Source organism: Bradyrhizobium sp. CSA207 (genome assembly GCF_029051685.1).
GTDB lineage: Bacteria > Pseudomonadota > Alphaproteobacteria > Rhizobiales > Xanthobacteraceae > Bradyrhizobium.
Window position 1 is genome coordinate 1 of the sequence record NZ_JAACFT010000052.1, and the last position, 43505, is coordinate 43505.

Consider the following 43505-nt stretch of genomic DNA (forward strand, 5'->3'; position numbering starts at 1 on the left):
ATCAGCTGGATGATGTTATCGTTGGACACGGCATATCGCTCCTTCGGTGGAGAAGTGGAGGCGTCAAGCACCCCCACGATATGCCGCCTTTCCGATTCCCTCCGTCACCAACTTTCGGCGATAGCTCCGATGCCTGCGTGTGCCCATGCTGCGGCGAGAGCCGTTCGCGCAAGATCGGCGAGGACGTGACCGAGTCTCGAAGTCGTTCTGCGGCAGAGGAAAGTGATCAGTAGGTTTGCGAGAAGCTCGTTTGCGGGGCCAACAAAGCGATCACCTACGAGCCCGTCCAGATAGCTCGTTGTGGCGGCAATAGTTGCAGGGTAGCCGGCTCAGGCGGCCTTTGCGAGGGAGAACAGCTTCAGGAGGTTGTGGGTGGTGCAGATCATGGCCCATTCGGCGCGCACTTTCTCGACGCCCCGCAACAGGAACTGGCGGAAGCCGCGTGCCTGTTTGATCTGTCCGAACACCGGTTCCACCACTTGCTTTCTCAATCGGTAGGGCGTTTCGAAGCCGGCATCGTCGATCTTCTTTCGCATCCGTTGGGTCAGCGGTCCGCCGATTTTTCCGTTCGCGGCTGTCGGGTGCTTGGCGCGTCCGGGCGCGACGTAGCCGTCGATACCATGTGCTTCGAGCGCTTCCAGATTGGCTTCGCTGCAGTAGCCGGAGTCAGCGGAGGCCTGCTCCGGTTTGCGGCCGAGATTGTTCTCGGTGGCCTCGATCAGGGGCACCAGCTGGCCCTGATCGTTGCCACACTGGGTCAGTTCGTACGCGACAATGACCTGGGCGCCTGCGTCAACGGCGGCCTGTGCGTTATAGGCCTGAACGAAGCCATCCTTCGACTTCATGATGCGACTTTCCGGATCGGTGAAGTTGCGTTGCGACTTGGGATCAGGTTTGTCCGACGGCGGCGCCGCCGGTTTGCCCGGCTTCTTGCGGCCTTCGGCTTGGCGCTGCTTTTCTTTTTCGGCCTCGAGACGACACTCTTCCTCCGCTGCCAGCCTGGCCTCGGCCTCCAGCGCCGCCATCGCCTGCTGGATCTTCGCCAGCCGTTTCTGCTTGTCGCCGGCCCAATCCGGCATCTCGTCGCCGCGCTTGTCTTTGCCGAAAGTCTCGTCCTCCTCGGCATCCGCCGCCTCAGCGGCCACCAGCATGCGAGCGACCTCGGCTTGCAATTCCGCCTCGCGTTTCTTCATGCGCTCATAACCCATCGCTTTATGTTTCGACGCGTTCGCTTTGATCTTGGTGCCATCAAGCGCGACATGGCCGAGTTTGACCAGCCCTGCCGTCTCGCACAGCTTCAGAACCTGCAGGAACAGCGCGCCGAGCGCTTTCAAATGCCGCTTGCGGAAGTCGCTGATGGTGCGAAAATCCGGCGGATCGAGCGCCACAATCATCACAAAATCGTTCCGCTCGCGGCAGGCCCGGCCAATGCGCCGCGACGAATACAGTCCACTCGCATAGCTGTGCAGCAGAAGCGCCACCATCATCCGCGGATCAAACGGCGGCTGCCCGAGCCCGCTCACATAGCTGCCCGTGATCTCCTTGAGATCGAGGCTCTCCCGCACAAGCTCAACGATAAACCGCGAGACATGGCCTTTCGGCACGAAGTCCTGCACATTCGGCGGCAGAAGCAGCGTCTGATCGATATTCCAGGGACGAAAATACTTGCTCATAGCCAAAGCTTGAATCAGACTCGCGCAGAATTGAACAGTGACTATTCGGACAGGCTCCTAGCCGCCTGTCGCTCGCACCCCACTGCGCGGACATGCAGGGCCACGCTGCTGCCCCAGTCGTGTTCGTCAGGTACGGCCTGCTGCCAACGCGCCGAGGGCGCCGGGATGACATCGAGATTGATGCCTTTGAGCTTTGAGCTGCTAGATGTCACTCTGAGATTGAGTGGCAGGTGCAGCACCCGAAGGCATCGACGTCGTGCTCACCCTGGCCAAGGGAAAGATGCGAACTGCCGGCTCCGGAACATGGCGCGCGACGTCCGCCGGTTTGCCAAGCTAGATCAGCTCGCGGTCATTCCGAGATCGCCGAGCTCCGCGCTTCTCGAGACCCGCATTGGTAACGTCGAGGCCAATCACCCTTGTCTTCGCCACTCAGAGCCAAATGGCGATGCCGGCTTTCGCTACGGGCGCTCAAAATGTGCGAGAGAAGCGCATTTCACGCATATTTTCGCTATCGTGAGCCAAGACTAGCTCGGAAAAGATCTGGCAAATCTGCGAAGGTCAGACAAGCTGTCGGCTTGATCTGGCTATCAGTCCTGCCGCAACAAATGGAGAGCGTCGTGGACGACACCCTGTATGGCACGCGTGACAAATCGGGACACTGGAAGCCGAACAGGTGGATCAAGCGCGCTCCGGTCTTCGTCTGGCCGATCCAGCCGAAGCCTTTCCTGCGCTGGCTGTTCAGCTATCTATGGCCTTATAACGCCCTCTACTTCGCGATCGCGCTCCTTGTGTGGTTCTATCTGACGCCTCCACTGGAAACGATGCAGGAGTTCGGCTTCGGCTGGATCTTACTAATCCTGCTGCGCAATACCGCGTTGGTACTCCTTGTTTATGGAGGCAGCCATGCGGTCTTTTATATCCAGCGGCGTCAGCGCACTGATTTTAAGTACAACGCTAAGTGGCCCGACACAGACAATTCGATGTTCTTGTTCGGAAGCCAGACCGCCGAAAATATATTCTGGGCGATGTGTAGCGGTGTGCCGGTGTTCACGGCGTATGAAGTGCTCACTTGGTGGATGTTCGCCAATGCCTATATCCCCCATTTTGATTTTATGGACCGACCGGTCTTCTTCGTTACGGTATTGTTGCTAGTGCCACTGTGGCGTGAGTTGCACTTTTACTTGATTCATCGTCTAATCCATCTGGGCCCGCTTTACGAGATCGTTCACAAAGTTCATCATAATAACGTCAATCCGGGACCTTGGTCCGGCCTATCGATGCACACGCTCGAGCACATCGTCTTCTTTTCTGCTGTGCTGATCTTTTACGTGGTACCCTCGCAGCCTCTGCTCATAATGTTTGTGCTAATTCACTTGATAGTGGGTCCGGCGAGAGGACATCTCGGCTTCGATGCCATCGCGGTGAGCGACGACAAGATCCTCGTCAATGACAACTATTATCACTACTTGCACCACAAGTACTTTGAGGTGAACTATGGTGAGCGGTTGATCCCGTTTGACGAGTGGCTCGGTACGGCACATGATGGCTCGCCGGAAGCCGACGAGGCGATGTTCAGGCGCCTGAAAGCTAAGAAGAACTTTGTACGGGGGGTATCGCATTGATGGTTGTCGCAGCTAAGGCGATAGATGCGATCCCGTGTTCTTCACATGCCGACAACTTGTCTGCAACCGCTGTCTGCCGGTGGACGGCGCCAGGATGGGTCGCAAATCGTTTTTTCACGGTTCATCCGACCGCTATCGATCAGAAATCAAGGAAACTACATTGACTATTCTGGGACAATGGGTGGCGGCCTGCGCGAGCGACGCCTTGGAGCAGGAAGAGGCGTTTCGCTTTGACCACGAAGGCCGCACATTTGTGATTGTTCGCTCACCGGAAGGTGAGTACTTCGCAATCGACGGCCATTGTTCCCACGAGAAGGTTCATCTCGCAGGTGGCATTGTCGATGGTCACATCATCGAATGCCCTAAACACTTCGGAGCGTTCGATTATCGATCGGGTGAGGCACGCAGGCTACCAGCATGCATCGACCTGCGCAGCTATGACGTCAAGGTCGAGAGCGGCATGGTCTTCATCAGGCTCTGAGAGCGAAGAAGCGGCACTCGGTCTCACCGATCAGAAACCCGAAGATCCGGATACTGCCTGTCGCTTGGATCTTGGGAGTCACGCACAAGTTTTGGTTCGACCAATCCGTGGCTCTAATGCTGCGGAAAACGAGTAGTTGTGGATGCGTTTATCTCGATCCAATGCGAACGCAATTGGCAGCCCTATGCACTTGCCGATAGCGAGAGCAACGATACCACGGTCGGCTAGCAGGAAGATTTCTTGATGAAGTCTCTTGTGCGCGATATGATCCAGCCTACTCGGTTGGATGTGCAAACATCTCTTCAATCTGCTTCCGTCGCGTGAGCAAAGGTCCCGCAATCGTAATAGTCGGGGCCGGCCAGGCTGGCACCGCGGCGGCAATCGCCCTGCGCGAAGCGGGCTGGCAAGGCTTGATCGCGCTAATTGGTAACGAAGCTCTGGGACCATACGAACGGCCGCCGCTATCAAAGGCGACACTACTTGAGGAGACGGATCTCGGACCCAAGCTGCTTGTCACGCCCGAGCGCCTGGCAGAGTTGTCAATCAGCCATTTTCAAGGGCGCAACGTGGTTTCGATCGATCGCGCAGCACATACTGTCACTCTGTCGGACGGGACGCAGTTGGCTTACGAGCGACTGCTGTTGACCACCGGGGCGCGCCCCCGAAGGTTGAGTATCCCTACCGCCGAAGGAAGCAGAGTGGCGGTACTCCGTACATATGCTGATGCTTTGGTTCTCAGGCGGTTCATCAGCCCACGGCGTAAAGTGGTCGTCATCGGCGGTGGCTTCATTGGCCTTGAGGTTGCCGCGAGTGCGGTGGCGAGAGGCGCTTCAGTAACCGTGATCGAATCTGGCCCGCGATTACTGATGCGGGCAGTCCCGTCGTCGATGGCCGAGCTAATCAAAGCCAAGCACGAGCGTTCTGGCGTGCGCGTTGAAACCGGTGCGACCGTCGAGCGTGTCGGCGCAGTTGAAGGACGCTCCAAGGTCATATTGGCGGAAGGCCGCACACATCTCGCCGATCTGGTTGTCGTTGGGATCGGTGCCGCGCCGAACATCGAACTCGCGCACGCCGCAGGATTGGCCGTCAACAACGGCATCGCCCTGAACGAGATGCTGGCGACCTCTGATCCAGATATCTTCGCTGCGGGCGACTGCTGTTCGTTTCCGCATCGCCTCTACGGTGAGAGGATCAGGCTGGAGGCATGGCGAAACGCGCAGCGCCAGGGTGCGGTGGCGGCAGCCAACATACTAGGCGCGAATCGGCCCTACGACGACGTGCCGTGGTTCTGGTCGGATCAATACGACGAGACGCTCCAAATTGCTGGACTCTATCGTGAAGAACACTTCCCCGTATCCAGGAACCTCGGCGCGAACGGACGGGTAGTATTTTACCTCGCCGCTGACGGACGCCTCGTCGCGGCATGCGGCTTCGGCAGCCTAGGCGCGATCGCGAAGGAAATCCGTCTCGCCGAGATGTTCATCGGCAGACGGCTTGCCCCCAAGGTTGAGGCGCTCGCAGATCCAGCAGTTAATATTAAATCCTTACTGATTTAGGGGAGAGTTCCGCATTGCCGCCGGTCGTCCAGCCAAGAATACCTCGGACTGGCTGGCTAAGATGAATAACTTGGTCGCGGCTTCCGGCTATCCGTTCGGCGTACGCAGCAGGGTCGTCGCTTTCGACTATTCTCTCTTAGAACTGATAAGCTCGATTAGTTTTTTCCATCCGAGGCCGGTGAGCGGCTCAACGCGGACTTCTTTGACGGGGTTCGCCTTGCCTGCTACTCGGTCGCGTCAGCCGACAAGCGCGCACACGTCGCAGCAAGCTGACAGAGGATCGTTTTGCAGTCGGGTGGTCGTCCACGGAGACAGAGATTGCCGTCGGAGCACTCGAAGGCACCGAGTCGCATCGTCGACTTGGTAAACTCTATTCCCGCTGTCGACCTAGCTGATCACGAGGTCACCCCGAAGTCTACAAGTCTTCGGACGCCGCAAGCACCTTGATTGCCCGCGGCATGCGCTGCAACGTTGGGGCGGTGAATTATCATCCCATTCCTGCAGGGAGTGTCGTTGCGTGCGGCAATACAGATCCTCGCCTTATTTGTCGCGCATCAAAGTCGACCGCCCGATCCCTCGCGCCGGTTGTGGTAGAGATGCTCCTCGTTTTGCCACATTAAGAACTGTGGGCCGAGCTCGGCGATCTTGGTGCTGCCGATCTGGGCCATGCTGATATCGATCTCGCGACGAAAGATCGCCAACGCCTTTTCCGCACCGGCTACTCCACCGGCGGACACGCCGTACAATGTCGGCCGGCCCTGGAAAACGAACTTGGCGCCCAAGCAGAGGGCAATCAGGACGTGGAGCCCACGCCGGATACCGCCGTCTAGCATCACTGTCATTCTGTCACCCACCGCGTCGCGGATCGCCGGCAGCACGTCGAGGGGCGCTGGAGCATGGTCGAGCTGGCGCGCACCATGGTTAGAGACCATGATGCCGTCGACTCCAAGCGAATGCGCGCGGACGGCATCATCGGGGTGCATGATTCCTTTGAGCACGAAGTTGCCCTTCCACAACTCGCGATACCGCTCGACATGTTTCCAGGTCATCGGCGCGCCGAATTGACGAATTACGAAATCGGCTACTTTCTTCGCGCTAGCGTTGGGACCGGCGTACCGCGTCCAATTGTCGAAATGGGGTGTGCCGTGCTGCAGCCACTCGATCATCCAGGTTGGATGGCGCAAGGCTTCGAATTTCGTCCTCCAGGTTAGGTTCTGCGACGGACCCCAGCCGTTCCGGATGCTGCGCTCGCGGTTGGAGGCTATGGGCACGTCAACGGTGAAGACCAGAGTTTTCAGCCCGGCGTCGCTCACCCGCTTGATCATGTCCTCCGAAATCAACGGGTCGATGGCCGAGTAGACCTGGTACCAGCTGTGGTCAGGTGCCACCTTGGCGAGATCCTCGATTGAGCTTGAGCTGGCGCCGGACATGATAAAGGGCACGTTCGCGTCGCGCGCCGCCTCAGCCAGCATTAAGTCGGCACCTCGGCGGAACAGGTCAGCAGATCCGGTCGGCGCGATACCGATCGGGCTCGAATAGGAGCGGCCGAATAGGTTCGTCGACTGGTCGCGCGCGCTAACATCGACCAGGTAGCGCGGGACGATGTGCGTCCGGCGGAAAGCCTGTTCGTTGGTGATCAAGCCGATCTCGTCATCGGTGCCGCCCTCGATATAGTCATAGCAGATCTTTGGCAGCCGCTTCTTCGCCAATTTGCGCAGGTCATCGGCATTTACCACCCCTTTCATCGTTCACACCCCTTTCATTGTCCTCGGTTAAGCGTAAGGGGTTTTCCCGTACTGCATAGCGCAACAGGTCCCGCGCTGACGCTTGAATCCCGCAGCTGAGCGGCGTTCTCCGACGGATTTCAACACCGCGCCTTTGCAGGCGAGATATTGTGTTCGGCGCAGTACTCGTCGGTGGCGGAAGCGGACGCGCTCGCGTGGCCCAGCTGTGGCCGTGGCGCTGGCAAACAGCTTGCCTCCGAAACCAGCGTTGTAAGCCTTTGTTAGCTCACCGCGCTCTCCAACAGCTGCCCTAGCCGCTACATGTTCGTGCGGTCTGATGCAAGCGGTCGCAGGTGGAAGGGACGAGAGGCTTGATCCGCAATGCTGATTCTCGTCACTGGAGCGCCGTCCTGTTGCGCGACGTTCGGCTGGCTCGCCATAGTCACATCATCGTTGATAGGCACACGCAACATAGCGTCGATGTTACGATCGCCAGACAAGGACTGCTTGTCCACAAGCGCCCCAAAAGACACGAAGCGATTCCACAAGGTCATCTCACAACGCAAAGGTCATCTCACAACACAGCCACGCCGAATTTAGGGGGCTTGCGATCGAGGCCTATAGCATCCGGCGGGGGGAACGTAGAGCCAATCATGATCATCATTGAGCTACAGGACACTCGCAAGATGTGTCGATCGGCGTGCAGAAATTCCAGCAGCTAGATTGCCTTAATCGTGCCTTAGCTCTGAACTGCTTGGGGGGCGACTTACGCCTAGAAGGTCCGCGCGCCTGATCTCATTCTATTTACCGATAGTTGTTGCGCAGACGACGTCGGCGAGCGGCGTCCTGGATATGAATTCGACCTTAAAATCGAAACGCGGCTCATATTTTGTAGAATTTCTCCGCTTTTCACCGATTTTTGCAGTCTTTGGGCGCGAGCACACATTACACCACGACCCTGAGGAAGTTGTGGAAGGAACTGCTCGTGAGCCTTGGCTTCGCGTTCTTAATTCCACGTGTTGAGGATCGTGTGGGATAGCCACTGTTCATCGTGTTGCCGCCGCACAGTCGGCTGATTTGGAGAGGGACGATCATGAAATTAGGTGCCGCGATTGCGGAAATTCTCAAGCGCGAAGGCATCGAAATTCTATGCGGCTATCCGGTCAATCACTTGATCGAATTTGCCGCCGCCGCCGACATTCGTCCCGTCATTGTGCGTCAAGAGCGCATCGGCGTTCATATGGCTGATGCAATTTCCCGGGTCACTTCCGGACGCGACATTGGTGCCTTTTGTATGCAGAACGGCCCTGGCGCGGAGAATGCCATGGGTGGTGTCGCGCAATGCTTTGGAGACTCGGTTCCTGTGCTGGTGCTGCCGATGGGCTATCAGCGCCGCCTTGCGAATATCGAGCCGAACTTCAATTCCAGCCAGGCGATGAAGGCTTTCTCGAAGTCCGCCGAGCCGATTGTGCTGGCCTCCGAGGTTTGCAACGTGTTTCGCCGCGCGTTCACCAAGTTGAAGAACGGTCGTGGCGGACCGGTGATTGTCGAAATTCCAGAGGATATGTGGAACGAGGAGGTGCCGGAGCCCTTAAATTACGCGCCGGTGCTGCGAACGCGCTATGGTGCTGATCCCGCCGACATCAAAGAAGCCGCCGCGGTTCTGATCAATGCAAAACGTCCCGTGATCTATGCGGGCCAGGGCGTGCAATACGCTCGGGCTTGGCCGCAGTTGAAGTGCTTGGCGGAGCGGCTCGCCATTCCCGTGGTGACGAGCTTGGGAGGCAAATCCTCGTTTCCCGAGACGCATCCGCTGTCGCTTGGTTCTGGCGGGTTCGCAGTGCCACGCGCCGCCGCAAAGTTTCTGGGCGAGGCCGATGTAATCTTCGGAATCGGTTGCTCTTTCACAGAGACATACTTCGGCATCGCTATGCCCAAGGGCAAGACCATTATCCATTCGACGCTCGATCCCAACCATATCAATAAGGATGTCGAGGCCAAGATTGGCCTGGTCGGCGATGCTGGGCTCGTGCTCGACTCTTTGCTGGAAGAGGTCGGCAAGACCGTCACTGCGGATCGCGACGGACGCGGCATCGCGGCGGAAATCGCAGAATGCTACAAGCAGTGGCTTGCGAAATGGATGCCCAAGTTAACGTGCAACGACGCGCCACTTAATCCGTATCGTGTGCTGTGGGATTTGCAGAACACCGTCGACATCCGCAACACTATCATTACTCACGACGCCGGCAGTCCACGCGACCAGCTCTCTCCCTTCTGGAAGGCAGTAGAGCCGCTATCTTATCTCGGCTGGGGCAAGACTACCCAACTTGGCTACGGCCTGGGGCTTGCAATGGGAGCAAAGCTCGCGAAGCCGGAGAAGCTCTGCATAAATGTCTGGGGCGATGCGGCAATCGGATTTACAGGCATGGATTTCGAAACTGCTGTGCGCGAGAGAATTCCAATCCTATCGATCTTGCTTAACAACTTTTCGATGGCACTCGAACTCAAGGTGATGCCCATCTCGACGGAAAAATATCGCTCAACTGACATCTCGGGCGATTATGCCGCTATGGCGCGAGCCTTCGGCGGCTATGGCGAGCGGATCACGAGGCCTGAGGAGATTGTGCCTGCCATCAAGCGCGGTATCGAGAAGACGCAGGTCGGCATTCCCGCGTTGCTCGAATTCATCACCTGCAAGGAGACCGAGATCTCGCGCCCTGGAACGTGAGAAAAAGAACGAGTCCATTAAAGTTCGTGACGATCGCTCGATTTGAAGTGTGAGAACGAAGCGAAATCGTCACGGACTTGGCTCACGGCAGGACGAACCGTCGCGATTCCGAGCAAAATCGCGGCCGCAGCCGGGGTTGTGCGGTCAAATTCCCTGCAGGTACGGAGATCGGCTCGGCATAGTACCAGGTAGGTTCGTCATTTGGACACGAGACCAAGTGGCAGGGAATTGCGGTAACTGAAACTTTCAGAGATTACCCGCCTTCATAAGTCTATGAAAGAGATGTCTGGCCGAAGCAAGAGTGATCACGAGACGGGAATTCGATTTGGCAGGTGCGAACCGCGACGGTAGGCGCGCTATGCGACATCTCATAGTCCACTCGCCCACGTGAGGCGCTCTCAAGAGACACAGCAGGATCTTTGTGCGCGGCGGTCGCCCCCGATCGGCGGCCGCGCGCCTCTTGGCGACAGAGGCGAAGAGCAGTACCTGAGGCGCCGCTCCAGCAATTCCGGTAAGGAAGTCTCAAGGACGCCTAGCCAAGCTCAAGATGACGAGCGCGAAAGTATGAAGCGATAGTGAGATGCCGATGGTGGAATCTCGGACGAAGGTCAACGACTTCGTCACTTGTGTGAGCATCTGCGCTTGCTGTATGTGCTGTCCAAGGGCGACGTCCTCGTTGCCTGGGAGGCGCGCATGCCCGGGGGACCATAAGCTGTGTTTCGGCTCGGGACGACGCGCCATCGCCAGCGTGGTCGGCTGTACGAATTTCTCAGGGCAGTCCGGATTGCTGCGGGAGATAGGAACCAACTCGTTCAAGCCAAGGGCGTCGGACACGGAGCCTGCTCGCGGGCTCCAAGAGAACAAAAGCTCGTGACGAATGCCGAATTTGGCTCGCTCAGCGACGTCGCCGAGACTGGCATGGCCCTCCTCAAGGAAGGGTAGCGGATTCGCGCTCGAAAACGCGGATTTTGAGATTTTTTAGATAGCTAAGTAGTTGATTTGCAACGGGCGAGGCCTTCCGTTTTGGCCGAAAACGGCTGTAGTGAAGACCTACCCGATTCCCAAGCGCGGCATGGTGCGGATAGATCATCGAATCATGTTTCTGCGACGCACCGAGCGAAGGAAGAACGGCATAGCGCACAGCTACTGGAACGTGGTCGAGAACAAGCGTCTCGATGACGGACGGGTATCTCGGAGCGGCAAGGCCAGCTTTGGCGATGAGTCTGCGCTATGGCGCGACAATCAGGATGCGGGTCTCACCTTGATCGCCGCCGCCCACTGCGCACCATCTGAGCGTTGAACGTATCGCCCCGCTTGGCTGGCCGCCAGCCTTCTCGATTGAGAACGGCGGCGATATCTGCCAAGACAAGCCCCTCGCGACGAAGGTCGCCAACTCGCGCCAAGAGGTTTCTTATAGGTGCTGAGTTTGTCCAAGCGGGCAATGGGTCGGGTCAGCTGATGTGCGGTTTGATTACCGCCGTGCCAATGAGCATTCGACGCGTACCTGTTCGCTACCGCCAATGACTTCGATGAGAACTCGCTCGAGCAACTGGCGGACAATGGTCTGACGTTCCTCCTGAGTGGCGCCCTGCCAAAGCGCCGGCACGTCAGTTGCCAAGAGCTGGATCGCGGCGATCTCGGCCGGGTTCAAGGCCTGCGGTTGCTCGCGCTGAAACCTCTCATGCGCGCCTTCAAGCCGGGTCTGTTCGGCCAAGGCTTATTCCCATTGGCGCTCAAGCGTACGCGCGACCAAGCGGTTCTCTGGCTCGACGGCATCGTACTGCCGACGCGTCCGCTCAGCCTCGTATCGGGCGCGCTCAAGACGATGCTGCCATTGTCGCTCGAGTGCTTCTCGTTCGCGCGCAAGGTCGCTGGCAGCTCGTACGCTGGTTTCCAGGGCCGCCGGCTCCAGCGCCTGCAGCACAAGTCGCGTCACCAACGCATCAACCGGCGCGGCCTTGAGCGTCTGACAGATCGGCTCCGCATAATCACATGCTCCATGCGAATGCACGAGTAACGGGCCAACGCTTGCATTGTTGTTGTATTGAGCCACCATCCGCAGCCCGCAACGACCGCAGATCATCAATCCGGACAGCAATACTTGTCCGGCACGTGCCACTCCAGTGAGGGCGGCTTTGTTTGATCTCAGCTGCGCTTGATTGCGTTGATATTGCTCCCAACTGATGTAAGCAGGGATCCGATCAGGAAGGAAAACGTCGACATCCTCGAGACGAAAGGAGCGGCGACCTGTGCTGGGGCGACCTGGTTTCTGCCGCCTGCGATCGATCGATCGTGCGCCATACACATAGGCTGCCAGCGTGGATTGGATTGGTAAGTAGATTGTACAGCGATGCGGTTGATACGATGCCATTCCAGCTCACCTTTGCGCGGTCCACCGGGAACGCGCAGGGGCATGCGGATGCCGTGATCGACCAAATAACGCATCACTTTGCCGCCTGTCCAAAACCGTTCAAACAAATCGAACACCAGGCGCGACAAGTCGTTGAAAGCCTAAGCGCCCTTCAATGCTCGCGCCAGACCGCCCGAGATCGTCGTCGATGACGACAATGCTCTCACGCGCCCAGCCGAACTGGAAGGCGCGATCGACGAGCGCATATTGCAGCCGCGTCGATTCCTGATGCCGTTCGACTTGTTGCGGTGTGGATTGTCGAATGTAGACCATCGCCGCGCGCTCTCGGTGCCGACGCTGGATATTGTCACGCAGCAGCACACCGCTCGGCGGCAGGAGGCTTGCACGGCTCATCGCTCGCCTCCGTGCTCTGAGGAGTGTCGCGAACCCGTCGCAGGACGATCTCGGCCAACATCCGCAACACCGTGCGCTGCCGTTCGGGCGGTAGCGTCGTCCACAGGACTGCACTCGGCTGACCGGTCTCGCTCATGGCGTGACTCCAGCCACCGAACCAGTGCGAGAAGCGCTTCTCTATCGATTCTCGGTGATTTGCCGAACTCTGTCAATTTATCAGAGGCAGCGTGTCTGGGATATCGAAGAGGCGTTCCGCAATCTCAAAGGCGATCTGGCGATTCGTCCGATCTTCCATCAGGACGAGAAGCGCATCGGGGCCCACATCTTCATCGCCTTCCTGGCTTACTGCATGCAGATTACCCTGACCCGTCGCCTTCATGGCTGGCGCCGGGGCTGACCGCGCGCAGCGCGCTCGAAAAGTTCGCGGCCGTCCAGATGATCGACGTTCATCTGCCAACCACCGACGGACGCGAGATTCTGCTCACCCGCTCCACTTACCCCGAACCCGAGTTGCAGCTCCTCATCGACCGGCTCAAGCTCCGCCTGCCACCGCAGCCGCCGCCCAGGATCACCACGGCAACCGTCACCCAAGCCAACCGCCGTAGTGAAGACCTTTTTGATCTAACCCATTGATTCGCAACAACCGGATATCTTCAAAGCCCGCCAATCCGCGAAGACGGGGTAGCGCGCCTTGCTACGCCGGTCGGTACTATGTCTTGATCGATGGCAAGGACGGAACTGGTCAACCTGCTCTCTGCGCGTGCCGCTTCCGACAGTGCATTGAGTGCAGCATCAAACCATCAATGCGACTTTTGGTGAAATCCGAAGGCGGGCCTCCGCGGGCCCGCCTGGACTGTTCGAGTAACGATTACTTGGCCACCTTTTTGGGTGTGTAGCCCAGTATGGACTTGGTCTCCAGGTACTCGTGGAAGCCGTAATCACCTACTTCGCGACCGTTGCCGCTCATCTTGTAGCCGCCGAACGGAGCGGTCCGGTCGCTCTCGCTGCCGTTGATCGAGACCTGACCAACGCGCAGCTTCGAAGCTACGGCCCGGATCTTGCTCATTTCCGAACCCCACACACACGCCGCCAGACCATACTGGCTATTGTTGGCGATATTCACCGCCTCGTCGACAGTCTCGTAGCTGAGGATCGAGACCACTGGCCCAAAAATCTCCTCCTTAGCGATGGTCATGTCGTTCTTCACGTTAGCGAAAACCGTAGGCTTTACATAGAACCCCTTATGAAGTTCGTCTGGACGCCCGAGCCCACCGGTGACGAGCGTCGCGCCCTCGTCGATCCCAGCCTGGATTAAGTGCTGGATCTTCTCCCACTGAGTTCTGTTTACGACCGGCCCGATGGTGGCGTTCCCATTCGGATCGCCGACAGTAGTGGCATCTGCCTCTTCCTTGGCGATTACGATCGCCCTATGCATCTTCTTTGCCGGCACCAGCATGCGGGCAGGCGCGTTGCAGGACTGGCCGGAGTTGCTCATTACCGCGCGAACGCCGGCGCGGACAGCGGCTTCGAAGTCTGCGTCATCGAGGATGATATTCGGGCTCTTGCCACCAAGCTCTTGGGTCACGCGCTTAACCGTGGCAGCGGCGTTGCGTGCCACCTCAACCCCAGCGCGGGTCGAGCCAGTGATTGAGACCATGTCGATGCCGGGATGGCTTGCGATCGCGGCCCCCACCACAGGGCCCTCGCCGTTGATCATATTGAAAACGCCCGCGGGGACGCCGGCTGCGTCCATGACTTCGGCCCAGATGCAAGCGCTGAACGGCGACTCTTCGGAAGGCTTGACCACCATGGTGCAGCCAGCAGCGAGCGCCGGCACGACCTTGCAGACGATCTGGGCAACTGGCCAGTTCCAAGGAGTGATCATGCCGCAGACACCAATCGGCTCCTTCGCGATGCGGGTGGTGCCACGATCTTCCTCGAACTTGAAGTTCTTCAAGACCTCGATGCCGGCGTTGATATGGATAATGCTCGCCGCGGTCTGCGCCCGTTCTGCAAAAATGGCTGGCGCACCCATTTCCTCGGTGACCGCCTTTGCGATGTCGTCGAAACGCTTCTGGTACTCGGTCAGGATGCGCTGCAAAAGCTCGATACGCTCTTCGCGGTTTGTCTGAGAATAAGTAACGAACGCCTTCTTGGCGGCGGCCACAGCCTTGTCGACGTCGGCTGCCGAGCCGGCGGAGATGCGGCCGCAGACTTGTTCGGTGGCAGGATTGATGACGTCCATCTGCTTGGGCGTGTCTGGGCCGACCCAGCGGCCGTCGATGTAGAACTTCAGGTATTCGCGCATGCGGTATGCTCCTTGGGCTCGCCGAGCCCCAGTGATCACAGGAAGCTCGCGACGCGCGCATGTTAGAGGTGATGGTTCAGTTGTGGCTTGGCGGGCTCACGTACGTTTGCTTCCACTACGGGGCCACTCATTTGCGCGCCCGCTCGGGTGATATTAAAGGGTTTCCACGTCCAATGACCGCGAAAAGCGGCACCTGATTAGAGAAATTCTGCAAACAGCCCACTCTGACCTTAATTTTCGGGAAGACAAGCGGTCACCACCCGTTGGCACCCTAATCAATTGAAGCGCCAAATCACACGACTTAGGGCACCATCGTCGCACCAATGTACATGAAGCAGCAGGCCTCCTGGCAATTCACGAGCACTGCGTTTGGATCGTGACAGCCGCGTTCGCCATATAGCAGAAAATTCGGCATCTGTGCAGCGCGACAATGAAGCTGAAAGGGTCTTCTCACCCAGTTTGTCGCGCTACAGGCATCTGACTGGGTGCGGCGTTTGGGTCGTGAACCCGCCAATCTGCTCTTGTTTGAGCAGCCCGGCGCCCGACGTGCCATGCTTAGCGGTTGCACCTCGGACGGGCCTCATTGACTTCCGTAGTCATTAAAATCAATGATTCTCCGCGAGTGAAACAGCTGACGTGCGCACGATCAGATCGGTCCAAGCGGCTTCGGGGAATAGGCGAGTGAAGGCCGGCTCTCGCGACGCAAAAAGCAGGGCGGCGGCGTGCTGATACATGCTCTCCATCGACCGACCGGCAGAAATCTGTCAAAGCGCATGCTGCAGCGCTGGATTTCGGCGCGAACCTGCGGTTCATTGCAGTAAATCAATATCAGTTTATGATTAGCTCTACCGGCGACAATTGACTCGGTGAGGGAGAAGCGTTCATGCCAAAAATCTTGACGCCTGGTCAAATCGAGGCATACCGCAAGGATGGCTATGTTGCGCCGATCAGGGTGATATCGACGGAACGCGCGGCCGCGATTAGGCAGCGGATTGAGGAGTTCGAAAGAAGTCACGGGGCGCCGCTCAGTGCGACGATCCGTAAAAGACCTCATTTGCTCTTTACCTGCCTAAATGAGTTGATGCGCGAGGAGCGGATTCTCGATGCTGTGGAGGATTTGTACGGCGAGAACTTGCTGGTCTGGAGTAGCGATCTTTTCATCAAGGAGCCTGCTGATCCTGCTTACGTGTCTTGGCATCAGGATTCGACGTACTGGGGGCTTTCCAGTCCCGATGTGGTTACCGCCTGGGTTGCGATCTCGGAAAGCGATAAGTCTAATGGAGCGCTTGAGGTTGTCCCGGGTACGCACCTTAAGGACCAGTTGCCGCATCGCGACACTTTTGCAGAGGACAACATGCTGTCTCGAGGGCAGGAGGTTGCCGTCGAGGTCGATCCAAATTCTTCTGTGATGCTTGAGCTGGAGCCTGGTGAAATGTCGTTGCATCACGTTCGGCTGGTCCACGGCTCCGCGCCGAACGGATCCAAAACTCAACGTCGGATTGGGTGCGCCATTCGCTACATTCCAACCTACGTTCGCCAGCTCGATCGTCAAAACCCGGCATCGCTTGTCCGTGGAGATGATACTTTCCGCTCCTTTGAACATGAGCCGATCCCGACGCGCGATATGGATCCCAAATGTGTGTCGCTCCACGATAAGACTATCAAGATGTGGGATGTTGCCGCTGCTACTTAGCGCGGTGCGACCGGAAATGCGGAGATGCTTGCGTCCTTGATTGGTGCGCGTGCCAATATGGTGAGCTTGGTGAGGCGCAACTTTGGCTGTGGAGTTATTGCCAAGCAGAAAATACGTTTGGGTTATAAATAGGCAGTTGCCAGGAGCCCCTGCGCTGAGCGATCGCAAACAAGAATGCGCGTTGCGAGTGGTGGTAGTCGGAAAGTGTGCTCCATCCTTTACAGCGGTAAGCTTAGCAGCGCGTTTCTAGCTTCTATCGACATCGAAGGAAATCCGTGAAGTTCGAAGCAGCAGTCCTGTCCGAATCGCGCGCATCGCTCGCGATCGAATCGCTTGATCTAGCCGCACTTTCCGACACCGATGTGTTGGTTCGTGTACAAGCAACGAGTCTCTGCCACACCGACCTCGAAGCAACTCATGGCAATTTCGGAACACCGCTGCCTTTCGTGCCGGGCCACGAGGCGGCGGGCGTCGTCGAGTGGATCGGCAAGTCCGTCACGCAGGTGCAGATCGGCGACCACGTCGTGACGTCATGGAATCCGCATTGCGGCGAGTGCTATTATTGTGCTCGTCGTCAGCCAATCTTATGCGAGCCATATCGCGAGGGCGCCGCTCGGTCGTATCACTTCGATGGCCGTCCGCGTCTGATGCGCGAAGACGGTCAACCTGTACATCAGCTGATGTATTCGGGCACTTTCGCCGAAGTTTGCGTGGTTGATCAACGCTGCGCAGTCAAAGTGCCGCGCGAGATTCCGTTCAATCGGGCTTGTCTGATCGGTTGCGGCGTGATGACCGGCGTGGGCGCGGCCATGCACATTGCTCAGATTGAAAAAGGCGGGACAGTGACTGTGATCGGCTGCGGCGCAGTCGGTTTGTCGGCGGTGCAGGGCGCGCGACTCGCAGGGGCATCGCGCGTAATTGCGGTCGACCTGCGACGTGAGAAGCTCGATCTCGCCGCGGTAATCGGCGCGACACATACGTTGCTCGCTGATGACGCGTTTGCTTCTTCGCACGCCGAACTCACTGATGGACGGGGCGCCGATTGCGTAATCGAAGCCGCGGGAAATCGCGCTGCGTTTCGCGCGAGCGTCGAGATGGTGCGACCCGGCGGTCAAGTCGTGTGGCTCGGCAAGCTGCGGGGAGACGAAGAGATGGCATTTCGCTGGGGCACTCTCACAGGCGAGAAGCGAATCGTGCGGTCGAGCTATGGGGGCGCCGTTCCGTGGCGCGATTTTCCTTGGCTCGCTAACGCATATCTCAATGGCTCACTCAAGCTTGACGAGTACGTTACCTCGACGATCGTGCTCGCCGATGTCAATGCCGGACTTTCACGGCTCGCCGCTGGCGAAGACGTGCGCGCGGTGATCGAGTTCTGACGATGGCGCACCCGCCACTTGCGGCCGGCTGGATCGATGCGCCGCACCATGTGGCGTTGCTTGGCCGTATGCCGCTCGAGTCAGGCAATGCAATCGAGGACCTCCACATCTCTTATGTCGTGCACGGTTCGCTCGATGATCGCTCGAAGCCGATAGTCTTTGGGCTGTGCGCGATCGGCAGCACGCATCACCGCCTCGACTTCCTGATAGGCGCGGGGCGGGCGCTCGATCCGTCGCGTCACACCGTCGTCATGATTGATGCGCTCGGCAACGGGCTGTCCAGCTCGCCATCGAACTCGCCAAAGCAGCTGGGCGAGCGCTTCCCGCGCTTCTCGATCCGCGACATGGTGACGAGCCAACGCATGCTCGCCTCGCATCTGGGCATCGACGCGGTGCATGCGGTCATCGGCGCCTCGATGGGCGGCATGCAGGCGCTGCAGTGGGGCGTATCGTATCCGGATTTCGCCAAGCTCCTCGTTGCGATGGTGCCGATGGCGAAAACCACACCGTGGTCCCAGGCTGTCAATCATGCAGGACGTCTGGCGCTCTCGGACGCGCGGCCTCTGCCGACGCCCGAAGCGCGATGGGAAGCGTGGGTTACCGTGATGTACGTATTCGCGCAGCGCACGCCATCGCGATTTTCTCAGGATGTCGCGGGTGCCGCCAATAGCGACGCGACCAGCGACACGCTCGCCTGGATCGCCGAGCGCACTCGCTTGATGGCTGCGCAAGGGGCCGATCCGTTGGACTGGATCTACCAGTCCTATGCATACGATGCGCACGACCTCGGCACATCGCCCGGCTTCGACGGCGACACACAACAGGCGCTTGCATCTATTCGAGCGCCTACGCTCGTGGCCGTGCCGCCGCTCGATCTGTACAATCCCGTAGAAGCCGGCGTATGGGCGGCGCAACAGATCCCGCGCGGTAAACTCCTCCGTCTGCCTTCCAACAGCGGGCATCTCGTCGCGTCGGACGCGGAACCGCAGAGCGCCGCAATGCTGAATGATGCCATCGGACGGTTCTTGCGGGACGAGGAGCCTGCGCTCTAATAAGAGCAATCGATCGTACGTCCGTATGAAAGCCCGATATCGGCGTCGACCCGAGAAACGAAGGCGGTCCACGCCTGGTGCTTCGCAAGAAAACAAGCGAATTCAGATTAAGAAAGCCGGCGAGGCCGCCGAGCGAGGTAGAATTTCGATTTTGCAGGGTGAAGGTGGATTCATGGTTTCCGAGCTCAATTTTATGGTACCGCTCTTCGTTCCGGCAAACCGGCCTGAGCGGTTCAAGAAAGCCGCTGCGTCTGGAGCAGACGCCATCATTCTGGATCTTGAGGATGGTGTTCCACGTGAGGCAAAAGACGGCGCGCGTCGGTCACTTCACCTTCACCTCGACTTTTCTGATTGTCCCGTGCTCATGCGTATCAATGGAATGGGGACACCGTGGCATAGACGTCGCGCTTGTCTCTTCTCTTCCCATCGACGGAGTCGTTCTCCCCAAAGCTGAAATGGGCAATTCCCTTTTAAGGCTGGTCGCACAGCTGAGACGGCGCTTACCCATAATTACGCTCATTGAGACAGCTCGTGGGCTGAAGAACGCGTTTGAAATTGCTGCATCCCCTGGGATCGTGCGACTAGCCTTTGGCTCCATCGACTTCTGCGCCGAAATGGGTTGCTCCCACACGCGCAAAGTCTTGCTTTCCGCGCGATCCAGTTTGGTTCTTGCCTCACGGCTTGCAGGAAAAAGTGCCCCCCTTGATGGCGTCACGATCTCGTTCGATGGTGCTGACCTTATAAGAGATGATGCCCGCCACTCCCGTGACCTTGGGTTCGGCGGAAAGCTTGCGATCCATCCACGTCAGATTGATGCGATTTGTGCAGGCTTCCGCCCCGAAGCAGACGAAATCACCTGGGCACAGAATACTTGGGACCGGCGAAGGCGCAGTTGCTGTCGATGGTGTCATGGTTGACGCCCCGCTCCGAGTTCGTGCTCGATCCATTCTGGCTAGAGCACGGCCGGCGCAGCTCCGCTGAAAGCCAGCGCATTTCATAAGCGCGCCTAGTTCAATGGGATAGGCGCAACATGGAGTTTGTTTGGAGCACACTCGGCCAATTCGTGGCCGGCAAATACGGTCGGTTCATCACCGCAGTGCATCGACGTGAATAACCCTGCTCGCGCTAGCAACTTAGGTGATTGGCAAGCTTCTCGTCGCAAATCGCTCTGAGACCGCGATCTTCAGAGCTCGCGAGTGAGTTAGGGCTGCCGACGTTAGCGGTTTATGCAGAACAGGACAGCAGCCGCTGTGCCGATTTATGGACGGATGGCGAGTCTTTCAAAGATGGTGTCGACGTGCAAGATCATGGCTGCGGCTTAAATGTCTTGCTGGCGCAGACAAACCGTCGTCGAGTCGCAGATGTTATAACACGAAAAGGTAACCATCTACTCGAGCGGCCGAGTTCACGAGTTGCACACTACTGGAGAGTCTACCAACGCATGATGGATCGCCACCTCAGGCACGCGGCGGTAATGATTTGGGCAGGCACCTTGAACAGCGACAGCCTCTAGACGGATTAAATTAAGCCTGGTTGGGGTCCCATTCGTACTGACGCGGGCTCAATTTGTGCGTACTGATGTGCCGGAGCTGCGCTCTTTGAAGCGTTGGTTGGCATGAGTTCTTTGGAGCCTGCCTGCGCCGGAAAAACTGCATTCAAAGCGTCAGGCCCGTCAAATTTCTCCGCATTACCGACATATTTTGCCGAAAAACGTCCGAGGCTATGTGTCAATTTATTTTGAGGGATATCAACCCGCGCCGTCTGGGGAGTCCTTGGTTGGCAGAAGCGGCCCAGGAATGCTGCGCAAAGCAAGAAGCGGAGGAATGAGGGTGTCGGATTCAGGAGCAGGCGAACTGAAGGTCGAAATCGCCGACATGGAGGTGCTGCCTTGTAGCGAGGCCTTCGGTCGTGGGGCTTCACGGCGAGAGGTGATGAGGCTCCTCATTGCGGCTGGTATGTCGGCCACGGCGGCCACGCTCCCGATCTTCGCCGGTGCTGCGCGGGCGCAGACTCCGCGCGCCGGCGGTAGGATCAAAGTCGCGACAGCTACGAGCTCCACTGCCGAGTCGCTCGACCCTGCGAGGGGCTTGACCCAAGCCGACTTTTCGCGCGTCCATATGTTCTACAATGGGTTGACGTCGTTTGACGAGACCCTGACCCCGAAGCTAAATCTCGCCGAAGAGATCGGGTCAAGTGAGCGCGCGACCGTGTGGAACATTAAGCTGCGGCGCGACGTTCGCTTTCACGATGGTTCGCCACTCACCTCCGCCGACGTCGTCTACTCTCTGCAGCGCCACAAGGATCCGGCGGTCGGGTCGGCGGTGCGCAGCCTTGCCGCCCCTATGGACGAGATCGCTGCGACCGGACCGCACGAATTGCGCATTCGCCTGAGTGGTCCGAATGTTGACCTGCCTCTCATCTTGGGTCTCTGGCAATTCGCGATAGTCAAGGATGGCGCCGCCGAATTTCGCATGGCGAATGGCACTGGCCCGTACAAGTGCCAGGAGTTCCGGCCGGGTGTGCGTTCGCTCGCCGTGCGCAACAGCGAGTACTTCAAGCCCGGCAAGCCATATCTCGACGAGATCGAGCTTTTCGGGATTGCGGACGAGCCGGCGCGAGTCAACGCACTACTCGCGGGCGACGTACAATTGGTCAGCCAGATCAACGCGCGCTCGGCGCAGCGCGTCATCTCCGCGCCAAAATTTGCTCTCTTCGAGACGAGGTCTGGCGCCTACCACGAACTCGGTATCCGCGTAGATCAGGTGCCTGGATCGAATCCAGACTTTGTGCTGGCGGTGAAGCACATGTTTAATCGCGAGCAGATCCGCCGCGTCGTCTACCAGAACTTCGCAGTGATTGCGAATGACCAGCCGATTGATCCGACCAACCGGTTTTACGATCCGAGCCTGCCGCAGCGTCCCTTCGACCTTGACAAGGCCCGCTTTCATCTGCAGCGCTCGGGTTTCGCCAACCAGACCTTCCCGCTTGTCGTCTCACCCGCCGCGCCGAACTCGGAAGAGCTCGGACAGCTCCTGCAGCAAAGCGGTCGCCAGATCGGACTTAACTTCAACCTACAGCGCGTGCCGTCCGACGGGTATTGGACGAACCACTGGGGGAAAGACCCGATGTTCTTCGGCAGTGTCCCCCAAAAAGCGGGTGCCGATATCACGTTCACTCTGTTCTTCAAGGGGGGCGGGGCGTACAATGAGAGTCATTGGAGCAACGAACGCTTCGATTCTCTCCTGATCGAGGCTCGCGCTGAGAGTGACACCAATAAGCGTCGCGAGATGTACGGCGAGATGCAGCGCCTCGTTCACGACAGCTGCGGCGTATGCATCCCAGTGTTCGCGAGCTACCTCGACGCGCACGTCAGCAATCTGAAGGGCCTGCGGCCCATCCCGACCGGCAGCCTGATGGGGTACAATTTCGCCGAAAGCATTTGGCTTGACCAGTGACTGTCATCGCGACATCCTCGGAGGAGCGCCGCGCGCGTCGGCGCGATAGCACTGGGACGGCGGCTATGTATGCAGCGTTGGTTCGTATCTTGGCGAGCAGAATTGCGATGGCGATGCTGACGCTCGGCTTCGTCTCGATGGCGGTGTTCGCTGGCACCGAGATTCTACCGGGAGACGTCGCGGAGGCGGTGCTCGGGCAAAATGCAACACCCGAGGCGGTCGCCGGCCTGCGGCACGCTCTACACCTCGACTACCCGGCCCATATCCGATACTTCCTCTGGTTAATTGGGATTTTCTCCGGCGACGCCGGCCGCTCGCTGGCTAACAACCTGCCTGTCACCGAGCTCATCGCGAGCCGGTTGCCGAATTCGCTAATGCTCGCCTCGGTGACCGCGGTGGTGTCCGTACCAATCGCGTTGACGCTCGGCATCTCTTCCGCCATCTGGCGCGGGAGCTTCTTCGACCGAGCCGCGAGCTTCCTCACAATGTCGGTGGTCGCTATGCCGGAGTTTCTGATCGCGACCCTCGCTGTGATCATCTTCGCCGTGAACCTGCGCTGGTTTCCGGCACTGTCTTACGCGGCAGGAATGGTGTCGATCAACCAATTCTTCAACCAGTTCGCGCTGCCGGTGTTCACGCTGAGCTGCGTATTGATCGCGCTGATGATGCGCATGACGCGCGCCGCGGTGATCGACACGCTGCGGTCGCCCTATATCGAAATGGCGGTGCTGAAGGGCGCGCGGCCGATTCGACTGGTGCTAACGCACGCGTTGCCGAACGCGATCGGCCCGATCGCGAACGCCGTCGCGCTTAGCCTGTCGTACCTTCTCGGCGGCACCGTTGTCGTCGAGATCGTCTTCGGCTATCCGGGCCTCGCGCGTCTTCTGGTCGATGCCGTCTCCAACCGCGACATGCCGGTCGTGCAGGCCTGCGTGATGATCGTCTGCTCCGCCTATCTCTTCCTTGTCATCCTTGCCGATATCGCTGGCGTCCTATCCAACCCGAGGCTTCGTTACAGGTGAGTTCATATCATATGATCGCGGCCCAAAAAGCGCCTGCCTCAGCGCGCCGCCGTCTCCGACTGCCGCTCGCCGGCATAATCGGTGCCGGCATCGTCGCCTTCTGGGTTTTGATGGCGATCATTGGACCTTACATCGCGCCGCATGACGTCGGTGCGCTGATTGACAACGACCTGTTCGGCCGGATGCGCTGGGGCCTGCCGCTTGGCAGCGACTATCTCGGCCGCGACGTCCTGAGCCGTATTCTCGTCGGCACACGCTACTCAATCGGCGTCGCCGCTGCCGCGACTTTCCTCGCAATTCTGATGGGCGGCACGCTCGGCATGCTTGCCGCGGTTTCGCGCTCTGCCGTCGACATGGTGCTCAGCCGCTTCTTCGACATGTTAATCTCGATCCCAAGCAAGATGTCGGCGCTCGTCGTTATCGCGGCGCTCGGCTCCTCGATCCCGGTGTTGATCGCCACGGTCGCCGTGATCTACACGCCTGGCGCCTTCCGCATCTGGCGCGCGCTCTCAGTCAACGTTAACGCGCTCGACTTCGTCGAGGTGGCGCGCGCCCGGGGCGAAGGTACCGCCTACCTTATCCGCGAGGAGATCCTGCCGAACATCCTCGGCCCCGTGCTTACAGATTTCGGCCTGCGCTTCGTCTTCGCCATTCTGCTCCTCTCGAGCCTTTCCTTCCTCGGCCTCGGCATACAGCCGCCGAACGCCGACTGGGGTTCGCTCGTGCGCGAGAACATCAACGGCCTCGCCGATGGGGCGCTCGCGGTGGTGATGCCGTCGTTCGCGATCGCGACGCTGACGATCGGTATCAATCTCGTAATCGACAATCTGCCAGGCCGCTGGTCCTCAACTGGAGAACGTTGATGGCACCGGTGGTGAAGGTCGAAGGGCTGCGCGTGACCGCGCGTGACGGGCGCGGCCAGCAGAACGTCATTGTCAACGACGTCAGCTTTGAGGTGAACTCTGGTGAGATCATCGCACTCATCGGCGAATCCGGCTCGGGCAAGACGACGATTGCCTTGTCGCTGATGGGTTATGCCCGTTCCGGCACCCGCATCGCCGGCGGCAAGGTTACCTTCGATCGGCGCGAAATCCTCTCACTCACCCAGCGCGAGCTGTCGTCCTTGCGGGGCCGAGACATCGCCTATGTCCCGCAGAGCGCGGCGGCCTCATTCAATCCCGCTAAGCCGCTCCTGAAGCAGGTGATTGAGAGCTCGCAGATCCACCGCGTCATGGCGCCGGCCGAGGCACGTGCCAAGGCGGTCTCGCTGTTTCGGGAACTGGGGCTGCCCAATCCAGAGCTTCTGGGCACGCGCTTTCCGCACCAAGTCTCGGGGGGGCAGCTGCAACGCCTACTCGCGGCGATGGCGCTTGTCACCGACCCGAAGCTCATCATCTTCGACGAACCGACCACCGCACTCGACGTGACGACTCAGATTGAGGTGCTGCGCGTCTTCAAGAAGGCGATCAAGGAGCGCGGCAGGACTGCAGTGTACGTCTCGCACGATCTCGCCGTAGTCGCGCAGATGGCCGACCGCATCATCGTCTTGCGCGACGGCGCGATCCAGGAGGTGAATGCGACCCAGTACATCCTGACCGCGCCGAAGAGCGACTATACCAGGACTCTCCTTGCCGCCGCCGAGCCGCAGGCGCGCGCGGTGACCCGGCAAGCGAGTGGAACGGCCGCAGCGTCCGTCATCGAGGTAAAGAACATCGTCGCGGGTTATGGCGCGCGTGACCGCGAAGGCTTTCCGGCGGTACCTATCTTGCGTGATGTATCCTTGGCTATTCGCCCCGGCACTACGCTCGGCGTCATCGGCGAATCGGGCTCTGGCAAGAGCACGCTCGCACGCGTCATCGCCGGTCTCCTGCCGGCAGCGCGCGGCGAGGTCCAGCTCAACGGCGTGGCCTTACCGAAGAGCGCCGCAGCGCGCACGCGCGACCAGCTGCGCCGCATCCAGATCGTATTCCAGATGGCCGACACTGCGCTCAATCCGGCGCGCCCGATTGGCCGCATCCTCGGTCGCCCGCTCGAGTTCTACCACGGACTCCGCGGGGCGCGGCGTGCGCGCCGGGTCGCCGAGCTTCTCGAGATGGTGCGTCTGCCGGCAACGATGGCCGAGCGCTACCCAGGCGAGCTCTCGGGCGGGCAGAAGCAGCGTATCAACCTCGCCCGCGCTCTCGCAGCAGAGCCGAGCCTTATTCTCTGCGATGAGGTAACTTCTGCGTTAGATACGGTTGTCGGTGCCGCAATTCTCGATCTTCTTGTCGAATTACAACGCGAACTCGGCATCGCCTACCTCTTCATCAGCCACGATCTGTCGACGGTAAAGGCGATCTGCGACGAGGTCATGATCCTCTACGCCGGGCAGATAATGGAGCACGGGACACGCGGCGCGCTGTGCCAACGCCCGCTGCATCCCTATTCGGAGCTCCTAATTTCCTCGGTGCCGGAGCTGCGCCAGGGTTGGCTCGAGGGCATCAGCGAAACCGTTTTGAAGGAGGCCTCAGGCGGCATCGTGCGCCGCGCCGGAGCGGCCTGTAGCTTCTTCGAGCGCTGTTCACTGCGTATCCCCGGCCGCTGCGATGTTGAGCCGACGCCGCTGCGCCGCTTCTCGAAGGGGGCCGATATCCGCTGCCAGCGCACGGAAACGGAGCTAATCGAGCTTGCCGCGCAAAGGGACGCGAACGAAATATCCGGGCGACCCGAAATCAGTGAACCGCGTGATTTCGGTCCCGGACGCGGTGCGCAGCTAATCGCCTGGTAACCGTAAAAATAATTTCAGACACAAGGGTCTTGGAATGGGTAGTCGAATTACGGGCGGAAATCTTCATTCGGCGCCACGCACGTCGGTCGAGGAATTTAGTGCAGAATTTGGCCATGCTCGCCTCCGACCGCAGCGGCTGCACGGCGGAAAGCTTCACGCTTTGTCCATTGGCCGAAGGCAACCTCGATGTCATCACCGACCCACTGAGAGCCGGCCGGATCCCGGAAGTTAGGCATTGAGCGGCCGAGCGAAGTGCCTGGAGGAAGCGATGTTCATCTACCGCTGTCACGTTCGGACACCTTGGCTTGATATGAACGGGCACATGAATGCCCGCACATACTTCGAGGTGTTTTCAGATGCCGGCGACCTCGCGTTGCGAGACTTGGGGTTTGACCTGTCCTACCTCGCTGGAGGGCATTCCGTTTTTACGGGCGATGTCCATATCACCTACGGTCGCGAGATCCTTGCCGGAGGAAGCCTGACGGTCGCCACGCGCATCCTTGATCTCGACGTTAGGCGTTTCGTGCTCCACCAAGAGATGACAGACGACCGCAATGGTGCGCTGGCGGCGACGGCGGAGCAGCTTCAGCTCAACGTCGGTGTGGTGAGCCGGAAGGTTGAGCCGTTCTGCCCCGAGATCTTCGAGCGCCTCCGGCAAGCGCGGGGCGGCCAGGGTGCCAGCCCGCCACGGAATGTCGGCCGCGTGGCGTCTCTCATCGCAGGTGCGCCGGCCCGATGAGCGGGCGCTCCACCATCGTGCGCGGCGGCGCTGCTCGCCGAAGCATCGGCGGGAGGATCTTCGTGCACTCCCGATGCCAGAGAGGACTCACCGATGAACAACCACCAGGCAAGCCGGCTCGGCCGGATGGAGTCTGAGGCTATGAGCGTCTTTCGCGGACCTGATCACATCCGCCGGGTCGCCTGTCTTGGGACGGGACTGATCGGCGGCGGGTTTGTCGCACTCTTTCTCGCGCGCGGGCTCGACGTGATTGTATGGGACCCAGCGCCAGAAGCTAAGAGGCGGCTCGATGAACTTCTTACGACGGCCTGGCCGACCTTGGAGCGCCTCGGCGCGCGCGCCGAGGATCGCGGCAGCTTGAGCTGGGCGAGGACCGCGTTAGAGGCGGTCACGACGGCAGATTTCGTGCAAGAGAGTGCCCCCGAGCGGATCGAACTGAAGCGAAATCTCTATGCGGAGATTGAACTCCATGTGCCGACTGATGTGGTCATCGCCACTTCCAGCTCCGGGTTCACTATCACCGAGCTTCAAGCCGACAGGTCGCCATCTCCGCGTCTAGTCGTGGGGCACCCGTTCAACCCGCCTTATCTGATTCCTCTCGTGGAGGTTGCCGGTGCACCCTATACCAGTGGAGAGGCGCTCGCCGCGGCGGAGGCGTTCTATGAGTCGATCGGAAAGGTCGTTATCCGCATGGATCACGAGATACCAGGCTTTATCGCAAATCATCTGCAGGCCGCGCTGGAGCGCGAGGCTATGCACCTCGTGGCTGAAGGCCACGCGACGCCCCAGCAGATCGATGCTGCAATCGTTCAGGCTCTCGCCCCACGTTGGACGGCGATCGGGCCTTGCATGGTGCGCCACATGGCGACTGTCGCTGGCATCGGCGCCTATTTCGAGCGCTTCCATCTCGGCAGCGAGCGGTTTCTTTCCCACGTTGAGCCACCAAAGTTCACGCCTGAGCTTATTCAAGCAATGGAAGAGGGCTGCCGCGCGATGTCAGCTGACCGCGACAAAGCCGCTCTCGCCTCGGCGCGGGACCGCATGGTGATCGAGACACTCCTTGCTCAGCGCCGTGCGGGCCTTTCGGGACACGGCATCTAAACGAACGCCCGCGAAAATGGCTTTTATTCCGAAAGGTGGTCGTGACCACGCCGTAACGGCGACAATAGCACACTCGTGCATTCGACGCGTTCGCTACCGCTGGTGATAGCAAGGACGTCGCACCATTTACTCGTCCAACGCCGTCTGTGGCTCGGCCCTCAGGGTCTTAACATAGGAGTTCTTGATGTCCCAGAAAGTCATCATCACGTGTGCGGTGACCGGTGGAAATGTTGCGGTCCTTGCGAAGCATCCAAACATTCCAAAGACGCCGTGGCAGATTGCGGATGCAGCGTTAGAGGCTGCGAAAGCCGGGGCTGCGGTCGTCCACATTCACGTTCGCGATCCGGACACAGGACTCCCATCGAACCGATTTGAACTCTATGAACAGGTCGTCAAGAGGCTTCGGGACGCGTCCACCGATGTCATCATCAACTTGACCTGTGGAATGGACGGCGAACTGGTACTCGATTCCGTCGACCCGATAAAGATCGGCACCGCAACCACACTTAAGAATCCTATGGGGCGCTGTCTCCATACCGTCAAACTGCAACCGGAGCTTAGCAGCTTAGATTGCGGCACGATGGCGTTCGGGGAACAGATTTTTGTTGCGCGTATGTCGGATCTGCGCGAGCTTGCGAAGTTGATGCGGGAAGCCGGAGTCAAGCCAGAGCTTGAGTGCTTCGATCTAGGTCACATTGAGACTGCCAAAAAGCTCATATCAGAACATATAATCGAGGCTCCCCCCATTTTCCAATTCTGCCTCGGCACTCCCAATGGTGCTCCCGCTGTTCCCGTTGCTCTGCAGGCCATGCGAGAGCTTCTGCCTTCAGCGGCGGTCTGGGGTGGATTCGGCTGCGGTGCCGACGAAATGCCAATGGTCGAACAGTTAGTGGCATTGGGCGGACATGTCCGCGTAGGATTGGAAGACAATATCTATCTGCGGCGTGGCGTGCTAGCAACCAACGCCGAGCTCGTCAACAATGCTGTTGGGATCATTGAGCGTATGGGCGCGAGCGTCGCCACACCTGTCGAAGCGAGGGCAATTCTCGGGGTCGAAAAGCGGGGATAATTGCTATCGCATCCAGCGTGGGACCGCGCCGGGCCGGCGTCCACCTGAATGAACGAACTCAATAAGCATCGTCGTCGGGAGGAGCGCAATATGCGTCATGCGTCTGTCTTGAACCGCGCCACAACGTCCGGCCTACCGTGGACCTCACGAGCGGATGTCCAGGCAGGTCAATGAGGGGCGCCTCGGCTGGATGCGAGGTCGTGTAGCGCGGCAAACTGAATGAGAGGCGCACTTCCATCCTGGCTGTCGCGCTGCAAGAGCCACTTGGCAGACACCAGCGGTCTCTCGGATGCGTGCCGATAGTCTCTTCACCTAAAATCCCGAGATCAAATACGATGCGCTGCTAGTCGTCTCGTCATAGAGGTTTTGACTATTTGCCGGCGACCTGATGCAGCAGCAGGTTTTGGATAGGCACGGCCCATTTTGGCGCGGGCCCTTTCGGTTGTGAACATCCACTTGATGCGGGCACGGTTCGCATTGCGCTGTTTTTCCCAGGCGGCGGTCTCGGTGACGAGGCGCATGTAGCTGTCGATGCGGCGATCGAGACATTGGCGGGCCAGGACGCCAATTTCGATTTCGACCATGTTCAGCCAGCTGGCGTGCTTAGGAACGTAGTGGAACTGCAATCGACGCAGCACGCGTCGGGCTTCATCAGCCGGGAAGGTCTGATAGAGCGCGCCGGCTGAATGAGTCGACAAATTGTCGAGCACCACGCGAATGCGTTCCGCCTTGGGATAATGAACGTCGGTGAGCTCGCGCATGCAGGCGGCGAAGTCCTCCGCGGCGCGCCGCTCGGTGACCTTCACCTTGCGCCAGGGCGGTTCACGTCGATGAACACGAACAGGTTCGCAGTGCCGTTGCGTCGGTACTCGCAATTGTAGCGCTCGATCTGGCCCGGCTTGGGCGGGATCGGCTGGCGCACCTCGCCGATGAGCTGGATCGGGCGCTCGTCGAAGCAGACTACCGGCCGCTTCGGGTCGGGCGCTTCGGCATAGAGATCGAGCACGTCCTCCGTGCGGGCGACGTAATCCGTCGTCCGTGAAGAATTCCGAAGCCGTTGATTTGGAATCCGGAAACGGCATTTTGCCGTAACTGGATTTGCCGGAAAACAGGCCTTTGGAGCGGGATTCCTTGCAAACTTAATTTGTGATTCACTCGCCTGGGACTGTTTTGGCGGGGGGATCAGATGCGGCCACGGGAGCAGAGCGAGACGGGAGAGCAGGACCTTTTCCGGTCCCGGCTCGATCAGATCATCGACATGAAACATCCGCTGGTGGCGCTGGGGCGGACGGTGGATTGGGGGTTCCTGGAGGAGCGTTTCGGGGAGGTTTACACCGATGATCCCGGCCGACCGCCGCTGCCGACGCGTTTGATGGCGGGGCTGGCGATCCTCAAGCACACCTACGACCTCTCCGATGAAGTGCTGTGCGAGCGGTGGGTCGAGAACCCCTATTACCAATACTTCTGTGGCGAGGAGTTTTTCCAGCACCGGCTGGTGTTCGATCGCTCGTCGCTGACGCGCTGGCGCAACCGGATGGGTGAGGAGCGGTTGCAAGCGCTGGTCCAGGAGAGCCTGTCGGTTGCCACCAAAACCAAGGCGATCAAGCCGTCCGAGCTGTCGCGGGTGATCGTCGACACCACGGTTCAGCCCAAGAATGTGACGTTCCCCACCGATGCGAAGCTTCTGAACCGGGCGCGCGAGAAGCTGGTGCGGCTGGCGCAGCGCCATCGGGTGAGTTTGCGTCAATCCTATGCGCGGGTGGGCAAGTTCGCCCTGATCCGGCATCAGCGCTATGCCCACGCCAAGCAGTTCAAGCGCGCCAACCGGGCGCTCAAGACGCTGCGAACCTATCTCGGCCGCGTCATCCGCGACATCGCCCGCAAGATCGATGGTAACAGCGGACTCGAAGCGGCGTTCGCAAAGCTGCTGGCGCTGGCGCGGCGCGTGCGCGAGCAGCAGCAACGTCAACGCGGGCCGAAGGTCTATTCCCTTCACGCGCCGGAGGTCGAATGCATCGGCAAAGGCAAGGCCCATCGGCCTTACGAGTTCGGCGTCAAAGTCTCCGTTGCGACCACGATCGGCCACGCCAAGGGCGGCCAGTTCGTCACCCATGTGAAGTCTCTGCCCGGCAATCCCTATGACGGTCACACGCTGGCCACCGTGATCCCGGACATGGAGGCGCTCATCGGCAACACCATCGCCCGCATCCTCGCCGACAGGGGATATCGCGGCCACAATGCGCCGCCCGATCACAAGCTCAGGGTCTTCATCTCCGGCCAGAAGCGAGGGGTGACGCCCAAGATCAAGCGTGAACTGCGCCGCAGGTCGGCCGGTCGAGCCCGTCATCGGCCATCTCAAAGCCGAGCACCGCATGGGCCGCAATTATCTCTGGTTCCGTCGCGGCGACGCAGCCAACGCCGTCCTCGCCGCCGCCGGCTACAACTTCCGCCGCCTCATCCGCTGGCTCAGCATCTTGTTGCGCCAAATCCTGACCGCACTCTTCCCCGGACCTTCGTTCAATCCAGTCTGAGATCGGAGTTCTTCACGGACGACTAATCCGCATCGACCTGGGGAACGCACCACATGTCCTTGCGCCACGGCTTGAGATCGTTCTCGGCCAGGCGCCGGCGCACGGTCTCGCGCGACAGGCTCTCGTGCGCCCTGCGTGTTTCCAGAACGTCTGCAGCGCATCGCGCTTCATCTGCAGGTTTCGTCGCCCGGTCGGTCGGTCAAACTCCCCCAGGTATGGTCACCTGGAACTCCCCCACCTGACCGCCGGTAAAGCTGCAGAACAGCGGCCGGTCAAGCAGGACGTCTATTTTCGTTCCCTTCAACCGAGAAGGGGATGGGGAGTTGAACGTCTTGAAACCACAGCTGCAAAGCACTGTATTTACGTTACTTGATCGTCAGACCAGCCAGCGTCAGATCCAGAAGCTGACGGGGGTGGACCGCAAGACGATCCGCCGGTACCGGACGCTGCTGGCTGCTGCGGAGGCAAACTCCCCCGGGGTGACCACCGGCTCGCAGGATGGGGAAAACCAAATTCCCCCACCCGACCACCGGCTATTGAGGTGTCGGGGACGGCGCTCACCAGCGGCTCGGCCTGCGAACCGCATCGGACGTGGATTGAACAGTAGGTCCGCCTGAAGCGGAACGCGCAGGCGGTTTATCAGGATTTGGTCGATCAGTATGGCTTTGCGGCCAGCTACGAGAGCGTCAAGCGGTTTGTCCGCACGTTGCGGCACACCGATCCTCATCAGTTTGATCGTCTTGAGTTCCTCCCCGGCGAGGAGGCCCAGGTCGACTATGGCGAGGGCGCGCTGACGGTTGATCCGAACAGCGGCCGCTACCGCCGTCCACGGCTGTTTGTGATGACGCTGCGTTACTCGCGGCGCAGCTTCCGGCGGGTGGTCTGGAAATCCAGCTAGCAAGTTTGGGCGCAGCTTCATGAAGAGGCGTTCCGGTATTTTGGTGGAGTCCCGAGTTACATCGTGCTGGACAATTTGAAGGAAGGCGTCCTCAAGCCCGACCTGTACGAGCCGGAACTCAATCCGATTTACGGCGCGATGCTCGCTCATTATGGGGTTGTCGCCTATCCCGCCCGCGTGGCTGACCCCAACCGGAAAGGAAGCGTCGAGAATGCGATCCAACATACTCAGGGCACCGCGCTGGCCGGACGGCGCTTCGAGACGCTGGAAGCCCAGAACGAGTTTTTGAGGCATTGGGAGGAGAACTGGGCTTCCAAACGCATCCACGGCCGCACGCGCCGAGGCGATGTTCCAGGAAGAGAAGCCGCACCTGCGGCCGTTGCCTGTCGCTGCCTTCCGCATCTTCACCGAGGTTGTCCGGACCGTCTGCGACGATACCACCGTGCGCGTCGATAGTAGCTATTACGCTGCGCGGCCCGCGCCCATTGGCAGCCAGGTCGTGGTGCGGATCTACACCTCGACGATCGAGATCCGTGACCACCGCACCCAGGCGCTGCTGCGCATTCATTCCCGGATGGCGCGCCCCGGTTCGGTCGTCCTGCCGAACAACGAACGCCCGTTCAATCCGTCGCGGCAAACCGCCTTCCTGCTGTCGAGCGCCGGCAGCATCGGCCCGCAAACCAAGGCGCTGTGCCAGCAGATGTTCGACACCGAAGGCCGGGTCGGACAACGCGCGATGTGGGGCATTGTCGGGCTGAGCCGGAAGTATCCTGCCCGGCTGGTCGAACAGGCCGGCGCTCACGCCATCGGCAACCGCATTTACCGTTACAAGCACGTGCGCGCGACCGTCCAGCGGTTGTTCGAACAGGCGCTCGAGCAGGTTACGGCAGCGCCACAGCTTGCGTTGCCGCTCACGCAGGATCATCCGCTGATCCGTCCCGCCGCGGAATACGGTGAACTGTTCAGCCGCGCTGCCGCGGCAACGATGGCCTGCGAGAACAGCGACGACGTCGCCACCGCAATCCGCGCTCGTGGCGCCTGCGCAACCCCGGCCAGCTCCGGCGCCACGAGCGCTCCCGCGGCTTCTCACCCCCTAACCGGAGACCCAATCACATGACGATGACCATGCCGGAAACATGAGCTTTCAGCCAGGCACCCTGCGCCAGCTGCGGGTGTTGCGCCGGTCAAGACCGCGGCGGGACGCGAAGTCGACATCTTCGATGCAGGCATCGACGAAGCGCAGCTTGGCTGCGGCCAGTCGGTTGGTCAGGCGCCGGTCGGCGCGCATGGCGGCTTCGCGATCGAGCATCAAGCCGAGCCACTCGTCGCGGCTGAGATCGGCGGCATTGTCCTGTTCGGCCAATTGCCGATAGGCAGCCGCCATTCCGGCAAGGCCAAGGGCCTGCATCTGGTCGAGGGTCGGGTGGGTCAGCATCACGATCTTCCTTTGCTTCATTGATAATAGGCGCCGCCACGGATGTTGGTGTGTGAGGGCGTGGCTTTAATGGGCTCGGCGGCAGGGTTCGCGCGGTCGAGCCCGGATTTGAGGATGGCGCTCACCGAGGAGTAATTGATCGCGTTGATGGCGAGCGCCCTCTCACAAGCCGCTTCCAGCCGATCGCGCTCGTAGCGCCGCGCCAGGGCGATGATCCCCATGGCGGAACGATAACCTTGCTCGGGATGCGGGCGCTCACGCATCATCCGCTCGACCAAAATGGCGGCGTTGACGCCGATCCGCCCCGCCATCTTGATCAGGCTCGCCGGCGTCATATTGGCGTAACGCTGGTGGGCCTTGGGCATGTGCTCGTTCACGGTGACATGGCCGCCACGCTGAGAGCGGCGCACATGGCTCGCGACACGCGTGTGATCCTGGAATATCTCGACAGCCCGATAGGTGAGCCGGACGTCCACCTGGCGGCCGATCAGCCGGTGCGGCGCCGAGTAAAAGGTCTTGTCGACTTCAACATGATAGTCCGGGTGCACCTTGGCGGTTTTCCACTCGGCGTATTCGAATGGCTCGCTTGGCAGCGGCGCCAGCGCGGTGCGCTCGATCTCCTCGAACAACTGCCGGCGGGATTTGCCAACATGGCGCATCGGCCGATCGTTCAGATCCTCCAGCAACTCGCCGATTGCAGTATTGAGATCGGTCAGGTTGAAGAACCGCCGATGGCGCAGCCGGGCCAGAATCCAGCGCTCGACAATCAGCACCGCGCCTTCAACCTTGCCCTTGTCGCGCGGCTTGCGACTGCGGGTCGGCAAAATCGTCGTGTCGTAGTGCTCGGCCATGGCGGCAAAGGTTTGGTTGAGCGTCGGCTCGAACCACAACGCCTTGACGACCCCGGCCTTCAAGTTGTCGCACACGATCGCCTTGGGAACTCCGCCGAAGTACGACAGGGCACAGGTCTGGCCTTCGATCCAATCTGGAAGTCGCTGACCGAAGCTCCCCATAGCGAAGGTCAGCGACGAGGCTCCAAGTACCGCGACAAATATCTGCGCCTGACGGATCTCACCGGTTTGCGGATCGATCACCTCCAGCGTCGGGCCGGCATAGTCGGTCTGCATCACCGCACCCGCCGCGTGGCGGTGGCGGAAGGTTGGGTTCGCTCGGCGCCGATAAGCGTCAAATTTCTCGCAGAACCAGGTGTACCCATAGCCGTCCGGATGGGCCGTCCGGTATTCCTGCCAAAGCAGCGTGAGCGTCACGCCCTTGCGCTTGAGCTCCTGCGCCACCCGCGGCCACTCAGGTTCGCTCAGGTCCTGCGGGGGCCGTCCGACCCGCCGGAACAAGGCCCGCTGTAACGCCGCCTCGCTCTCGTAAATCGGCGGCAGCGGCCAGCTCAAGCCCGCTTCACGCGCCCGCAGCAGATAGGTGGCAACCGAGGTCTTGCTGATCTGCAGCCGTTCCGAGATCGCCCGAACCGACAGGCCCTGCTCGTACGTTAGCCTAAGGATCGATCGTAGGTCTTTCACAGTGGTTCGTTTCGCTTGCTTCCGTCTCGGCATTGCCCCTCTCAAACTCAGCTTGAGAGGGAACATTGCCTGAACGGCGCTCCCGAAAACCACCCCGCAACTGTCCGCGATTTAGCGGAATCCCTGTCCCGGAATTACTGAAATCGCTGTCCGCGAATTACCGAAATCGGTGTCCTGGAATTTCCGAAACACGCATGCTGCAGGCGCAGGGCACCAACCAGCCCTTTCTCGAGACCTTATCCTTGATCCTGCAGGACGAACTGGATCGTCGTCAGTCTCGCCTCATCGAGCGCCGTTACCAGCAATCCGGTCTCGAAGAAAAGCTGACATTCGCCGAGTTCGACTGGTCGTTCAATCCAAAACTGCCGCGCCAGGCCTGCTTCCAGCTCCAAACGTTGGCGTTCATCGCCGCCGGCGAAAACGCACTGCTCATCGGCAAACCTGGCACCGGGAAATCGCACATCGCCAAGGCGATTGCCTATCAGGCGATCCGGCAGAGCCACAAGGTCCAGTATATCGAGACCGATGACTTCTTCCAACGCCACGCCCTGAGCCCCGCCGCGCAGCGCGAGGTCCGGTTGCGAAACATCATCGACTGCGATCTCCTCGTGCTGGACGATCTCTTCCTCTCCCGCACGATTCCCGACGATGCCGGCGCCTTGCTGCAGGCCCTAATCCATCAGCGCTACAAATTGCACCGCAGCGTCATCGTCACCTCCAATCGTGTCGTGCAGGACTGGGGGGCCTACCTGAATGACAACACCATGAGCACGACCATACTCGATCGCCTGATGCACCATTGTCATCTGCTCGAGTTCGACGGTCGCAGCTATCGTCTCAAGCATGCCGCCGAAACTCTTGCCCGGGAAACAAAGTCAAACTAAAACCATCCGTGTCTTGCTTCAGGGTGGAGGAGTTTGACCGACCACACCTGGGGGAATTTGAACTGACCGTCCGGGGTCGCAATGTACCGCCCGGTCGTGGCCACGCTGGTATGACCGAGATAGTCGCGGATAACGGTCACGTCGGTGCCCGACTGCAGCGGCGCCACCGCGCAGCTATGGCGCAGCACGTGGGGTGTTATCCGCTTGCGTACAAGCGTTGGGCGATCCTGCGCCGCGGCCGCCGATGCGTGCTTGCTGAGGATGTATGCAATGCCGTCGCGCGTCAGTGGGTGGCCGTGGCGATTGACGAAGACATGCTGCTGATCAGGTCCCTTCGCCATGCTGCGCAGCCGATGCAACGCATCGGCCGTAGCTCTCGTTCGACGGCAGCGATGATCTCTTTTCTCGAGCGCTCAACCTGGTCCGACGCCAAGATCGCTGCTTCAACAGCCCGATCAGAGACGGCCTCAAGGACTTGCAGCGCGACTGCACGATCGACCCGCACTCCGCCGATACCGATACATAAGCCTGCACCGACATGGGCGTCATCGCCGCGGCATTGACAACGATGGGCATTCCCCTTGGCCTGGCCATAGAACACACGCATCATCCGCCCGCAGCGTCCGCACCGCATCAAGCCGGTCAGAAGTGCGCGTCCCCCGCGCGCCGATTTACGCGAGCAGTTCTTCTTCATGTGCGCGTTTTCCAACAGCAGCTTCTGATTATCTTCGTACTCCTGCCAACAGATATAGCCGGGATGATTGTCGCGCAGGAGAACATTCCATTCCTCCCGTGGCTTTTTGAACCCGCTGACCTTGCGGGCGCGACCGTCCACGATCCGTGTCTTCTGAGCGATTCGGCCAAACGCATAGGCGCCAGCATAGAGCGGATTGTGCAGGATCTGCATCACCGTGTGATAGGCCGGCGCCTTCCAGCTGAGCTTGTAGATTTGAACGTTCCTCAGGATCACTGGCATTTTGATGTCGGCGGCGCGCAGCCAAAGAAAGACCTGCCGGGCGCTGCCGAGCTCGCGGAACTTCGTGAAGACCAGTCGAACCACTCCCGCCACATGTTCGTCGGGATCGATCTCGATCTTGCCAAGTTCACTCCAACAAAATCCAGGTGGAGCATGAAGCGGTACTCGCCGCGCTGGGCCTTGGAGTCTCGAGCAGCGATTCCACGTTGGCGAAGCAGGCTTAGCTCATACTCCGACATCGTCCCTTTCAGTCCGAGCAGCAGGCGGTCGTTGACGAGCCGCGGATCATAAATGCCGTCTTCATCGACAATCAGTGTTCCGACTAACCCGCAGAACTCAAGCAAAGTATGCCAGTCGCGGCCATTGCGCGCGAGCCGCGACGCCTCCAGCGAAACAACGGCGCCCACCCGACCCTCGCAAATTGCTGCCAAAAGCTTCTCGAAGCCGGGTCGAGCCGTGCCGGCGCCAGATCGGCCGAGATCATCATCGACGATTTGCACATCGCTCCAGCCCAATTGGCGAGCCCGGTCGACGAGGGCATATTGGCGCCGCTGGCTCTCCAGGTTGTTCGCGACTTGGTAGGATGTCGACTGGCGGATGTAGACGATGGCGTCGCGGCAAAGGTGCTCAGCGCTGATCTTGCTCATCGCGCACCTCCGCGAGGCTTTGGACCGGCTGCCCGGCCGTTGGCGTGATTACCGCTTCGACGAGCAGACACCGCAACAGCGCTATTGCCTTCAGCCTCTCCTCGTCCGACAGTTCGGGCGGTGGTACGGCGATAGCGAACAGATCCGATTGCGTCCGCAGCGGGATCTTCATTGGCATCTCCTCCTTCGGGGGTGGAATCCCCCACAGAAGAGGCTACGAGATGATCGAGCATGGCGCGAAGCTCAAGGAGGGCCTTAAGCGGAATCCGGGGTGTGGCAACAATCACAGTCGAACCGGCTTGTGGGGTGACCATCCAGTCTGGAACGTGGAGCGTTCCGTCATGCGGCTGCCGGATTAAAAAGTGGCGAATGCCGTTATGTTCCTGCTCACCGACCACAAGAACGGTTTGACCAACGAGCGGGTGGAATGGATAGGCTACAACAACATCGAACGGCAGATTCCCGGCATTATGGCGCTGCTTCCGAGATCGGAGCCGAAAATTGGGCGCTGCTCTCATCCATCGTCGCCACGTGCAGGCTCAACGACGTCAACCCCGTCGCTTACCTCACCGAAACCCTCACGGCGATCATCGACGGTCACCCCCAAAGCCAGATCGAAGACCTCATGCCCTGGCGATTCCGAAAGGCGTCAACCCCAAGTCCTTAAGGGGATCATCAAAGCGCTTACCTTCCATCCTGATTGTCGCGCTGCAATCCTGCATTCAGGCTGTGTTATCTCTTGCGGTCCGCTGCCACGCCCGATATCCGGAATTGGTGGATACGATGTCGCACGGATTGCCGGGTTCTTGCGCGCCGAGGACGATTTGCACGAGTTCGCGCCAAGCGGGCTCTCTCCACCGCCAGCTGCGACTTGTTACGCCGAGGAATTGGCCTGGATCGCGAAGTCGCCGACAACGCGGGCGCGAGCATTCAATGTCAAACGGAAATCGGACACGTCTGCCGGCAAAGGCGTCTCTAGAATCGCTGAGGGAGCCAGACCCTTACGCCCCCCGCACTGCTCCATCAATCGCTGAAGTTAACCGGCTCAGTTGAGGCATAAGCGCCTGAAATAAGCTTGTAACAACTGCACGCTTTCTGCTCAAGGAGCAAGCGCTCCTCAATTTGCAACACGCCGCGCGTTTTGCGAATCAGTTTTTGATCTTCGAACCGGATTAGCGTCTCCGTTACGCCGGCGCGGCGCAGTCCTAAGACGGAGGAAAGATAGTCATGCGTAACGGGAAGCACAGGAGCATCAAGAGCATCACTTGCCAAACAGAGCCAGCACGCGAGCCGCTTTTCACGATCGTGTCGAACGCCACATAACCCTGTCTGAGCACAATGCAAGCTTAGTGCTTGAACGTACCGTAGAACCTGTTCTCGGATTTCAGAGCGCTCGCGCATCACACGTCGCAGATCCTCGACGCGAATCCTGTGCGCGTTTCCGGGAAAGAGCACAACAGATTGATGGGTCGCAGGATGGGCTCCCACTAGGAGCGAAACCCCCACGGCGCCCCGATGTCCTATCACTGCTGTTTCAAGGATGGTTCCCGCCGCCGCAATTCTCAGCGAGACGAGACCCGACTCCATAAAATAGATATAATCAAATTGCCTTTTGGGCTCTTGCAGCACCATGCGTTCTCTCAGAGCGATCGGCTCAAGGAGCTCCCCTATTGCCCCGAGTTCTTGAAGGGGAATTCTCGCGAGAATCTCGTTTTTCAGAAAGCGCCGCGTACTAGAGCGCGCCGCGGGCCGGTGAAGTATCGAATGGGTATCGCACGTTGGCTTGAGAGCCGCTGCTCTGGAGCCCTCAAGCGCTTCGACGACGGCGGGTACCTGGTTGGTCATAGAGCGGTCCGTCTCCTGCTAGGCATATCTTACCCGGTCAACGTCGCTGACATTCACGGACTATTGATTGTAATTTTACGCGTCCCTTCCAGCCGGATTTGTGCAATCAACTGCCTTTTCGCGATTAAATTCTGCGATAGGGCGCTTTTTTTGCGGGTCATGTCGGTGAAGCTTTGGTTGACCATGCCGGCGCGCCATACCATGCATTAATCAATCGCATGATGGACTCATCGACGCGATTGCGGCAGCCATCGCGAAAGAGAACTCTTCAAAGTTGCTGCTGAACCTGCGGTCGCGGTACCGGCTTTATTGAAGCTTCTTGCCGGCTTTTCCAGCGCTTCTCGGAGGTTTGCGCCAAGTACTTGCCTGATGAGAGTTCGAATCGAGACTAGGTCAGCGTTTTCTTGGTTCGAATCATATCAGGCGGCGTCGGCGAGTTTGTAGGACCAGGCATGGACGACGGGATGGCGATTGACGTCGTCGATTCCGGCCATGATGCGCTCTTTGAGTTCATATTTTGATGTCACCCGGATGTGACGCAGGACGGAGCGGGCGAACTTGGAGAAGAAGCCCTCGATGAGGTTGAGCCAGGAGCCGTGCTTGGGCGTGAATGCTGAAGGTAAACTGGAAGCGGCCTGCCGGTCGTGTGTCGAGCCAGGCTCTGGTTTCTCGCGAGATGTGTGCGGAATGGTTGTCGAGGATCAACTTGATTGCGGTCCTGGCCGGATAGGCGGCATCGAGGAGCTTGAGGAATTCGATGAACTCTCGGCTGCGGTGGCGGTCTTTGACGAGCGCGTGGACCTTCCCGGTGAGCAGGTCAATCCCCGCCAACAGGCTGAGCGTGCCGTGACGTTTGTACTCATGATCGCGCGCGAAGGTCGCGTGCACGCCCGGCACTGGCGGCAGATCCGGCGCTGTCGTCGCGATGGCCTGGATCCCCGGCTTCTCGTCTTAGGAGACGATCGCGACCGGCTTGTCCGATTTCTTCGACCGGGCGGCGGTTTTTTTCAGGACCTGGACCTCGCGATAGACATACAGCACCTCCGCCATCTTCTGCTCGAACTCGGCATCGCGGTTTTCAAGATAGTAGCGCACCTTGTGCGGCTTGATTTCCTCCTGACCGAGAAGCTTGCACACCGTGCCCTGAACCAGACGGGCGAGACATTCATGTCCGGCCTCTGGTCCGTGCTCGCGGGCATGGCGGGCCAGCAGCCGCGTCGTCCACAACTCGTGCGGATAGCCATGCTCGTTGGCCTTGTCGCACGCCAGAGACACCAGCCAGGCCTTGGCCGCCGGCGTGATCACCGGCGCCTTGCCCGGTCGCGGGCGCTCGTCGAGCGCCGCCAGCGCGCCATCGGCCACCGCCCGCTCGACGCAGCGCTGGACCGTCTGATGATGGGCGCCAAGTCTTCGTCCCACCGCAAAGAACGACGGGGTCTCGCGGTAGGCAAGCAGCATCGCGGCCCGCGACACCCGGCGCGCCGGTTCAGTCCTCGACCGCGAAAGAGCCGTCAACGTTTCAATCTCCTCATCGGTCATCGCCAACTCGACCGCTTGCCGCCATCCTGCCATGATGAAACTCCTCGTTCAGTCAATCGCAAACGAAGAATCCACAAACAAACGTCCCGTTCCATGACCGCCAAATTCATGGAATCGATCGTCTAGTCCAGGGCTGAGCGTCGGCCTCGCGTTCGAGACTGCTGCGAACTTGTTTCTTAGTTGGCCCGAGGTCAAGACAGTCAGAGGCACGATCACGAAACGCGGTTGCGGGGTGAACGGCGGATCCTGCTGCTCCGGGCTGAACCAATTCTGAAAAGCGGCTCGTGCTTGCGCGCGACCAAACTTAGCTGAACATAGTAGTTGCGGAGGGACCACCACCAAGTTTGCCGCAATCGCATCTCGTCGTGAAGTGAAGTGGACCCCGAAGCTGGGACCAAGGATCGCGGGAGTTAAGGTGTGATCGCGCCTGCCTTGTCGTTCAAATTAGGCAGCTTTCTTCTGCTGCGTTTGCGTCTGCTGTGGGTATGTGGGCAACGCGTTTGCGTTGTCCAAGCGAAGCGGCATATCCACAGTCTTGGCCGCCTCGATCTGGTCCATCCCGGCACGCCATGCCATGGGGAATTGGTTGTTCATCGCCTGATGCGGACGGAGATGATTGTAAAAGTCCATCCACGATCCTATGCCGTCTCGCGCTTCGCGCCCGTCAGCATAGGCGTTCAGATGCACCTCTTCATATTTGATCGAGCGCCACAACCGTTCGATGAAAATATTGTCCATGAAACGACCGCGTCCGTCCATCGAAATCGCGATGCCCGCGGCCTCCAGCCTGCCGGTGAAGGTGGCGCTGGTGAACTGCGCGCCCTGATCGGTGTTGAATATTCTCGGCGTGCCGTGCCGCGCCAGCGCTTCGTCGAGCGCCGCGAGGCAAAAGCCCGCATCCATCGTGTTCGACAAGCGCCAAGCCAGAACCGCCCGGCTGGCCCAGTCGATGATCGCCACCAGATACAGAAAGCCATGTGCCATCGGGATATAGGTGATGTCGCTGGCCCAGACATGATTGGGCTCGGTGATGCTGACGCCGCGCAGCAGATAGGGATAGATCTTGTGGCCGGGCGCCGCCTTGCTGGTGCCGGGACGCGGGACCAGCGCCTCGATCCCCATCACGCGCATCAGCCTTTGCACGCGCTTGCGGTTGATGCCGTGGCCGGCCTGGTTGAGTTCGAACACCATTCGCCGCGAGCCGTAAAACGGCCACTTCAGATGCAACTCGTCGATCCGCCGCATCATCGCTAGATCGTCCGCGCCTGTGACCGGCCCGGGACGATAGACGCCCGAACGCGCCAGATTCAGCAGCGCACATTGTCGGCGAACCGACAAATTCTCGCCAGACCGCTCGACCATCGCCCTGCGCTCGGGGACACTCATCGCCCGGGCCTCCTGGCCAAGAAATCCCTTTCAACCGTCAACTGGCCGATCTTGGTATAGAGCTTCGCCGTCTCGCGCTCATGCTCCTCCTCGCCATCCGCCAAGGCACTCGCGCCGCGCGCGAAAAGGCTCGCCACGTTGTCGAGAACCTGCTTCTTCCAGCCATAGATCTGGTTCGGGTGAACGCCATGCCGCTTCGCCAACTCCGGCACCGTCGCTACCTCGCGCAGGGCCTCCAGGGCGATCTTGGCCTTGAATGCGGCATCGAACTTCTTGCGTGACTTGGTCATATCCGTACTCCATCGGTTGAGACAGAGCAGGACGCTTCACACCTTAACTTTTGGTCCTATTTCCGGGGGCCACTTAAAAGATCGCGTAGCCGCGCGGGGGCCTGCAATGCGAGGGCTGCGGCCTCCCCGCCCATTTCCACCAAACTCAGGTGGCTGCTCTTTAGATTCTCAACTGACTTTCATGCATAGTGAGTAAGGTAAGGTTGAGCCTTAGGGCCCGTCCATAAACAACTGAGTCATAATTGCCACAGATCGCGAGGATTTTTTGCGTGGGATTCACAATGATGAGTCGCGCGACGTAGCGTCGTGGGATGATTCGAGCCGCTCAGGCGCGCGCCGCGCGGAAGCGCTATCGGGAGATGGCCCCTGTTCTGAATGAACAGAGCCTCCGGCGCTTTGTCGCCCTGGA

At 59.7% G+C, this 43505-nt stretch carries 34 protein-coding genes and 7 pseudogenes; 21 read left to right on the forward strand and 20 right to left on the reverse strand.

The features are described 5' to 3' along the window. Positions 1 to 329: 329 nt before the first annotated feature. A complete protein-coding gene (locus GWG65_RS36750) occupies positions 330 to 1673 on the reverse strand; it encodes an IS1182 family transposase (RefSeq protein WP_275200293.1) in 1344 nt (447 codons plus the stop codon). 617 nt (positions 1674 to 2290) lie between these two features. Here GWG65_RS36750 and GWG65_RS36755 point away from each other — a divergent pair. The 3 genes from GWG65_RS36755 to GWG65_RS36765 all read left to right on the forward strand — a co-directional run bounded on the left by GWG65_RS36755 (position 2291) and on the right by GWG65_RS36765 (position 5332). Then, entirely contained in the window at positions 2291 to 3295 is a 1005-nt protein-coding gene (locus tag GWG65_RS36755; RefSeq protein WP_275200294.1) for a sterol desaturase family protein, read from the forward strand. A 166-nt stretch (positions 3296 to 3461) separates the two neighbouring features. Continuing rightward, a complete protein-coding gene (locus GWG65_RS36760) occupies positions 3462 to 3776 on the forward strand; it encodes a MocE family 2Fe-2S type ferredoxin (protein ID WP_275200324.1) in 315 nt (104 codons plus the stop codon). A 320-nt stretch (positions 3777 to 4096) separates the two neighbouring features. Next, complete coding sequence (locus GWG65_RS36765) at positions 4097 to 5332, forward strand: FAD-dependent oxidoreductase (protein WP_275200295.1); 1236 nt, start codon at positions 4097 to 4099, stop codon at positions 5330 to 5332. Between the two features lie 554 nt (positions 5333 to 5886). Here GWG65_RS36765 and GWG65_RS36770 read toward each other — a convergent pair. Continuing rightward, positions 5887 to 7077, reverse strand: a complete 1191-nt coding sequence (locus GWG65_RS36770) for an alpha-hydroxy acid oxidase (RefSeq protein ID WP_275200296.1) — start codon at positions 7075 to 7077, stop codon at positions 5887 to 5889. A gap of 1072 nt (positions 7078 to 8149) precedes the next feature. On the opposite strand from GWG65_RS36770, the gene GWG65_RS36775 reads away from it, so the two are divergent. Both GWG65_RS36775 and GWG65_RS36780 read left to right on the forward strand, forming a co-directional pair. Further along, entirely contained in the window at positions 8150 to 9784 is a 1635-nt protein-coding gene (locus GWG65_RS36775; RefSeq protein ID WP_275200297.1) for a thiamine pyrophosphate-requiring protein, read from the forward strand. A 1042-nt stretch (positions 9785 to 10826) separates the two neighbouring features. Beyond that, entirely contained in the window at positions 10827 to 11084 is a 258-nt protein-coding gene (locus GWG65_RS36780; RefSeq protein ID WP_275200298.1) for a hypothetical protein, read from the forward strand. A 171-nt stretch (positions 11085 to 11255) separates the two neighbouring features. On the opposite strand, the gene GWG65_RS36785 is transcribed toward GWG65_RS36780, so the two are convergent. The 4 genes from GWG65_RS36785 to GWG65_RS36800 are packed head-to-tail and all read right to left on the reverse strand — an operon-like array spanning position 11256 to position 12548. After that, entirely contained in the window at positions 11256 to 11498 is a 243-nt protein-coding gene (locus GWG65_RS36785; RefSeq protein ID WP_275200299.1) for a hypothetical protein, read from the reverse strand. A gap of 3 nt (positions 11499 to 11501) precedes the next feature. Then, complete coding sequence (locus GWG65_RS36790; protein ID WP_275200300.1) at positions 11502 to 11882, reverse strand: hypothetical protein; 381 nt, start codon at positions 11880 to 11882, stop codon at positions 11502 to 11504. A gap of 47 nt (positions 11883 to 11929) precedes the next feature. Then, positions 11930 to 12283 (reverse strand): hypothetical protein, encoded by a 354-nt coding sequence (locus tag GWG65_RS36795; RefSeq protein WP_275200301.1) that lies wholly within the window; start codon positions 12281 to 12283, stop codon positions 11930 to 11932. After that, a complete protein-coding gene (locus GWG65_RS36800) occupies positions 12255 to 12548 on the reverse strand; it encodes a hypothetical protein (protein ID WP_275200302.1) in 294 nt (97 codons plus the stop codon). Before GWG65_RS36800 ends, GWG65_RS36795 begins: the two co-directional genes overlap by 29 nt. A gap of 235 nt (positions 12549 to 12783) precedes the next feature. Here GWG65_RS36800 and GWG65_RS36805 point away from each other — a divergent pair. Continuing rightward, a pseudogene (locus GWG65_RS36805) lies at positions 12784 to 13181 on the forward strand (hypothetical protein); the annotation flags it as partial. Between the two features lie 235 nt (positions 13182 to 13416). Here GWG65_RS36805 and GWG65_RS36810 read toward each other — a convergent pair. Next, entirely contained in the window at positions 13417 to 14856 is a 1440-nt protein-coding gene (locus GWG65_RS36810; RefSeq protein WP_275200303.1) for an aldehyde dehydrogenase family protein, read from the reverse strand. Between the two features lie 883 nt (positions 14857 to 15739). Between GWG65_RS36810 and GWG65_RS36815 the strand changes: the two genes are divergently transcribed. From GWG65_RS36815 to GWG65_RS36865, 11 genes and pseudogenes are all read left to right on the forward strand, one after another. After that, entirely contained in the window at positions 15740 to 16549 is an 810-nt protein-coding gene (locus GWG65_RS36815; RefSeq protein WP_275200304.1) for a phytanoyl-CoA dioxygenase family protein, read from the forward strand. Between the two features lie 275 nt (positions 16550 to 16824). Beyond that, positions 16825 to 17925, forward strand: a complete 1101-nt coding sequence (locus GWG65_RS36820) for an alcohol dehydrogenase catalytic domain-containing protein (RefSeq protein WP_275200305.1) — start codon at positions 16825 to 16827, stop codon at positions 17923 to 17925. A 2-nt stretch (positions 17926 to 17927) separates the two neighbouring features. Further along, complete coding sequence (locus tag GWG65_RS36825; RefSeq protein ID WP_275200306.1) at positions 17928 to 18977, forward strand: alpha/beta fold hydrolase; 1050 nt, start codon at positions 17928 to 17930, stop codon at positions 18975 to 18977. A gap of 172 nt (positions 18978 to 19149) precedes the next feature. After that, positions 19150 to 19958 (forward strand): annotated as a pseudogene (locus tag GWG65_RS36830) (CoA ester lyase). An 815-nt stretch (positions 19959 to 20773) separates the two neighbouring features. Then, positions 20774 to 22432: an ABC transporter substrate-binding protein gene (locus GWG65_RS36835; RefSeq protein ID WP_275200307.1), complete on the forward strand. Its 1659-nt coding sequence runs from the start codon at positions 20774 to 20776 to the stop codon at positions 22430 to 22432. 65 nt (positions 22433 to 22497) lie between these two features. Then, positions 22498 to 23454, forward strand: a complete 957-nt coding sequence (locus GWG65_RS36840; RefSeq protein ID WP_275200308.1) for an ABC transporter permease — start codon at positions 22498 to 22500, stop codon at positions 23452 to 23454. A gap of 11 nt (positions 23455 to 23465) precedes the next feature. Continuing rightward, entirely contained in the window at positions 23466 to 24317 is an 852-nt protein-coding gene (locus GWG65_RS36845; RefSeq protein WP_275200325.1) for an ABC transporter permease, read from the forward strand. Continuing rightward, positions 24317 to 26221, forward strand: coding sequence for an ABC transporter ATP-binding protein (locus tag GWG65_RS36850; protein WP_275200309.1), 1905 nt, complete (start codon positions 24317 to 24319; stop codon positions 26219 to 26221). Before GWG65_RS36845 ends, GWG65_RS36850 begins: the two co-directional genes overlap by 1 nt. A 268-nt stretch (positions 26222 to 26489) precedes the next feature. After that, on the forward strand, positions 26490 to 26960 hold the full coding sequence (locus tag GWG65_RS36855; protein WP_275200310.1) for a thioesterase family protein: 471 nt from the start codon (positions 26490 to 26492) through the stop codon (positions 26958 to 26960). Between the two features lie 93 nt (positions 26961 to 27053). Continuing rightward, positions 27054 to 28061: a 3-hydroxyacyl-CoA dehydrogenase NAD-binding domain-containing protein gene (locus tag GWG65_RS36860; protein WP_275200311.1), complete on the forward strand. Its 1008-nt coding sequence runs from the start codon at positions 27054 to 27056 to the stop codon at positions 28059 to 28061. Between the two features lie 184 nt (positions 28062 to 28245). Continuing rightward, entirely contained in the window at positions 28246 to 29130 is an 885-nt protein-coding gene (locus GWG65_RS36865; RefSeq protein ID WP_275200312.1) for a 3-keto-5-aminohexanoate cleavage protein, read from the forward strand. Positions 29131 to 29456: 326 nt separating this feature from the next. Here GWG65_RS36865 and GWG65_RS36870 read toward each other — a convergent pair. Continuing rightward, positions 29457 to 30157, reverse strand: a pseudogene (locus tag GWG65_RS36870) (IS630 family transposase); the annotation flags it as partial. 159 nt (positions 30158 to 30316) lie between these two features. Between GWG65_RS36870 and GWG65_RS36875 the strand changes: the two are divergent. Continuing rightward, positions 30317 to 31661, forward strand: a pseudogene (locus tag GWG65_RS36875) (IS5 family transposase). 31 nt (positions 31662 to 31692) lie between these two features. Here the strand turns inward: GWG65_RS36875 and GWG65_RS36880 are convergent. Next, positions 31693 to 31818, reverse strand: a pseudogene (locus GWG65_RS36880) (IS630 family transposase); the annotation flags it as partial. A 130-nt stretch (positions 31819 to 31948) separates the two neighbouring features. Here GWG65_RS36880 and istA (GWG65_RS36885) point away from each other — a divergent pair. Continuing rightward, positions 31949 to 33676: pseudogene (istA, locus tag GWG65_RS36885) on the forward strand (IS21 family transposase). 27 nt (positions 33677 to 33703) lie between these two features. On the opposite strand, the gene GWG65_RS36890 reads toward istA (GWG65_RS36885), so the two are convergent. Together GWG65_RS36890 and istA (GWG65_RS36895) are read right to left on the reverse strand one after the other, a co-directional pair. Beyond that, positions 33704 to 33994 (reverse strand): ATP-binding protein, encoded by a 291-nt coding sequence (locus GWG65_RS36890; RefSeq protein ID WP_275200313.1) that lies wholly within the window; start codon positions 33992 to 33994, stop codon positions 33704 to 33706. A gap of 17 nt (positions 33995 to 34011) precedes the next feature. Beyond that, on the reverse strand, positions 34012 to 35562 hold the full coding sequence (gene istA, locus GWG65_RS36895) for an IS21 family transposase (RefSeq protein ID WP_275200314.1): 1551 nt from the start codon (positions 35560 to 35562) through the stop codon (positions 34012 to 34014). A 104-nt stretch (positions 35563 to 35666) separates the two neighbouring features. Between istA (GWG65_RS36895) and istB the strand changes: the two genes are divergently transcribed. Then, a complete protein-coding gene (istB, locus tag GWG65_RS36900) occupies positions 35667 to 36413 on the forward strand; it encodes an IS21-like element helper ATPase IstB (protein WP_342760704.1) in 747 nt (248 codons plus the stop codon). On the opposite strand, the gene GWG65_RS36905 is transcribed toward istB, so the two are convergent. Genes GWG65_RS36905 through GWG65_RS36920 form a run of 4 tightly spaced genes read right to left on the reverse strand, consistent with a single transcriptional unit; the run spans position 36410 to position 38208 of the window. Beyond that, positions 36410 to 36754, reverse strand: coding sequence for a tyrosine-type recombinase/integrase (locus tag GWG65_RS36905; RefSeq protein WP_275200315.1), 345 nt, complete (start codon positions 36752 to 36754; stop codon positions 36410 to 36412). The genes istB and GWG65_RS36905 overlap by 4 nt on opposite strands. After that, the gene (locus GWG65_RS36910; RefSeq protein ID WP_275200316.1) at positions 36697 to 37473 is read right to left on the reverse strand and encodes a recombinase family protein; all 777 of its coding nucleotides are present in this window, start codon (positions 37471 to 37473) and stop codon (positions 36697 to 36699) included. The genes GWG65_RS36905 and GWG65_RS36910 overlap by 58 nt, the downstream gene beginning before the upstream one ends. Further along, entirely contained in the window at positions 37380 to 38036 is a 657-nt protein-coding gene (locus tag GWG65_RS36915; RefSeq protein ID WP_275200317.1) for a recombinase family protein, read from the reverse strand. The genes GWG65_RS36910 and GWG65_RS36915 overlap by 94 nt, the downstream gene beginning before the upstream one ends. Continuing rightward, complete coding sequence (locus GWG65_RS36920) at positions 38017 to 38208, reverse strand: hypothetical protein (protein ID WP_275200318.1); 192 nt, start codon at positions 38206 to 38208, stop codon at positions 38017 to 38019. The genes GWG65_RS36915 and GWG65_RS36920 overlap by 20 nt, the downstream gene beginning before the upstream one ends. 255 nt (positions 38209 to 38463) lie before the next feature. Between GWG65_RS36920 and GWG65_RS36925 the strand changes: the two genes are divergently transcribed. Beyond that, positions 38464 to 38703: a transposase domain-containing protein gene (locus GWG65_RS36925; protein WP_275200319.1), complete on the forward strand. Its 240-nt coding sequence runs from the start codon at positions 38464 to 38466 to the stop codon at positions 38701 to 38703. A 356-nt stretch (positions 38704 to 39059) separates the two neighbouring features. Here the strand turns inward: GWG65_RS36925 and GWG65_RS36930 are convergent, their stop codons facing one another. The 5 genes and pseudogenes from GWG65_RS36930 to GWG65_RS36950 all read right to left on the reverse strand — a co-directional run. Next, positions 39060 to 39881 (reverse strand): Crp/Fnr family transcriptional regulator, encoded by an 822-nt coding sequence (locus GWG65_RS36930; protein ID WP_275200320.1) that lies wholly within the window; start codon positions 39879 to 39881, stop codon positions 39060 to 39062. A gap of 53 nt (positions 39882 to 39934) precedes the next feature. Then, a complete protein-coding gene (locus GWG65_RS36935; RefSeq protein WP_275200321.1) occupies positions 39935 to 40084 on the reverse strand; it encodes a hypothetical protein in 150 nt (49 codons plus the stop codon). A 307-nt stretch (positions 40085 to 40391) separates the two neighbouring features. Next, positions 40392 to 40778, reverse strand: a complete 387-nt coding sequence (locus tag GWG65_RS36940) for a transposase (RefSeq protein ID WP_275200322.1) — start codon at positions 40776 to 40778, stop codon at positions 40392 to 40394. Between the two features lie 54 nt (positions 40779 to 40832). Next, on the reverse strand, positions 40833 to 41453 hold the full coding sequence (locus GWG65_RS36945; protein ID WP_275200323.1) for a helix-turn-helix domain-containing protein: 621 nt from the start codon (positions 41451 to 41453) through the stop codon (positions 40833 to 40835). Between the two features lie 552 nt (positions 41454 to 42005). Beyond that, positions 42006 to 43096, reverse strand: a pseudogene (locus GWG65_RS36950) (IS3 family transposase); the annotation flags it as partial. Positions 43097 to 43505 lie beyond the last annotated feature (409 nt).

Coding starts and splice junctions, on each gene's coding strand:
- GWG65_RS36750 (WP_275200293.1), bottom strand. CDS start 1,673: ATGAGCAAGTATTTTCGTCCCTGGAATATCGATCAGACGCTGCTTCTG.
- GWG65_RS36770 (WP_275200296.1), bottom strand. CDS start 7,077: ATGAAAGGGGTGGTAAATGCCGATGACCTGCGCAAATTGGCGAAGAAG.
- GWG65_RS36775 (WP_275200297.1), top strand. CDS start 8,150: ATGAAATTAGGTGCCGCGATTGCGGAAATTCTCAAGCGCGAAGGCATC.
- GWG65_RS36800 (WP_275200302.1), bottom strand. CDS start 12,548: ATGAGCCGTGCAAGCCTCCTGCCGCCGAGCGGTGTGCTGCTGCGTGAC.
- GWG65_RS36810 (WP_275200303.1), bottom strand. CDS start 14,856: ATGCGCGAATACCTGAAGTTCTACATCGACGGCCGCTGGGTCGGCCCA.
- GWG65_RS36815 (WP_275200304.1), top strand. CDS start 15,740: ATGCCAAAAATCTTGACGCCTGGTCAAATCGAGGCATACCGCAAGGAT.
- GWG65_RS36825 (WP_275200306.1), top strand. CDS start 17,928: ATGGCGCACCCGCCACTTGCGGCCGGCTGGATCGATGCGCCGCACCAT.
- GWG65_RS36835 (WP_275200307.1), top strand. CDS start 20,774: ATGCTGCGCAAAGCAAGAAGCGGAGGAATGAGGGTGTCGGATTCAGGA.
- GWG65_RS36840 (WP_275200308.1), top strand. CDS start 22,498: ATGTATGCAGCGTTGGTTCGTATCTTGGCGAGCAGAATTGCGATGGCG.
- GWG65_RS36845 (WP_275200325.1), top strand. CDS start 23,466: ATGATCGCGGCCCAAAAAGCGCCTGCCTCAGCGCGCCGCCGTCTCCGA.
- GWG65_RS36850 (WP_275200309.1), top strand. CDS start 24,317: ATGGCACCGGTGGTGAAGGTCGAAGGGCTGCGCGTGACCGCGCGTGAC.
- GWG65_RS36855 (WP_275200310.1), top strand. CDS start 26,490: ATGTTCATCTACCGCTGTCACGTTCGGACACCTTGGCTTGATATGAAC.
- GWG65_RS36860 (WP_275200311.1), top strand. CDS start 27,054: ATGAACAACCACCAGGCAAGCCGGCTCGGCCGGATGGAGTCTGAGGCT.
- GWG65_RS36865 (WP_275200312.1), top strand. CDS start 28,246: ATGTCCCAGAAAGTCATCATCACGTGTGCGGTGACCGGTGGAAATGTT.
- GWG65_RS36890 (WP_275200313.1), bottom strand. CDS start 33,994: ATGCTGACCCACCCGACCCTCGACCAGATGCAGGCCCTTGGCCTTGCC.
- istA (WP_275200314.1), bottom strand. CDS start 35,562: ATGCCGAGACGGAAGCAAGCGAAACGAACCACTGTGAAAGACCTACGA.
- GWG65_RS36905 (WP_275200315.1), bottom strand. CDS start 36,754: ATGGCGAAGGGACCTGATCAGCAGCATGTCTTCGTCAATCGCCACGGC.
- GWG65_RS36915 (WP_275200317.1), bottom strand. CDS start 38,036: ATGAGCAAGATCAGCGCTGAGCACCTTTGCCGCGACGCCATCGTCTAC.
- GWG65_RS36920 (WP_275200318.1), bottom strand. CDS start 38,208: ATGAAGATCCCGCTGCGGACGCAATCGGATCTGTTCGCTATCGCCGTA.
- GWG65_RS36925 (WP_275200319.1), top strand. CDS start 38,464: ATGGATAGGCTACAACAACATCGAACGGCAGATTCCCGGCATTATGGC.
- GWG65_RS36930 (WP_275200320.1), bottom strand. CDS start 39,881: ATGACCAACCAGGTACCCGCCGTCGTCGAAGCGCTTGAGGGCTCCAGA.
- GWG65_RS36935 (WP_275200321.1), bottom strand. CDS start 40,084: ATGGTATGGCGCGCCGGCATGGTCAACCAAAGCTTCACCGACATGACC.
- GWG65_RS36945 (WP_275200323.1), bottom strand. CDS start 41,453: ATGGCAGGATGGCGGCAAGCGGTCGAGTTGGCGATGACCGATGAGGAG.